The sequence below is a fragment of the Demequina phytophila genome (genome assembly GCF_000971135.1).
In the GTDB taxonomy this organism is placed as follows: domain Bacteria; phylum Actinomycetota; class Actinomycetes; order Actinomycetales; family Demequinaceae; genus Demequina; species Demequina phytophila.
Genome location: NZ_BBLW01000004.1, coordinates 224,556 through 281,719, shown reverse-complemented (window position 1 = coordinate 281,719; position 57,164 = coordinate 224,556). Strand labels below are relative to the sequence as shown.

The 57,164-nt window shown below is 73.7% G+C and carries 48 protein-coding genes and 1 tRNA gene (1 of these 49 only partly in view); 28 read left to right on the top strand and 21 right to left on the bottom strand.

Annotated elements, in window-relative coordinates; translation table 11 throughout:
- Nucleotides 1–47: 47 nt before the first annotated feature.
- Entirely contained in the window at nucleotides 48–2,030 is a 1,983-nt protein-coding gene (locus AOM01_RS08225) for an ATP-dependent helicase (protein WP_062291884.1), read from the top strand.
- 1 nt (nucleotide 2,031) lies between these two features.
- On the opposite strand, the gene AOM01_RS08220 is transcribed toward AOM01_RS08225, so the two are convergent.
- The 3 genes from AOM01_RS08220 to AOM01_RS08215 form a co-directional block, all read right to left on the bottom strand.
- On the bottom strand, nucleotides 2,032–2,694 hold the full coding sequence (locus AOM01_RS08220) for a hypothetical protein (protein WP_062291678.1): 663 nt from the start codon (nucleotides 2,692–2,694) through the stop codon (nucleotides 2,032–2,034).
- Nucleotides 2,695–2,821: 127 nt separating this feature from the next.
- Nucleotides 2,822–2,980 (bottom strand): DUF5679 domain-containing protein, encoded by a 159-nt coding sequence (locus AOM01_RS14600; protein ID WP_169746536.1) that lies wholly within the window; start codon nucleotides 2,978–2,980, stop codon nucleotides 2,822–2,824.
- 144 nt (nucleotides 2,981–3,124) lie between these two features.
- Complete coding sequence (locus AOM01_RS08215) at nucleotides 3,125–4,459, bottom strand: zinc-dependent metalloprotease (protein ID WP_228374257.1); 1,335 nt, start codon at nucleotides 4,457–4,459, stop codon at nucleotides 3,125–3,127.
- A 129-nt stretch (nucleotides 4,460–4,588) separates the two neighbouring features.
- Here AOM01_RS08215 and AOM01_RS08210 point away from each other — a divergent pair, with 129 nt between their 5' ends.
- Together AOM01_RS08210 and AOM01_RS08205 are read left to right on the top strand one after the other, a co-directional pair.
- Entirely contained in the window at nucleotides 4,589–5,677 is a 1,089-nt protein-coding gene (locus AOM01_RS08210; protein ID WP_062291877.1) for a YlbL family protein, read from the top strand.
- A gap of 41 nt (nucleotides 5,678–5,718) precedes the next feature.
- Nucleotides 5,719–8,748 carry a UPF0182 family membrane protein gene (locus AOM01_RS08205; protein ID WP_062291675.1) on the top strand — a complete coding sequence of 1,010 codons (3,030 nt, stop codon included), beginning with the start codon at nucleotides 5,719–5,721 and terminating at the stop codon, nucleotides 8,746–8,748.
- Nucleotides 8,749–8,821: 73 nt separating this feature from the next.
- Here the strand turns inward: AOM01_RS08205 and AOM01_RS08200 are convergent, their stop codons facing one another.
- Nucleotides 8,822–9,601 (bottom strand): DUF4328 domain-containing protein, encoded by a 780-nt coding sequence (locus AOM01_RS08200; protein ID WP_062291671.1) that lies wholly within the window; start codon nucleotides 9,599–9,601, stop codon nucleotides 8,822–8,824.
- A 69-nt stretch (nucleotides 9,602–9,670) separates the two neighbouring features.
- Here AOM01_RS08200 and AOM01_RS08195 point away from each other — a divergent pair.
- Nucleotides 9,671–9,744, top strand: a tRNA-Met gene (locus AOM01_RS08195).
- A gap of 138 nt (nucleotides 9,745–9,882) precedes the next feature.
- Here the strand turns inward: AOM01_RS08195 and AOM01_RS08190 are convergent.
- Nucleotides 9,883–11,487, bottom strand: coding sequence for a xylulokinase (locus tag AOM01_RS08190; RefSeq protein WP_062291668.1), 1,605 nt, complete (start codon nucleotides 11,485–11,487; stop codon nucleotides 9,883–9,885).
- A gap of 177 nt (nucleotides 11,488–11,664) precedes the next feature.
- On the opposite strand from AOM01_RS08190, the gene AOM01_RS08185 reads away from it, so the two are divergent.
- The 3 genes from AOM01_RS08185 to AOM01_RS08175 all read left to right on the top strand — a co-directional run bounded on the left by AOM01_RS08185 (nucleotide 11,665) and on the right by AOM01_RS08175 (nucleotide 15,416).
- Nucleotides 11,665–12,651 carry a patatin-like phospholipase family protein gene (locus tag AOM01_RS08185; protein ID WP_228374256.1) on the top strand — a complete coding sequence of 329 codons (987 nt, stop codon included), beginning with the start codon at nucleotides 11,665–11,667 and terminating at the stop codon, nucleotides 12,649–12,651.
- 108 nt (nucleotides 12,652–12,759) lie between these two features.
- Nucleotides 12,760–14,187 carry an amino acid permease gene (locus AOM01_RS08180; RefSeq protein ID WP_228374255.1) on the top strand — a complete coding sequence of 476 codons (1,428 nt, stop codon included), beginning with the start codon at nucleotides 12,760–12,762 and terminating at the stop codon, nucleotides 14,185–14,187.
- Nucleotides 14,188–14,189: 2 nt separating this feature from the next.
- Entirely contained in the window at nucleotides 14,190–15,416 is a 1,227-nt protein-coding gene (locus tag AOM01_RS08175; RefSeq protein WP_062291666.1) for an APC family permease, read from the top strand.
- A 7-nt stretch (nucleotides 15,417–15,423) separates the two neighbouring features.
- Here AOM01_RS08175 and AOM01_RS08170 read toward each other — a convergent pair whose 3' ends face one another.
- The 3 genes from AOM01_RS08170 to AOM01_RS08160 are packed head-to-tail and all read right to left on the bottom strand — an operon-like array spanning nucleotide 15,424 to nucleotide 16,693.
- Nucleotides 15,424–15,795 carry a fluoride efflux transporter FluC gene (locus AOM01_RS08170; RefSeq protein WP_062291664.1) on the bottom strand — a complete coding sequence of 124 codons (372 nt, stop codon included), beginning with the start codon at nucleotides 15,793–15,795 and terminating at the stop codon, nucleotides 15,424–15,426.
- Nucleotides 15,792–16,217 (bottom strand): fluoride efflux transporter FluC, encoded by a 426-nt coding sequence (locus AOM01_RS08165; protein WP_062291661.1) that lies wholly within the window; start codon nucleotides 16,215–16,217, stop codon nucleotides 15,792–15,794. The genes AOM01_RS08170 and AOM01_RS08165 overlap by 4 nt, the downstream gene beginning before the upstream one ends.
- The gene (locus AOM01_RS08160) at nucleotides 16,202–16,693 is read right to left on the bottom strand and encodes a DUF2505 domain-containing protein (RefSeq protein ID WP_062291658.1); all 492 of its coding nucleotides are present in this window, start codon (nucleotides 16,691–16,693) and stop codon (nucleotides 16,202–16,204) included. Before AOM01_RS08160 ends, AOM01_RS08165 begins: the two co-directional genes overlap by 16 nt.
- 59 nt (nucleotides 16,694–16,752) lie before the next feature.
- Here AOM01_RS08160 and AOM01_RS08155 point away from each other — a divergent pair, with 59 nt between their 5' ends.
- Nucleotides 16,753–18,216, top strand: a complete 1,464-nt coding sequence (locus AOM01_RS08155; RefSeq protein ID WP_062291655.1) for a sensor histidine kinase — start codon at nucleotides 16,753–16,755, stop codon at nucleotides 18,214–18,216.
- A 65-nt stretch (nucleotides 18,217–18,281) separates the two neighbouring features.
- Here the strand turns inward: AOM01_RS08155 and AOM01_RS08150 are convergent, their stop codons facing one another.
- Complete coding sequence (locus tag AOM01_RS08150) at nucleotides 18,282–18,536, bottom strand: WhiB family transcriptional regulator (protein WP_062291653.1); 255 nt, start codon at nucleotides 18,534–18,536, stop codon at nucleotides 18,282–18,284.
- A gap of 174 nt (nucleotides 18,537–18,710) precedes the next feature.
- On the opposite strand from AOM01_RS08150, the gene AOM01_RS08145 reads away from it, so the two are divergent.
- Entirely contained in the window at nucleotides 18,711–19,124 is a 414-nt protein-coding gene (locus AOM01_RS08145) for a hypothetical protein (protein ID WP_156155899.1), read from the top strand.
- Here AOM01_RS08145 and AOM01_RS08140 read toward each other — a convergent pair.
- On the bottom strand, nucleotides 19,110–21,989 hold the full coding sequence (locus tag AOM01_RS08140; RefSeq protein ID WP_062291648.1) for an FHA domain-containing protein: 2,880 nt from the start codon (nucleotides 21,987–21,989) through the stop codon (nucleotides 19,110–19,112). The two genes, AOM01_RS08145 and AOM01_RS08140, sit on opposite strands and share 15 nt — an antisense overlap.
- Nucleotides 21,990–22,060: 71 nt before the next feature.
- Nucleotides 22,061–24,178, bottom strand: a complete 2,118-nt coding sequence (locus AOM01_RS08135) for a hypothetical protein (protein ID WP_156155898.1) — start codon at nucleotides 24,176–24,178, stop codon at nucleotides 22,061–22,063.
- A gap of 92 nt (nucleotides 24,179–24,270) precedes the next feature.
- Here AOM01_RS08135 and AOM01_RS08130 point away from each other — a divergent pair, with 92 nt between their 5' ends.
- Together AOM01_RS08130 and AOM01_RS08125 are read left to right on the top strand one after the other, a co-directional pair.
- Nucleotides 24,271–24,948, top strand: a complete 678-nt coding sequence (locus AOM01_RS08130) for a response regulator transcription factor (RefSeq protein ID WP_062291642.1) — start codon at nucleotides 24,271–24,273, stop codon at nucleotides 24,946–24,948.
- Nucleotides 24,949–24,954: 6 nt separating this feature from the next.
- Nucleotides 24,955–26,268, top strand: a complete 1,314-nt coding sequence (locus AOM01_RS08125; protein ID WP_062291639.1) for an ATP-binding protein — start codon at nucleotides 24,955–24,957, stop codon at nucleotides 26,266–26,268.
- Here the strand turns inward: AOM01_RS08125 and AOM01_RS08120 are convergent, their stop codons facing one another.
- On the bottom strand, nucleotides 26,269–26,784 hold the full coding sequence (locus AOM01_RS08120) for a GtrA family protein (RefSeq protein WP_228374254.1): 516 nt from the start codon (nucleotides 26,782–26,784) through the stop codon (nucleotides 26,269–26,271).
- Nucleotides 26,785–26,818: 34 nt separating this feature from the next.
- Here AOM01_RS08120 and AOM01_RS08115 point away from each other — a divergent pair, with 34 nt between their 5' ends.
- A complete protein-coding gene (locus tag AOM01_RS08115; protein ID WP_062291633.1) occupies nucleotides 26,819–27,961 on the top strand; it encodes a 5-(carboxyamino)imidazole ribonucleotide synthase in 1,143 nt (380 codons plus the stop codon).
- A gap of 20 nt (nucleotides 27,962–27,981) precedes the next feature.
- A complete protein-coding gene (gene purE / locus AOM01_RS08110) occupies nucleotides 27,982–28,458 on the top strand; it encodes a 5-(carboxyamino)imidazole ribonucleotide mutase (RefSeq protein ID WP_062291867.1) in 477 nt (158 codons plus the stop codon).
- Nucleotides 28,459–28,650: 192 nt separating this feature from the next.
- Here the strand turns inward: purE and AOM01_RS08105 are convergent, their stop codons facing one another.
- Together AOM01_RS08105 and AOM01_RS08100 are read right to left on the bottom strand one after the other, a co-directional pair.
- The gene (locus tag AOM01_RS08105) at nucleotides 28,651–29,913 is read right to left on the bottom strand and encodes an LCP family protein (protein ID WP_062291631.1); all 1,263 of its coding nucleotides are present in this window, start codon (nucleotides 29,911–29,913) and stop codon (nucleotides 28,651–28,653) included.
- A gap of 90 nt (nucleotides 29,914–30,003) precedes the next feature.
- Nucleotides 30,004–31,221: an LCP family protein gene (locus AOM01_RS08100; protein ID WP_062291627.1), complete on the bottom strand. Its 1,218-nt coding sequence runs from the start codon at nucleotides 31,219–31,221 to the stop codon at nucleotides 30,004–30,006.
- Between the two features lie 269 nt (nucleotides 31,222–31,490).
- On the opposite strand from AOM01_RS08100, the gene AOM01_RS08095 reads away from it, so the two are divergent.
- Genes AOM01_RS08095 through AOM01_RS08085 form a run of 3 tightly spaced genes read left to right on the top strand, consistent with a single transcriptional unit; the run spans nucleotide 31,491 to nucleotide 36,214 of the window.
- Nucleotides 31,491–31,754: a WhiB family transcriptional regulator gene (locus tag AOM01_RS08095; protein ID WP_062291865.1), complete on the top strand. Its 264-nt coding sequence runs from the start codon at nucleotides 31,491–31,493 to the stop codon at nucleotides 31,752–31,754.
- Nucleotides 31,755–31,778: 24 nt separating this feature from the next.
- On the top strand, nucleotides 31,779–34,898 hold the full coding sequence (locus tag AOM01_RS08090; protein WP_082110095.1) for a glycosyltransferase: 3,120 nt from the start codon (nucleotides 31,779–31,781) through the stop codon (nucleotides 34,896–34,898).
- Entirely contained in the window at nucleotides 34,895–36,214 is a 1,320-nt protein-coding gene (locus AOM01_RS08085) for a DUF5719 family protein (protein ID WP_062291621.1), read from the top strand. Before AOM01_RS08090 ends, AOM01_RS08085 begins: the two co-directional genes overlap by 4 nt.
- A 53-nt stretch (nucleotides 36,215–36,267) precedes the next feature.
- Here AOM01_RS08085 and AOM01_RS08080 read toward each other — a convergent pair whose 3' ends face one another.
- On the bottom strand, nucleotides 36,268–36,669 hold the full coding sequence (locus AOM01_RS08080; protein WP_062291618.1) for a metallopeptidase family protein: 402 nt from the start codon (nucleotides 36,667–36,669) through the stop codon (nucleotides 36,268–36,270).
- Nucleotides 36,670–36,752: 83 nt separating this feature from the next.
- Between AOM01_RS08080 and AOM01_RS08075 the strand changes: the two genes are divergently transcribed.
- From AOM01_RS08075 to ahcY, 4 genes are all read left to right on the top strand, one after another.
- A complete protein-coding gene (locus AOM01_RS08075) occupies nucleotides 36,753–37,112 on the top strand; it encodes a DUF3499 domain-containing protein (protein WP_062291615.1) in 360 nt (119 codons plus the stop codon).
- A 35-nt stretch (nucleotides 37,113–37,147) separates the two neighbouring features.
- Nucleotides 37,148–38,581 (top strand): phosphomannomutase/phosphoglucomutase, encoded by a 1,434-nt coding sequence (locus tag AOM01_RS08070; protein WP_062291612.1) that lies wholly within the window; start codon nucleotides 37,148–37,150, stop codon nucleotides 38,579–38,581.
- A gap of 1 nt (nucleotide 38,582) precedes the next feature.
- Nucleotides 38,583–39,512, top strand: coding sequence for a cation diffusion facilitator family transporter (locus AOM01_RS08065; protein WP_062291609.1), 930 nt, complete (start codon nucleotides 38,583–38,585; stop codon nucleotides 39,510–39,512).
- Between the two features lie 83 nt (nucleotides 39,513–39,595).
- Nucleotides 39,596–41,035: an adenosylhomocysteinase gene (ahcY, locus tag AOM01_RS08060; protein WP_062291606.1), complete on the top strand. Its 1,440-nt coding sequence runs from the start codon at nucleotides 39,596–39,598 to the stop codon at nucleotides 41,033–41,035.
- A gap of 58 nt (nucleotides 41,036–41,093) precedes the next feature.
- On the opposite strand, the gene AOM01_RS08055 is transcribed toward ahcY, so the two are convergent.
- On the bottom strand, nucleotides 41,094–41,915 hold the full coding sequence (locus tag AOM01_RS08055) for an RDD family protein (RefSeq protein ID WP_062291603.1): 822 nt from the start codon (nucleotides 41,913–41,915) through the stop codon (nucleotides 41,094–41,096).
- Between the two features lie 41 nt (nucleotides 41,916–41,956).
- On the opposite strand from AOM01_RS08055, the gene AOM01_RS08050 reads away from it, so the two are divergent.
- Entirely contained in the window at nucleotides 41,957–42,952 is a 996-nt protein-coding gene (locus AOM01_RS08050; RefSeq protein WP_062291600.1) for a stage II sporulation protein M, read from the top strand.
- Nucleotides 42,953–43,124: 172 nt separating this feature from the next.
- Here the strand turns inward: AOM01_RS08050 and AOM01_RS08045 are convergent, their stop codons facing one another.
- From AOM01_RS08045 to AOM01_RS08025, 5 genes are read right to left on the bottom strand one after another with little or no spacing between them, the layout of a single operon-like run.
- Nucleotides 43,125–44,414, bottom strand: coding sequence for a DUF58 domain-containing protein (locus AOM01_RS08045; protein ID WP_062291598.1), 1,290 nt, complete (start codon nucleotides 44,412–44,414; stop codon nucleotides 43,125–43,127).
- A 1-nt stretch (nucleotide 44,415) separates the two neighbouring features.
- Complete coding sequence (locus AOM01_RS08040) at nucleotides 44,416–45,411, bottom strand: AAA family ATPase (RefSeq protein ID WP_062291596.1); 996 nt, start codon at nucleotides 45,409–45,411, stop codon at nucleotides 44,416–44,418.
- Nucleotides 45,408–46,604 (bottom strand): DUF4350 domain-containing protein, encoded by a 1,197-nt coding sequence (locus tag AOM01_RS08035; protein ID WP_062291593.1) that lies wholly within the window; start codon nucleotides 46,602–46,604, stop codon nucleotides 45,408–45,410. The genes AOM01_RS08040 and AOM01_RS08035 overlap by 4 nt, the downstream gene beginning before the upstream one ends.
- Complete coding sequence (locus AOM01_RS08030) at nucleotides 46,601–47,239, bottom strand: DUF4129 domain-containing protein (RefSeq protein ID WP_062291590.1); 639 nt, start codon at nucleotides 47,237–47,239, stop codon at nucleotides 46,601–46,603. Before AOM01_RS08030 ends, AOM01_RS08035 begins: the two co-directional genes overlap by 4 nt.
- On the bottom strand, nucleotides 47,236–48,357 hold the full coding sequence (locus tag AOM01_RS08025; RefSeq protein ID WP_062291589.1) for a hypothetical protein: 1,122 nt from the start codon (nucleotides 48,355–48,357) through the stop codon (nucleotides 47,236–47,238). The genes AOM01_RS08030 and AOM01_RS08025 overlap by 4 nt, the downstream gene beginning before the upstream one ends.
- Before the next feature lie 78 nt (nucleotides 48,358–48,435).
- Between AOM01_RS08025 and mtrA the strand changes: the two genes are divergently transcribed.
- The 7 genes from mtrA to secA form a co-directional block, all read left to right on the top strand.
- The gene (gene mtrA, locus AOM01_RS08020) at nucleotides 48,436–49,119 is read left to right on the top strand and encodes an MtrAB system response regulator MtrA (RefSeq protein WP_062291586.1); all 684 of its coding nucleotides are present in this window, start codon (nucleotides 48,436–48,438) and stop codon (nucleotides 49,117–49,119) included.
- Nucleotides 49,116–50,753, top strand: a complete 1,638-nt coding sequence (gene mtrB, locus AOM01_RS08015) for an MtrAB system histidine kinase MtrB (RefSeq protein WP_062291583.1) — start codon at nucleotides 49,116–49,118, stop codon at nucleotides 50,751–50,753. Before mtrA ends, mtrB begins: the two co-directional genes overlap by 4 nt.
- On the top strand, nucleotides 50,750–52,474 hold the full coding sequence (locus tag AOM01_RS08010; protein ID WP_062291581.1) for an LpqB family beta-propeller domain-containing protein: 1,725 nt from the start codon (nucleotides 50,750–50,752) through the stop codon (nucleotides 52,472–52,474). Before mtrB ends, AOM01_RS08010 begins: the two co-directional genes overlap by 4 nt.
- Nucleotides 52,475–52,562: 88 nt before the next feature.
- Nucleotides 52,563–53,303 carry a hypothetical protein gene (locus AOM01_RS08005; RefSeq protein WP_062291578.1) on the top strand — a complete coding sequence of 247 codons (741 nt, stop codon included), beginning with the start codon at nucleotides 52,563–52,565 and terminating at the stop codon, nucleotides 53,301–53,303.
- 127 nt (nucleotides 53,304–53,430) lie between these two features.
- Nucleotides 53,431–54,078, top strand: a complete 648-nt coding sequence (gene hpf / locus AOM01_RS08000; protein WP_062291574.1) for a ribosome hibernation-promoting factor, HPF/YfiA family — start codon at nucleotides 53,431–53,433, stop codon at nucleotides 54,076–54,078.
- A gap of 40 nt (nucleotides 54,079–54,118) precedes the next feature.
- On the top strand, nucleotides 54,119–55,009 hold the full coding sequence (locus AOM01_RS07995; RefSeq protein ID WP_062291571.1) for a DMT family transporter: 891 nt from the start codon (nucleotides 54,119–54,121) through the stop codon (nucleotides 55,007–55,009).
- A gap of 55 nt (nucleotides 55,010–55,064) precedes the next feature.
- Nucleotides 55,065–57,164, top strand: partial view of a preprotein translocase subunit SecA gene (gene secA, locus AOM01_RS07990; RefSeq protein ID WP_062291569.1) — the 5' portion only. The gene runs 729 nt beyond the window's last position; only the first 2,100 of its 2,829 coding nucleotides appear in the window; its start codon is at nucleotides 55,065–55,067; the stop codon falls past the right edge of the window.

The window sequence follows — 57,164 nt, the reverse complement described above, 5'->3', positions numbered from 1 at the left end:
CACAGGCCCGTGCCCGGCTGTCGGCCGTCCCTGACACAATGGCCGCGATGTCAGCAGACCAGATCCTCGACGCCCTCGACCCCGAGCAGCGGGAGGTCGCCACAGCCCTCCACGGGCCCGTCGCGGTGCTCGCCGGCGCGGGCACGGGCAAGACGCGGGCGATCACGCACCGCATCGCCTACGGGGTGCGCGTCAACGCCTACAACCCGCAGTCCGTCCTTGCCGTCACGTTCACGGCGCGCGCCGCGGGGGAGATGCGGACGCGCCTGCGCGGTCTCGGCGTCACCGGCGTGCAGGCGCGCACGTTCCACGCCGCGGCGCTGCGTCAGCTGTCGTACTTCTGGCCCGAGGTGGTGGGCGGCCAGATCCCGGGCCTCGTGGAGCAGAAGGCGCCGCTGGTGGGACGTGCGGCGCGCGAGGCGGGCTTGAGCCCCGACCGGCTGACGGTGCGTGACCTCGCCTCCGAGATCGAGTGGGCGAAGGTGTCGCTGGTCGCCGCGGACGAGTACGCCGCCAAGATCGCGCGGCTGGGACGGCCGTCGCCGGCGAACCTGCCCGCGAGCCAGGTCGCGGACGTCATGCGCGCGTACGAGGACGCGAAGACCAACGCCGTGGTGCTCGACTTCGAGGACATCCTGCTGCTGCTCGCGGACATGATCGGCCGTCACGTCGAGGTGGGCGACCAGATCCGCCGGCAGTACCGGCACTTCGTGGTCGACGAGTATCAGGACGTGTCGCCGCTGCAGCAGTTCCTGCTCGAGCAGTGGCTGGGGGGCCGGCGCGAGCTGTGCGTGGTGGGAGACCCCGCGCAGACCATCTACTCGTTCGCGGGGGCGAGCCCGCAGCACCTGCTGCAGTTCACGCGCACGTACCCGGACGCGACGCAGGTGCGCCTGGTGCGCGACTACCGCTCGACGCCCCAGGTGGTGCGGCTCGCCAACGAGCTCATGCGCAGGCGCGGCTCCGCGGGCGTGGGCGTCGAGCTCGTCGCGCAGCGTCCCTCGGGGCCCGCGCCCGACTACCGTGCGTACGACGACGACGAGTCGGAGGCGCAGGGCGTGGCCGCGCAGGTCGAACGGCTCATCGCGACGGGCGTGCCCGCCCGCGAGATCGCGGTGCTGTACCGCGTCAACAGCCAGTCGGAGGCCGTCGAGGAGGCCCTCGCCGAGCGTGGCATCGGCTACCTGGTGCGCGGCGGGCGACGGTTCTTCGACCGCGACGAGGTGCGCCGCGCGATCGTGCTCCTGCGCGGCGCCGCGGTGGCGTCCGATGAACGCCCGCTGGGCGAGCGGGTGCGCGACGCGCTCGGCGAGCTGGGCTGGGCCGAGGAGCCGCCGGCGGCGCGCGGCGCGGTGCGCGAGCGGTGGGACGCGCTGCAGGCGCTCGTCAACCTGGCGGACGACCTCGCGACCGACACGGGCGGCGCGGCGACCATGCGCGACCTCGTCGACCACCTCGCCGAGCGCGCGCAGGCGCAGCACGCGCCCGCGGTCGAGGGGGTGACCCTCACGTCCATGCACGCCGCGAAGGGTCTCGAGTGGGACGCGGTGTTCATCGTCGGCTGCTCCGAGGGTCTGCTGCCCATCACCCACGCGGAGACCGACGAGCAGCTGGAGGAGGAGCGACGCCTGCTGTACGTCTCGATCACGCGAGCACGCGAGCACCTCGCGTTGAGCTTCGCGCGGTCGCGCAAGGCGGGCGGCAAGGGCACCCGGAAGCGGACCCGCTTCCTCGAGCAGCAGTGGCCGGACGCCCGGCCCGCCCGCGTCCAGCGCCAGTCGACGTCCGCGAAGCTCGCCGATCTGGGTCCGGAGGCGCTGCGGCTGTTCGACTCGCTCAAGCGGTGGCGGCTCGCGGTCGCGCAGGAGACCTCGAAGCCGGCGTTCACCGTGCTGGTCGACGCGTCCCTGGTGGAGATCGCGCGCGACCGCCCGGGGACGCTGGGCGAGCTGGCCCGCGTGAGCGGCGTGGGCGCCTCGAAGCTCGACAAGTACGGCGTGCAGATCCTGGAGATCGTCGCCGAGCATTGAGTCACGCCGCGCCGCACCCGCAGGCGGGGTGCGGCGGGACCGCGGTGCGCCGCGGCAGCCCATGCTCGATCCGCCACGGACGTGCGGGTCGGTTCTCGAGCAGGGCGGCCAGCGACGCGACGGCCAAGCCGCCCGCGACAGTCGCCGTGAGCGGATCGGCCTGCTCGGTGAGCGCCTCGCACTGGCGCGCCAGCACGGGCCAGGCCGGATCGCGGTCCGTGCGCAGCAGGGCGTGGCAACGCAGGCATGCGCCGGCGCCGGCGCGGACCGGGAGGATGCTCACGCCGGACTCGTCCGCGAGGGCCGCGACGTGCGGCCCGTCCAGGAGCAGGCGGTGGGCGAGCGCGGGAGCCACGGAGCCGTACGCGGCGACGATCGACCCGTCGACACGTCGCGCGGTGTCGAGGTGGATGCGTGTCCCCGGCGCGATCCGGGCGAGCAGCCGCGCGACCGGTGCCGCGGGCGCCTCCCGCGACCCCGCCAGGCTCACCGCGTCCGCGCCCCCGCGCGCAGCGGCCTCAGCCGCCGCGACCCCGACCGGCCCCAGGCCGTGCACCCGCACGTGGTGACCCGCCAGCGTCCTGCGGCGCGCGCGGCGTGCGATGCCCACCTGGTCCGCGCCGTCGCCGCGCCACAGCACCGGAGGGGAGGGTGCATCGTCCATCGGTCCACGGTGCCATCCGGGCGTCGGGACGGTGCGGTTGTCCACAGGGCGGGCCCGTCACCGTCCCGGAGACGTGCGAAGGGCCGGCCCCCAGCGGGGACCGGCCCTTCGACGAGCTCTGCTGGCTTCAGGCCTTGCCGAGGATGCGGTTCAGCTTGGTGCCGCACACGGGGCAGGTGGCCTTCGCCATGCGGCGACCGTTCTCCGAGACGACGACGTCGCCCTCGGTCTCGCGCTTCTCCTTGCACTTCACGCAGTAGAACTCGCCCGAGTACTTGTCAGCCATGCGGCTCTCCTTCTTCTCTGTGGCGCGGCGGTACGCGCCGCACGTCTACGGGCCTCCACGGGCCCTTGGTCCCCCAGCGTAGACGCGCGGGCCCGATTTCCCTCCATCGGTGGAGGGGTGTCGCCCCCGCGGTCCGTCTGCACCTTACCCGTCATCGGAGCCGAGCAGGCGCTCCAGCTCGCGATCGACCTCGTCTCCCTCGCCGCGCGCGACGTAGCCGTCGACCCACGCCTGCCACTGCGCGAGCTCCCCGGAGGCCGGCAGCAGGTCCGGGTGCGACCACACGCCGTCGCGGCCCTCCGCCCCCAGGCGGGCGTGCAGCGAGGCCCACATCGCCGACGCGTCGCGCATGCGGCGCGGACGCAGCTCGAGCGACAGCAGGTTGGCGAACGTGTCCTCGGCAGGCCCGCCGGCGGCGCGGCGGCGGCGCATCATCTCGCGCAGCGCGCCCACGTCGGGCAGGTGCGCGGCCGCCGCGCGCATCGTGACGTCGTCCACCCAGCCCTCGACCAGCGCGAGGAGCGTCTCGATCGACTCGAGCGTCGCCTTCTGCTCGTCGGTGTGCTGCGACGCGAAGATTCCGCGGTTGAGCGCCTTCTGGAGACGTTCCGGGTCGCCCATGCCCGCGTCCCTCACCGCCTCCTCGAGCGCCTCGAGGTCGATGGTGATGCCCTGCGAGTAGCGCTCGATCAGGGTGTGCAGCTGGCCGGGCAGCCATGGGGCGGCGGCGAACAGCCGCACATGCGCGGCCTCGCGCAGCGCGAGGAAGGTGCGCACGGCGTCCTCGTCGACGTCGAGCCCCTCGGCGAACTCGGTGATCGCTCGGGGGACCAGCACCACGCGCGGCTCCGCGAGCAGCGGGATCCCGAGGTCCGTGGCGCCGAACGCCTCGCGCGCCATCTCGCCCGCCGCCTGGCCCATGTGCATGCCGCACACGGTCGGCGCGACGGAGCGGAGCAGCGCGGAGGGATCGAGGCCGCCCGTCTCGGGCAGGTCGTCGGCTCCCTCGAGCAGGCCGCTGAGCGCGTGCGACACGCTCACCGCGACCGGGCCGGCGAGCGTGCGCCACGTGGGCAGCGTCGCCTCGACCCATTCGGCACGGCTCCACACACGCGGCTCGAGCCGCGTCGGGTCGAAGTCGGTGACCGCGTCGAGCCACAGCTCCGCGCGCGAGATCGCCTGGCGATGCAGCGCCGCCGTCGCGCCCGAGACGGTCGGATCGCCGCCCTGCGCCGCGACACCGCGCGCGACGTCGTGCGCCAGCTTCCAGTTGACGTCCTCGCCGTCCGACTGCGACACGAGCGCACGGATCTGGCCCAGGACGTGCTCCATCATCGCCGGGTTGTCGGCGAGACCGGCCTGCGCGGCGAGCGCCTGCGGGTCCATGCCCATCCTCTGCAGCTCCTCGAGGGCGGCCTCCGCATCGTCCCCGAACAGCTCTCGCAGCAGCCGCATCCACGGCGTCGAATCGTCGCTCACGCTCACTCCGTCCGCGCACGCCTCATGCGTGCCTCCACCACGGTAACGAAGGAGGGGCCCGCGCCGCGGCGGCGTTCGCTACCAGCAATGCCGTCCTATGCCGCGCGGGGCATCGGCAAGAATGGGGGCGTGACGACCACCGAGGCCAGCACCCCCGTCCCTGCGGAGCGCACGGCGTCCACGCGACGCGCCACCGTCATGTCCGTGACGGGCCTCGCGACGAGCGCGCTCATCGCGCTGCTCACCATCGTGCCGTCGCCGTACGCGATCGGCTCGGCCGGACCGACGTTCGACACGCTCGGCGAGGTCGACGGCACGCCGCTCGTCGAGATCGAGGGCGCGCCCACCTACACCTCGTCGGGCGAGCTGCGTCTCACGACCGTCTCCGTGTCCAACGCCGGATCGCAGCCCTTCACGCTCGGGCGCGTGCTCGCCGCGTGGGCCTCCCCGCGGCAGTACGTGGTCCCCGAGGAGCAGGTGTTCGGCACCGCCGACGAGGAGGAGCAGGCGGAGCGTCAGGCGCAGAACGACTGGACCACCTCGCAGGAGCGCGCCACCGTCTCCGCGCTCGAGGCGCTCGGCCACCCGGTTCCCGCCGTGCTCGAGGTGGTCGGCACGTCCGAGGGCTCGAACGCCGAGGGGGTGCTCGAGGACGGCGACGTCATCACGGCCATCGACGGCGAGCCCGTGCCCACCTTCGCGAGCCTCGCGGACGCGATCGCCGTGCACTCGCCGGGCGACGAGGTCGCGGTGACGGTGATGCGCGACGACGCCGAGGTGACGGAGACGTTCGCGACCGTCGATGACGGTGCGGGCGACGCCGCGATCGGCGTGTGGATCGACCCGACCTTCGACCTCCCGATCGACGTCACCGTCCAGATCGACTCCGTGGGCGGTCCCTCGGCGGGGCTGATGTTCTCCCTCGGGATCATGGACCGCCTCACCGAGGCCGACGAGCTCGACGGCGCGCTCGTCGCGGGCACCGGCACCATCGACGCGACCGGCGACGTGGGCCCGATCGGCGGGATCACGATGAAGATGTACGGCGCGCAGGATGCCGGCTCGGACTGGTTCCTCGCGCCGGTCGAGAACTGCCCGGCCGTGGTCGGCAACATCCCTGATGGTCTCCGCGTTGTCGCGGTAGACACGCTCGACGATGCGTACGACGCGATCACGCGCATCGGCCAGGGGGACACGGCCGACCTCCCCACGTGCTGAGCATGGCAGGCTAGACACATCCCGACCCGAAGGACAACGACGTGACGTTCGACGACCGCCCCGCCCGCCCGGTCAGGCCCGCCCCCGTGCCGCAGCGCCGATCGCCCCTCGCGATCACCGCCGTGGTGCTCGGCGCGCTCGTCCTGGCGGCGATCGCGACCGCCAACATCTGGACCGAGGTGGTCTGGTACGACCAGCTCGGGTTCGCGGAGGTGTGGCGCACGCAGTGGCTCGCGCGCATCGTGCTGTTCGTCGCCGCGGGTGCTCTGGGCGCCTTCGTCATCTGGCTCAACCTGTGGATCGCCAAGCGCGTCCGGCCGGCCCGCACCGGCGGTCGCAGCCAGCTCGATCAGGTGCGCGAGCAGATCGAGCCGATCGAGCGGCTCGCGATGATCGTCCTGCCCGCCGTGATCGGCCTGGTGGTCGGGCTCGCGGTGTCGTCGCAGTGGGAGACCGTGCTCGCGTGGCTGAATCACGAGAAGTTCGGCACCACCGACCCGCAGTTCGGGCTCGACGCGTCCTTCTACGTGTTCTCGCTGCCGATGCTCAACCTCGTCGTCACCCTCGTGCTCGCGCTCGCGGTCCTGTCGACCCTGATCGCGGCGTTCGTGCACCTGCTGTACGGCGGCATCGCGGGCACCGGCCGGACGTTCGTGGCCTCGAAGGGCGCGCGGATCCAGCTGGCGGTCCTCGGTGCGCTCGTCATGCTCGCGATCGCCGCGAACTACTGGTTCGACCGCTACGGGCTGCTCACGAAGTCGGGGGAGAAGTTCTACGGCGCGTCCTACACGGACATCAACGCGATCCTCCCGTCGCGCTCCATCCTGGCGGGCATCGCGATCCTGGTCGCGCTCGTGTTCCTGGTGGTGATCTGGCGCGGCGACTGGCGCATCCCTGCCATGGGGATCGGCCTCATGCTGCTGTCCGCCGTGGTGATCGGCGGCATCTACCCCGCGATCGTGCAGCGCTTCCAGGTGTCGCCCAACGAGCAGGAGCTCGAGGCGCCCTTCATCCAGAACAACATCGACGCCACGCGGTACGCGTACGGCATCGACGACGTCGAGGTGACGCCGTACGACGCGACCACGGAGGCCGAGGCGAACGCGCTGCGCGCCGACGCCGAGACCACGGCGCAGATCCGCCTGCTCGACCCGAACATCGTGTCGCCGGCGTTCCAGCAGCTCCAGCAGAACAAGCAGTACTACAACTTCGCGGACCTCCTCAACGTCGACCGCTACAGCCTCGACGGCGAGCTGCAGGACACCGTCATCGCGGTGCGCGAGCTCAACCTCGACGGGCTGGGCTCGGAGAGCCGCAACTGGGTCAACGACCACACGGTCTACACCCACGGCTTCGGCGTGGTCGCGGCCTACGGCAACACCACCACGTCCGACGGGCAGCCGTCGTTCTTCGAGCGTGGGATCCCCTCGGTGGGCCTGCTGGGCGACTACGAGCCCCGCATCTACTTCGGCTCCACCGTGCCCGACTACTCGATCGTCGGCGCCCCGGAGGGCACCAACCCGTGGGAGCTCGACTACCCCGACGACAACTCGGAGACCGGTCAGGTCAACACCACCTACTCCGGTGACGGCGGACCCGCGATCGGCAACATCTTCGAGAAGCTGATGTTCGCGATCCGGATGGGCGAGGAGCAGATCCTGTTCTCCGACCGCGTGACCTCCGAGTCGCAGATCCTCTACTACCGCGACCCGCTCGACCGCGTCGCTCGCGTCGCCCCGTATCTCGAGCTCGACCAGACCGCGTACCCCGCCGTGGTGGACGAGCGCGTGGTGTGGGTGGTCGACGGCTACACCACCACCGACCAGTACCCGTACTCCGCGCCGGTCGCCTCGGACACGCTGTTCGCGCAGCAGTCCGCGGTGCCGGGCGCCAGCACGGTGCTCAACTACGTGCGCAACTCGGTCAAGGCCGTGGTCGACGCGTACGACGGCTCGGTCACGCTGTACGCGTGGGACCCCGAGGACCCGATCCTGCAGACCTGGCAGCACATCTTCCCGAGCTCGATCCACCCGATGAGCGAGATCAGCGGCGACCTGATGAGCCACCTGCGCTACCCCGAGGACCTCTTCGCGATCCAGCGCTACCAGCTCACCCAGTACCACGTCACCGACGCGGCGTCGTTCTACTCGGGCCAGGACTTCTGGCGCAACCCGGCCGACCCGACCGACGACACCCGCCTGCAGCCGCCGTACTACCTCACGCTGCAGATGCCGTCGCAGGACGACCCGACGTTCTCGCTCACCAGCAACTACATCCAGGGCGGTGACAACCCGCGCAACATCCTCACCGGCTACCTGGCCGTGAACTCGGAGACGGGCGCCACCGCGGGGGAGGTCGACGAGGACTACGGCACGCTGCGCCTGCTCGAGCTGCCGCGCGACACCACCATCCCGGGCCCGGGCCAGGTGCAGAACAACTTCAACTCCGATCCGGACGCCCAGGAGACCCTCAACCTGCTGCGTCAGGGCGAGACCGACGTCATCAACGGCAACCTGCTCACGCTGCCGCTCGCGGGCGGTCTGCTGTACGTCCAGCCCGTCTACGTGCAGTCGAGCCAGGGCACGCAGGTGCCGCTGCTGCGCAAGGTGTTCGTGGCGTTCGGCAACGAGGTCGGGTTCGCGGACACGCTGTCCGAGGCGCTCGACCAGGTGTTCGGGGAGGGTGCGGGCGACGGTGCCGCCGGGGACAACGGCACGGGCTCCACCGATGGATCCACGGACGGCTCGACCGACGGGTCCACCGATGGTTCGACCGATGGCGGGGCGGTCGACCCGACCGCCGAGGCGGCGCTCCAGGACGCGCTCGACCGCGCGAACCAGGCGCTGCAGGCCAGCCAGACGGCGCTCGCGAACGGCGACTTCACCGCGTACGGCGAGGCGCAGGACGCCCTCGCGGCGGCCATCGAGGACGCGATCCTCGCCGAGGCGGAGCTGACCGGCGCGCAGCCCGGCGACACCGCCGGGGCGGGCTCGGGTTCGAGCGCGGAGCCGTCCCCGGAGGCGACCGCGAGCTCCACGGCGGAGCCCGAGCCCGACGTCACCACCCCCTGACGCGACGGTGACACGCGGAAGCGGGCCGGTCCATGAGGACCGGCCCGCTTCGGCTTCGTCGGGAGGACGCCGGTCAGGCGTCCGCGTCCACGTGGCGGTCCGTCGCCGTGCGGATGAAGCGGAACAGGAAGCCCCACGAGATCAGCAGCACCGCGGCAGAGGCCCACGCCCAGGTCGGGTAGGAGTCGAGCATGTCCGGGTTGGTGAGCTCGCCGGTCATGAGGTCGAACGAGAAGTTCAGCGCGATCGAGCCGTACGCGCTGAGGATCTGCGCGATGGTCCACGCGATCCACCAGCCCAGCAGCAGCATCAGGGGCACGGTGCGCCCGGTCACCTTGCGCGCGCCGAGCGGGACCAGCACCACGGACGCGAGCGGCACGAACCAGCCCCACCACTCGACCGCGCCCATGCCGGGTCGAGCACCCAGGGCCTCGCGGTTGCGGCGCATGCGCGTCATCCACATGCCGTAGAGGACGTACGCGGTCACCGTGAGAGGCAGGGACAGCAGCCCGAGCGCCGACGCCGCGGTGATCGAGAACTCGCCGGTCTCGGCGGTCCGGCGGAGCGACTCCACCTCGCCCTGCGCGAACGCTGCGGTGATCACCGCCAGCACCGCGTACGCCGCGGTCACGCCGATGAGGCCCTTCGCGAGGCCCTCGGGCTTCTCGAGCGGGACGCCGGAGCGGTCGAACTGGACCTGCTGGGCCTCGCCGTAGGCAGGCACGGAGGGCGGGAGGGCTCCGGGGATGAGGCCCGGGGCGCCGCCCGCGGGCGGGGTGCCGGGGGACGATGCGGGGGGCGGCGGGGGCGTCGGATCGCCGGGCCGCGTGACGAACGGGTCGTTGTCTGTCATGCGTCCGACCCTAGCGAGACGGGCGCGATTTGGTTCTGCGACGCGCGTCCGCTAGAGTTATCAGGCCGACGCGGGGTGGAGCAGTTCGGTAGCTCGCCGGGCTCATAACCCGGAGGTCGCAGGTTCAAATCCTGTCCCCGCTACGAGAGAACGAAGGCCCGGACCAGATGGTCCGGGCCTTCGTCGTTCCTGGGCGACGCGCGTATCGTCCCGCATGCGACGGCGGCCCGATCCTCGCGTGCTGCGGAGATCGGGCCGCCGCACTGTGCGGCGCGCGGCGCCTAGTGGATCGCCTCGGTGGCGGCGCGCTCGATGGCGAGACCCGCCTCGTACTGCTCGAGCCACGCGGTGTAGCCCTCGACGTCCGCGGCGTCGGGCTGCGCGACGTCCAGCGTCGCGCCGGCGAAGACCGCGTCGTTCAGGTACGTGTCGAGGGCGGTCGTGGCGCCCGTGCGCAGGTACTCGGCGAGCACCGCGATGCCCCACGCGCCGCCCTCGGAGGCGGTGTCGCCCACGGTGACGGGCGCGTCGATCGCGGCGGCGAGCAGGCGCTGCGCGACGCCCGCGGTGCGGAACATGCCGCCGTGCGCGAACATCGAGTCGAGCCGGACGCCCTCGTCGTGGAGGACCCGCATGCCCAGGCTGAGCGTGCCGAACGCGCCGTACAGCTGGGTGCGCATGAAGTTCGCGAGCGTGAGGCGCGAACCCGGGGTGCGCACGAACAGCGGGCGGCCCTCAGCCAGGCCCGTGATGGGCTCGCCGGACAGGTAGTTGTACGCGAGCAGGCCGCCGCCATCCGCCTCGCCGTCGAGCGCGGCGGAGAACAGCGCCTCGAACACGGCGTCGGAGCCGAACTCGCTGCCGAGCGCCGCGGCGAACTCGGTGAAGACGCCGGCCCAGGCGCCCAGCTCGGAGGCGCCGTTGTTGCAGTGGACCATCGCGACCAGGTCGCCCGCGGGCGTGGTGACGATGTCGAGCTCCTCGTGGACGCTCGTGAGCGCCTTCTCCAGCACGACCATCGCGAAGATCGAGGTGCCGGCGGAGATGTTGCCGGTGCGCGGGGCGACGGCGTTGGTGGCGATCATGCCGGTGCCGGCGTCGCCCTCCGGGGGCGCGACAACGGCGCCCGGCAGGAGCCCGCCCGTCGGGTCGAGCAGCGCGGCGCCCTCGGCGGTGAGCGTGCCGGCGTCCTGACCGGCCACCAGCACCTCGGGCAGCAGCGACGCGACGTCGAGCCCGGCCTGGCGCGCGGCCACGAGCCCCTGGAAGCGTGCGAGCATCGCGGCGTCGTAGTCGCGGGTCTCGGGGTCGATGGGGAACATGCCGGAGGCGTCGCCGACGCCGAGGACCTTGCGGCCCGTGAGCCGCCAGTGGACGTAGCCGGCGAGCGTGGTGAAGAAGGCGACGTCGGGGACGTGCGCCTCCTCGTCGAGGATCGCCTGGTAGAGGTGCGAGGCGGACCAGCGCAGCGGGAAGTTGAAGCCGAGCACCTCGGTCAGCTCGGCCGCCGCGCGCTCGGTGTTGGTGTTGCGCCATGTGCGGAACGGCACCAGGAGCTCGCCCGCGGCGTCGAACGGCAGGTAGCCGTGCATCATCGCGGACACGCCGAGCGCGCCGAACCCGGTGGGGCGGACGCCGTGCACGCGCTCGACCGTGTCGAGCAGGTCGGCCACGGAGGCCTGCACGCCCTCCCAGATGGCCGCGACGGAGTAGGTCCAGAGGCGGTCGACGAACTGGTTCTCCCAGGCGTGGCTGCCGGTCGCGATCACCTGGTGGTCGGGGCCGATCAGGCACGCCTTGATGCGCGTGGACCCGAGCTCGATGCCCAGGGACGTCTCGCCGGCCGCGATCGCCGCGGCCACGCCGGTCTGCTCTTCGTGCGCCATCGGCACCCACTCCTTCGTCAAGCACCCGCGTGCGGCGGACATGCAAATGTGAACGTTCGACAAAACCCTAAGGCCTGCCCGCGCCTTCGATGGAACCATAGGTCCCGCCCCGGCGCGCGCCGGGCACCCGCGATACGCGCGTACCTGCTCGACACCAGCGGGGTTAGCCTGGCAACCGTGACCGACACGACGTCCACGCGGCCCCGGATCGCGCTCAGCCTCGGCAGTGGGGGAGCCCGCGGCTACGCCCACATCGGCGTCCTCGACGAGATCGCCGATCGCGGGTGGGACGTGGTCGGCATCTCGGGCACCTCGATGGGTGCGCTCGTGGGCGGGCTGCACGCCGCGGGCGGCCTGCCCGCCTACCGCGAGTGGGCCGAGTCGCTCACCCGGCGCGACGTGCTCCGGATGCTCGACCCGGCGTTCAAGGGGGCGGGCGCGATCCGCGCCGACCGGATCATGCGGCGCCTCGACGAGATCCTCGACGGGCGCGTCATCGAGGACCTCCCGATCCCCTTCACCGCGGTCGCGACGGACCTCATCTCGCAGTCGGAGGTGTGGTTCACCGAGGGGCCGATCGTGGACGCGATCCGCGCCTCGATCGCCATCCCCACCGTCATCACCCCCGTCCGGCACGGCGGGATGCTGCTCGCCGACGGCGGCATCCTCAACCCCGTACCGGTGATCGCGCTCACCGCGGTGCGCGCGGACGCGACCATCGCGGTCAACCTCTCGGGCACGTCGCGCGGCGGCAACCGCGCCGCGCCGCCCGTCGAGTCGGCCGGCCCGCTGGTGCGGCTGCCGCGCCTGCGGCTGCCGTCCTTCCACGTGGCCGAGCCACGCCTGGTGAGCATGATCGCCCACCGCATGCGCGCGCGGGGGGAGCAGGAGGACGATGCGGTGGACGAGGCCGTGGCGATCGAACCGGTGGAGCCGGGGGACGACCTCGACGTCAGCACCCTCGACGTGATCGACCGTTCCCTCCAGACGCTGCAGAACACCGTGCAGCGGTACCGTCTCGCGGGCTACCCGCCGGACGTGATGGTCGACGTGCCCGCGGACGCGTGCGGCGTGCTCGACTTCCACCGCGCGACGGAGATGATCGCGCTCGGCCGCGACCTCGCCCGCGCCGCCTTCGACGCCTGGGAGGACGCCCCCGCCTGACGCGCCGCCGGCGCGCGTCAGGCGACGGGACCGCGCGGCGCTACTGTGACCTGCGGTGACCGCGCCCGACCCGGGCGTGCGCATCGTTCCGAAGCATCGAGGGACATCGTGACCCAGCCCATCTCTCGCGCCGCGTGGCTCCATGGCCGCACCGCGCTCCTCATCGCCTTCGCGTTCTCCGTGATGGCGGACCCCGTCTCCTCGGTCGCGTACGCGATCGAGGCCGCCCTGCGCGCGCTGGACGGCAACCTCGCGCTGCTGTTGCCCGCGATGGCCGCCGTGGTGCTGGTTGTGGGCCTGGTGGTCGCGAGCTACCACCAGCTGGTGGCGCGGTTCCCCGAGGGCGGCGGCTCGGCCGCCGCGGCGGGCGGCGCGTTCGGCGAGGGCTTCTCGTTCATCCCGATGGGCGCGCTCGTGGTCGACTTCGTGCTCACCATCGCGATCTCGGTGTCCGCCGGGTCCTCCGCGATCATCAGCTACGTCCCGGCGCTCGCGCCGTACCGCCTCGCGCTCGCGCTCGGACTGCTGGTGCTGGTCGCGGGCCTCATGTGGTTCGGCCATCTGGGACGGGCGGTGTTCGCGCTGCTCACCATCGTCTTCATCGCCACGGCGGTCCTGGTGCTGCTCCCGGTGCCGGGGCTGCCCGCCGTGGACCCGCAGCCCGTCGAGGGCCTCACGCACGGCGCCCCGCTCGCGGTCGCGCTCGCGTTCCCCGTGGCGATGGCGCTCGCGACGGGCATCGAGGCGCCGTCGTCGGCGATCGCGCAGCTGGCCCAGCTCGACGACGCGGGCAGGCGCAGCTTCGGCCGGTGGGCGCTGTGGCTCACGCTCGGCATCGTCGGCACGCTCACGCTCGCGATCACGGCCGCGGTGGTGCGGCTCGGCATCCAGGTCCCTCACGAGGACACCACGCTGGTCGCCGAGCTCGCCCGCGCCGCGGACGGCGCGGGCCTCTTCGCCGCGTTCCAGGCGGCGACGGCGCTGCTGCTGCTGTCCGCCGCGTCCTCGTCGTTCCAGGCGGGACCAGGGCTTCTCAAGGCCCTCGCCCGGTCGGAGCACGGCGACTCGCGCCACGGCGTGCTGCCCGCGATCCTGGGACGCACCAACGCGCACCACGTGCCCATGGTCGGCGTCGGCGTGTTCCTGGTCGCGTCCGCGCTCGTGGTCGCCGCCGCCGGCGCGTACGACCAGAAGCTGGTGCTGTTCTACGCCGTCGCGGTGTTCGTGAGCTTCCTCATGGGGCTGGTCGCGATGGCGCGGTTCTCGCACCGCGAGGGCAGGAACGGCTGGGTGGCGCTCAACGTCGTCGCGGCCGTCGCCGTCGGGTTCACGCTCGTCGCGAACCTCCTCCGTCCCGCGGCGGTGGGATCGCTCGCCGCGACCGGGCTGGTCGCGGGCGGGCTCTACTGGGCATGGGTGCGGGCGGGGCGCCCGCGCGGCGCCGCCAACGCGGTCGCGGAGGCGGAGGTGGGGGACGATGCCCCGCTCGCCCCGGCGGACCCCGAGCAGCTGTCGACGGGTGGCCGGGACGCCTGACGATGGAGCGACGCGTCGGGACGGTCGGGGCCACCGCCATCGGGCTGGGCTCCATGCTGGGTGCCGGCGTGTTCGTCGTGTGGGGCCCCGCGGCGGCGTCCGCGGGCGACGCGCTCGTGTGGGCCGTCGCGATCGCGGGCGCGGTCGCCGTGCTCAACGCAGGGTCCACCGCCCAGCTCGCCGCAGTGCACCCCGTCGCCGGAGGCGCGTACGCCTACGGTCGGGCCGAGCTCGGCTCGTGGCCCGGGTTCGCGGCCGGGATCGGGTTCGTGCTGGGCAAGACGGCCTCCGTCGCCGCGATCGGCCTCGCGATCGGCGCGTACGTCTGGCCCGAGCGCCCCGCGATCGTGGCGACCGCTGCGATCGTGCTGAGCTGGGCGCTCAACTCGCGCGGCGTCACGCGCACGTCCGTCGCCTCGATCGTCATCGCGTCCGCCGTGGTCGCCGTGGTGGTGGCGGCGGTGATCGCGACCGCGGGCGGCGACGGGCCGGGCAGCGCGAGCTTCGGATGGAGCACCCCGTGGGGGACCGCCGCGGGCGTCGCACAGGCGGCCGCACTGGTCTTCTTCGCGTTCGCCGGGTACGCGCGCATCGCGACGCTCGGCGAGGAGGTCCGCGATCCCGCGCGCGTGATCCCGCGGGCGATCGCCGTCGCGCTGGGCGCCGTGGTGGTGCTGTACGTCGCGCTCGCCATCGTCCTGCCGCGAGCGCTGGGTGTCGAGGCGCTCGCGGTCTCGGCCGCCCCGGTCGCCGACGCCGTGGAGGGGACCTGGCTCCCGTCCACCGTCGTGACCGCCGCCGCGGTCGGCGGCGCGTTCGGCTCGCTCCTCGCCCTCACCGCGGGCCTGGGACGCACCGCCATGGCGATGGCCCGCGAGGCGGACCTGCCCCGCGTGCTCGCGCGCACCAACGGACGTGACGTGCCGGCGCTCGCGGAGGGCACCGCGGCGCTGGTCGCGATCGGGCTGGCCTGGGTGGGCGACCTGACCTTCGCGATCGCGATGTCGTCGTTCGCCGTGCTGCTCTACTACGCGGTGGCGGGCGCTTCGGCGTTCACGGCCGCGAGTGCCGGACGCGTCGCGGGATGGCGGATGCCACGTCCCTTGAGCGCCGCCGGGGCAGCCCTGTGCGTCGCTCTCATGGCGTCGCTGCCGCCGGTCGCGGTGGCCGGAGCGGTCGGCGTGCTCGTGCTCGCGGCCGCGGCGCGCGCATTCACCGCACGCCGGTGAGCGCCGCTCAGGCGAGAGCCGCGACGGCGGTGTACCCGGCCCAGGCGGCGCCGAGCCCGAGCGCGACCGTCGCGGCGACGTAGAGCGCGACCGCGCGCACGCGCCGGTCCTTCGCCATCACGACGATGTCGACGGCGAGCGAGGAGAACGTCGACAGGCCGCCCGCGACCCCCGTGCCCAGGGTGAACGCCCATGCGGGGGTGACCCACGCATCGTCCCCCGCCGCGACCACGGCGCCCAGGAGCGCCGAGCCGAGCACGTTGGCCGCGATGGTGGGCCACGGGAAGGTCCGACGCCGGTCCAGCCAGCCGAGCGCGAACCGCAGGCACGCGCCCAGGCCGCAGCCGAGGATCGCGGCGGCGTACGCCCAGGCGCTCACTCGTTCTCCTCCTCGAACACCGCTGCCTCATCGAGCGGCGTGGGCGGGCGGTCTCCCAGCCACCACCCGAGCAGCGCGCCCGCGACCGCGGCCGCGATGGTGCCCCCGAGCACCGTGACCGCGAGCTCGGGCGACGTGCCCGCCGACCACTCGAGCGCCGCGATCGACGAGAACGTGGTGAAGCCGCCGAAGAACCCGGGGCCCAGCATCGGGAACGCCCGCCAGGGGCCGCGGGCCTGCGTGCGCGCCACCGCCCACGCGAGGCCGAGCGAGCCGACCACGTTGATCGCGATCAGGTCCCACGGCACGGGCCCCGCGCCGTGCGGGAGGGTCTCCGTCAGGACGATGCGCAGCGCGCCGCCCAGCGCGCCGCCGGCGAGGACCAGGCCGAGGTCGCGCGCCCGGCTCACCGGGCGAGCCACGCGTCAGCGGCCTCCAGCTGCGCGGTGAGGGCGCGGACCACGGCGCCCGCGACCGCCTTCTCAATCATCGCGCCCACGAACGGGACGTTGGCGACCACGTCGCCCGTGGCGAGGAACTCGGTGGCGTCGGTGTCCGGCGTGAGCCCGATCGCCCCCGAGACGTGCCCGGGCGCGCCCGCGATCTCGACGGCGAACGTGCCGACCCTGTCCTCGGGGGTGGGCGGCTCCCAGACCTCGGTGTACGTCACGGCGAGGTCGCGCCCCAGGAACGAGCGGAACTCCGCGGGGATGGAGGAGGCGGGCACGTCCGCGCGCAGCGACACCACCCGCGAGCCGTCGTCCTTGGCGTCGACGTCGACGTCCTGCGCCTCGGTGCCCATCGCCGCGGCGCGCGCGTGGCCGAACTCCGCGTCGGTCATCATCTCCCAGACCCGCTCGAGCGGGGCATCGAAGCGATGCGCGTGCGTGATCTTCACCGGTCCACCCCCATGCGCTCAGGCTATCGCGCCGCCGGGGCGGCTCTAGGCTGGTACCCGTGGCAACTCTGCGCGACACCATCGAGGAACACGGCCCCATCACGGATGCGGAGGCCGAGTGGTTGGGCCTGCTGGTCTCCGACTGGCAGATCATCGCGGACCTGTCGTTCGCCGACCTCGTCCTGTGGCGCCAGGACGAGGACGGGTTCGTGGCGGTCGCGCAGTGCCGTCCCTCGACGGGTCCGACCGTCCATCTCGACGACGTCGTCGGCAGCAAGGCCGCGGAGGGTCGTGTCGCCCATCTGCGTCGCGCTCTCGAGGAGCGCGCGATCGTCGGCTCGCGCGAGCCGCGCTGGGACGAGACCTACGCGGTGCGCGAGGACGCGCTGCCGGTCGTGTTGAACGGCCGCGTCATCGCGGTGATGACGCGCGAGGTGTCGCAGGCGGTGTCGCGGTCCTCCAGCCGGCTCGAGCTCAACTACAAGGGTGCGGCGGACGACCTGCTCCGCATGGTGACGCGCGGCGAGTTCCCCGTCCGCACCTCGATCACGGGGCCGCGACGCGGCGCCCCGCGCGTGGGCGACGGGGTGCTCCGCCTCGACGCGGTGGGCCACGTCACCTACGCGTCTCCCAACGCGCTGTCCTGCTTCCACCGCCTGGGCGTGCACGGCTCGCTCATGAACAAGTCGCTGCCGCGGGTGACGAGCGAGCTGCTCGAGGACCAGGGCCTCGTCGACGAGACCCTGGCGATGGTGGTGGCCGGCCGCGCCGCATGGCGCACGGACCTCGAGGCCAACGGCGCCGCGCTGTCGCTTCGCGCGATCCCCGTGTCCGAGCACGGAGCACGGGTGGGCGCGGTGCTGCTGTGCCGCGACGTGTCGGACCTGCGCCGCCGCGAGCGCGAGCTCGTGACCAAGGACGCCACCATCCGCGAGATCCACCACCGCGTGAAGAACAACCTCCAGACGGTGGCGGCGCTGCTGCGGCTGCAGTCGCGTCGCGTGCAGGCGCCGGAGGCCAAGGAGGCGCTCGCGGAGGCGATGCGACGGGTGGCGACCATCGCGCTGGTGCACGAGACGCTCTCGGGCACGCTCGACGAGCTGGTCAACTTCGACGAGCTGGTGTCGCGGTCCATCCGGATGGCGGCCGAGGTGGCGTCGCCCGACACGCAGGTCCGCATCATCAACACCGGCGAGTTCGGGCTCATCCCGGCCCAGTACGCGTCCTCGCTGGCGCTGGTCATCACCGAGCTCATCACCAACGCGGTCGAGCACGGCTTCGCGGGCAGGGCGCAGGGCACCATCACGGTGCACGCGGACCGCGACGACCGTCGCCTGCATGTCCGCATCTCCGACGACGGCGTGGGCATCGCCGTCGAGCCGTCGGGTCTCGGATCGCAGATCGTCCGCACGCTCGTGCAGAACGAGCTGTCCGGCTCGATCGAGTGGACCAAGGTCGAGCACGGGTCCGTGGTGGACCTGCGCGTGAGCGTGGAGGAGCGCGTCTCCGACCCGCGCCTGTAGCGGTGGTGCGCTCCCCGGACAGCACGAGGCCCCGTCCATCCGGACGGGGCCTCGACGCGGGGGTGCTACTTGGCGGCGCGGCGCGCGCGGGCAGCGCGGCGCTTCAGCGAGCGGCGCTCGTCCTCGGACAGCCCGCCCCAGACACCGGAGTCCTGGTTGTGCTCCATCGCCCACTGCAGGCACGTGTCACGCACGGTGCAGCGCTGGCACACCGTCTTGGCCTTCTCGATCTGCAGGAGGGCCGGGCCGGTGTTGCCGACGGGGAAGAAGAGCTCCGGGTCATCGACTTCGAGGCATGCTGCGCTGGTGCGCCAATCCATGGGGTCTCCTTGGGGGGGGATAGCGGGGGGGGTGTGACGACGCGACGGAGCCCATGGATCACAGGGGGTTCGTCGCTCCGTCGCGTTCAGACTTCCTTAAGATTCGCACAAGTAACGAACATGTTTCAAGAGGTGTTTCCTGTGGGTTCGCTCACAAGGCGGAAAGGGGGCGTCGTGACGGACGCTGACAAGGGGCCGAGGTCCCGGCGCGACGGCGATCCGGAACGGGTCCGCGCGAGGGTGGCGGCCGCGGGCGTGGCGCTCGAGGCGGTCGCGTTGGCCGTCGCCGCGACAGCCTACGGCATCCACGCGTTCTCCCTGCCTGAGCCCGCATTCGCGGCCGGTCTGGCCGCCTTCTGCGGGCTGACCGCGGTGGGCCTGTTCCTGGTGGCTCGGGCGCTCGACCGGGGCGCGCGCTGGGCCGTGAGCGCCGCGCTGACCTGGCAGGCGCTGCAGACCCTTGCAGGCATCAACCTCATGGGGGTGAGCCCGGCGCTCGGGGTGCCTCTCGCGGTCCTGGGGATCGCGGCGGGCATCGCGGTGCTGGTGGCGGGCAGGCCGGCCATGCGGGCGTCACGCGACGGCTGACGTCGCCCGCGCGTCCGGGGGCGGACGCCTCAGCTGCGCGGCCTCGATCCGGTCTCCTCGTCTCACGAGCACCCGGCCGGGTGGCGGCGACGCGTCCGTGAGGCCCGGCGGTGCGAGGATGCCGAGCTCCCGCAGCCGCGCCGGGGCGGGCTCCACGATGATCTCGACCGCTGCTCCCGTAGGGGCCGTCGCGACCGCGGCGCGGATCCCCCACGCCGCGAGCTCCGCGCGCAGGGTATCGCGCGCCGGGCCGGGCGGGCCGACCACGGTGACGCCGTCGCGGGGCAGGCGCAGCGGGCGGGCATCGTCGCCCACCACGCCGACCGCGTCGGCGGGAAGGTCGGGGCCGCACGTCAGCGGTCGTACGAGCTCACGCGTCGGGGGCCGCGGCAGCGGCACGATGCGGCACTCGCCGCTTGCACGGGGCGTCACCGCGACGCCGCGACCGGGAGCCGGTTCGAGGCCCACGAGCGGGAGGGGCACGCCCCACAGCTGCTGCTCGATGCGGTCCAGCCCGGCCAGCACCACGCGGGCGCCGGCCCGAGCCGCCCACCGGGCGCCCCAGCCGGGCCCGCAGGAGAGCGCCACCGGCACCACCCGCGCGACGTCCTCGAGCACCTGCGATGCGCCGCGCAGCAGCGGCTCGAGGCGGCCCGTCACGATGTCGGCGTCGTCGATGAGCAGGGCGGCGGGCCGCTCCGCGGTGGCGGCGAGCGTGAGCGTGCGGACCGCCTCGCGCGGGTCGTCGGGGAGTCGCACCGCGCCGGCGACGGCGGCCGCGACGGCGTCGAGCGCGGTGGACCGGCCCGAGCCGCGCGGTCCCACCACCAGCAGCGGCCCGGCGTCCGGATCCCAGGCGAGCGGCGTCCTGGTGCGTGTCTCCGGCAGGTCGATCCACCCGAAGCCGCCCGCGGGCGCCTCCGTCTCGGGGCCGAGAGCGGGCCACCACAGCGGGTCGGGACGCCCGTGGTCGCGCCACCGTGCCGCCGCCAGGTCCGCCACCGTCCGCCCCGCGGGGAGGACGTGACCCACGCGCCGCACCGGTGGCAGCGGATCCGCGAGCGCCAGCGCCGTCTGCAGCGTGGTGCGTCCGCGTGGCGAGTCGAGGATCGCCCGGCCGGGCACGGCGCCGGGAAGCGCGGCCGCCGCGCCGTCGCCGAGCAGGTCGTGCGACTCCGCGACCGTCGCGGTGCGCAGCGCGAGCACGGCGCCCACGTTGGCGCGGATCTGGGGCGACACCGCCCCCGCAGGTCGCTGCGTCGCCAGCACGAGGTGCACGCCGAGCGACCTGCCCTGCGCGGCGAGGCGTGCGAGCTCCGGCAGCAGGCCGGGATCGAGGGCGCCGAGCTCCTGGAACTCGTCCACCACGACGAGCAGCCGTGCGGGCGCCCCGCCGCCGGCCTCCCATGCCGCCCACGACGGTAGCCGGGCGTCCGCGAGCGCGCTCTTGCGCTCGCGCAGCTCGTGCGCGAGCCCGAGGAGCATGCGCCGCGCGGAGCCGGGTTCGAGGTCGGTGAGGATCCCGCGGACGTGAGGCAGCGACGCGCAGGACGCGAGGCCGGCGCCGCCCTTGAGATCGACCAGCGCCAGACCCAGCGACTCCGGCGGGTGCGCGTGCGCGAGCGCCGCGACGAGCGTCTCGAGCAATGCCGACTTCCCCGCGCCGGTGGTGCCGGCGACCAGCAGATGCGGGCCATCCGCGTCGAGGTCGAGCGTGACGGGGCCGCGCCGGTCGACGCCGAGGCTCACCGCCATCCTGCCCGTCGGAGGGGGCAGGTCGCCCCAGCGGAGCAGCGTCGGCAGGCCCGGCTCGCGCCGTGCCGCCGCGGCGCGGGCGCACGCGTCCGCTGTCGCGCCGGACACCGCCGCGACGTGCCACGCGCGCGAGCGCCCGTCGACCGCGATGGTGGCGCGGTCCGCGTCGATCACGGTGCGGGCCTCCGACGGTGGGGGAAGCCCCTGCGCGAGGATCCGCACCGACCCCGCGGGGAGCCGTTCCTCGCTCCAGCGCGTCCACGGCTCCCCGGGCGCGCCGTCGAGGCCGACGCCCCGCACGAGGGCGAGGGCCCTGGCGACGCCGCGGGAGGCGAGGGCATCACCGACGACGGCGACGGGCAGCGGCACCGTCGCGAGCTCCTCGAGGCCCACAGGGGGCGTGCGGGCATCGCGACGCCCCCGGGCGATCGTCACCGCCGCGATCGCCGCCGGTGCGGCGAGCATCGCCGCGGCGATCGCCCAGCGCCCGGTGGCGGCGCCGATCGCGGCCGCCCCCGCCGCCGCGCCGCCGATCCCCGCGATCGCCGGGGCGAGGCGCGTGTGGGAGGAGCCTCCCCGCGCGGTGGCGGGGGACGGGCGGTCGCCCCCGGCGGCATCGTCCGGCACCCACCGCAGCGCGCTCCCGCCCGCCAGCAGGATGTCGCCGTCGCGCAGGCGCCGGGGCAGCCGCCCGAGGCGCCTGCGGCGGCCCGCGCGCACCAGCACCGTGCCGTTGCGCGAGCCCAGGTCGCGCACGCGGCCGCGGGGGTCGAGCGCGACGTGGCGGCGGCTCAGCGCGGGGTCGTCGAGCGCGGGTGAGCCGTCGCGGCCCACCACCGCGTCCCCGTCGCCCGCCGTGACGGCGGCTCCCGCGTCAGGACCCGCCACCACGCGCAGGTGCGGGCGGCCGTGCGGTGGGGCGTCCCGCCCGGGTGCACCCGTGAGCCGCGCGGCGTCGAGCAGCGGGGCGACGCCCGCCCGGTGATCCGCGTCGAGGCGCGCGGTCCCGCACCACACGGCCGCGCGCGCGTCCACGGCCGCCAGCAGCGCTCCCAGCGGCGTGCCGCGGGTCACCTCGACGTCGCCGACGCCCTCGATGGTGAGGATCATCCGCCCAGGTCATCGCCTCGCGTGCGACCAGTCCAGCGGCCCGGGACGCCCCGGGGATGACGGCGCGCCGGCTAGGGGCTGGTGACCACGGCCCGGCCGTCGGCCTCGACGGGCTCGAGCACGCCGTCCTCCCCGACGATGCCGGCGTACCAGGAGTACGACCGGTCGAAGTAGGTGCGGGGGATGCCCTGGAGCTCGTAGCTCGCCTGCCTCACGGTGGACTGGACCACGGGAGCCGGCTCCGTGGTCCACTCGAACCACTCGGGATTGCGGGTGAGGACCACCGGCGCGGTCTCCCACGCCTCCGCCAGCCGCGCCACCTGGTCGGGCTCGAGCGCCGCGAGAGCGAGGACGGTCGGCTCGTCGCACATCACGCGCAGCGATCCGAAGTGCGAGGACGTGCCCGCGAGGACGATCGGCCGGTCGGGCGCGACCGCGCACAGGTCCTCGAGCTGGGAGTACGCGCCTCCCATCTCGCGCACGAACACGGGCGTCGCGGCGGACACGGGCAGGTCCGAGCCGGGAGCGATCGAGACCCACGTGGTGAGGGGCAGCAGCGCGAAGGCGCCCGCGGCGATGCGCCGCGAGCGGGCCCGCCACGCGGGTCTCACCCGGTCGGAGATCCACCACGCGGCCACGGCCGCCGCGATCGCGAACCCCGGCAGCGTGGCGGGCTCGAAGCGACGGAACGCCCAGAGCTGGTCGGGCACCACCTCGGGGTTCCAGAAGTAGAGGAGAGAGGTGGGAAGCACCGCGCCGAGCAGCAGCGCCCAGCCGGGGCGGCGGCTGATCGCACAGGTGGTCGCGAGCCCGAAGCCGAGGATGCCGAGCAGCACGAGCGGCCACGTGAGGTAGTAGCTGACCCACGCGACGGTGTGCTCGGCGTACGTCCGCGTCGGGTCGATCGGGAGCCCCTGCGCGGACTGGAAGGACTCCACCACCGAGTTGGTGAACTGGTCGACGCTGTTGTCGGTGCCGCGGTGCGCCGTCATCCACAGCGGGCGGGACGCGAGCACCAGCAGCAGCCCCGCCACCGCGGCGCCCGCGCCGATCGCGCCGCGGCGGCCCAGCAGGTCGCGGGCACCGGTGGCGACGCGGTCGCCGCCGCCGATCCACGTGAGCGCCCACAGGCCGAGCGCGACGGCGAGGAGCCCGTAGCCGATCATCAGGGTGACCGCCTGGTCCGCCAGCCGGTCGGCATAACCCTCGCTCCACCGCCACAGCGCCGCGTAGCCGGCGAACAGGAGCGCCGCCTGCACCGCGATCGTGGCGAGGGCGGCGCCGGCGCGGCGAGCGCGCGACCCCGGCACGAGCGCGAGCGCCAGCACCGTCGCCGCGAGCAGGCCGGCCGCGTACGCGGCGCCATCGATGCGGACGAACGACAGCGCCCCGGAGGCGGCCGCGCCGAGAGCGAGGGCACCGCCGTGACGGTCCTCGACGCCGCGCCACAGCCACAGCGCCGCGGCGATCACGAGCACGAGCGTGAGCGGCTCGGTGTAGGCCGCGCGGGAGAGCCCGATGTGCGACACCGAGACCGCGACCGCGGCCGCGGGAGCGAGCGAGGCCAGCGGGCCCAGCATGCGGCGCGCCAGCACGTACACCGCGAGGATCCCGACCGCGCCCACCAGGACGTTGAACATCAGCACGCCCGCGTCGCCCGCGACCCACCCGCCGGTCGCGATGAGCGCCGAGAGCATGCGTGCCCCCTGCGGCTGCACCGCGTCACCCCGCAGGTTCCATGCCTGCGACGCGTCCGCGAGCACGCTGCCGTCGACGCTCGCCGCGTCGATCGCGCCGAGCGACGGGATGTCGGAGTCGGGGTGGTCCACCAGCCACAGCCCCGCGAGCGTGAGGAAGCCCGGGTCTCTGACCACGATGAGGTACTCGGCGTACATGATCGCGTTGACCACCGCCCACGCGCCCGCGCCCACGAGGGCGATGAGCGCGCCCCGGCGGTCCGAGGCGGTCACGCGTGCGGGCGCGGGGACCACGCGCCATGCCAGGGCGATCCCCACGGCGGCGGTCGGGAGCACCGTCCACGGCGTGTGCAGGCCCACGGCCGCCCACAGACCCGCCGCGAGAGCCAGGACGGCGAGCCCGAGGACGATGCGCTCGGGAGCGGTCACGAGCGTCGCCCGAGGGCGGGGAAGGGCCTGGCCGTCGGCCTGGCGGAGGGCGGGTCGCGTCACGGCCACCCAGCGTATCCGCGAGCGTGCCGCGGACCCGCGGGCGCGGCCGGAGGGTTCATTGCAAAGTGCGTGGTCCCGGGTACTGTGTCTGCATGACGCGAATTGTTTTGGTCGAAGATGACCCGACCATTTCAGAACCCTTGACCCGTGCTTTGGGTAGGGAAGGGTACGACGTCGAGTGGCATGGCACCGGCGCGGGCGGGGTCGGGGCTTCCGATGACGCGGACCTGGTGATCCTTGACCTGGGGCTGCCCGACATCGACGGCGTCGACGTCGCCCGCCGCATCCGCGACAAGGGTCTGCAGGTGCCCATCCTCATGCTGACCGCTCGCGCGGACGAGGTCGACCTCGTGGTGGGGCTCGACGCCGGCGCGGACGACTACGTGACCAAGCCGTTCCGTCTCGCGGAGCTGCTCGCCCGCGTGCGCGCCCTGCTGCGCCGCCGGACGGGCAGCGACAGCGGCGCGGACATCGAGGCGGGTGCCGTGCGCATCGACGTCGCGGGCCACCGCGCCTACCTCGACGGCACCGAGCTGCAGCTGAGCGGCAAGGAGTTCGACCTGCTCCAGGTGCTCGTCACCAACGCGGGCTCGGTGGTGTCGCGCGACACGCTCATGCGTGAGGTGTGGGCCGCCGATCCGGGCGCCCCGTCGAAGACCCTGGACATGCACGTGTCGTGGCTGCGCCGCAAGCTCGGCGACGACGCGTCGCAGCCGCACTTCATCACGACGGTGCGGGGCATGGGCTTCCGCTTCGAGAACGGCGACTAGGGAGCCGTGCGCCGTCGCGTCCTCACCGCGACCTTCTCCGCCCTCGCGGTCGCGGTGGTCATGCTCGGCATCCCGCTGGCGGTGGCGGCCGCGCAGATCATGCGCGACGACGCCCTGCAGAACCTCGACACCCGCGCCGCGGTGGCCGCGCGCTCGCTGGACGTGCGCTATCAGAACGGCGAGGCGATCACCGAGCAGAACGTCGCATCGTTCGCCTCCGCCACCCCGGGCGCCCCGGAGTACATCACCGTCGCGCTGCCCGACGGCACCATCCTGACCGCGGGCGAGCAGCCCTCGTCCGCGTACGTGGGCACCGCCCAGACGGACTCCGGGCTGCGCGTGTACGCGTACATCTCCAAGTGGGACGTGTTCTGGCAGGCGGCGCGGATCGTGGGGCTCGTCCTCGCGAGCGGCACCGTCGCGATCGTCGCGGGCGCCGCGATGGCGATCTGGCAGGCCAACCGCCTGTCCGCCCCGCTGGTCTACCTCGCGGCATCCGCCGAGCAGCTGGGCTCCGGCCAGGTGCGACCCCGCCTCGAGAAGACCGGGATCGAGGAGATCGACCTGGTCGCCGACGAGCTCGCACGGTCGGCCGACCGCATGGCCGCGCGCCTCGCGACGGAGCGGCAGTTCGCCGCGGACGCCTCGCATCAGCTCCGGACGCCCCTCACCGCGCTGTCGATGCGTCTCGAGGAGATCTCCGTGCTCACCGACCAGGACGAGGTGCGCGAGGAGGCCGAGCGTTCGCTCGAGCAGGTCGAGCGGCTCGTGGGCGTGGTCGACGAGCTGCTGGGTCGCTCGCGGCGCGCGCTGGGATCGGGGACCGAGCTGGTGATGCTCGACGAGGTGTTCGACCAGCAGCGCGAGGAGTGGGTGGCAGCGTTCGAGCAGGCGGGGCGGCGCATCGCGATCGCTCCCACGGACGCGACCGTGTTCGCCACTCCGGGAGGCCTCGCGCAGGTGCTCGCGACGCTCATCGAGAACTCCCTCAAGCACGGCGGCGGCACCACGCGCGTGTCTGCCCGCGACTCGGGCCAGAACCATGCCGTGGTCATCGAGGTCACCGACGAGGGCGCCGGCGTCCCCGACGATCTCGCCCCCCGCATCTTCGAGCGCGAGGTGACGTCGGGCCGAGGCACGGGGCTGGGCCTCGCGCTCGCCCGCGACCTGGTGACCGCCGACGGCGGCCGTCTCGAGCTCGCGCAGCGCGTGCCTGCCACCTTCGCCGTGTTCCTTCAGGGTGTGCCGCGCATGGTCGGGATCGACGAGATCGTGCCGCACGCCCGCCAGACCGACCGCCGACGGCGGCGCCGGGGCTGACTACCGGCCGTCCCGAGCCTCGCCCGTCGGGCCGTCGTCCGCCCGGGCGACCGCGGCATCGTCCCCCGGCGCCTCGAACACGAGGAGCGAGTACCCGACGTAGCGCGTCACGGTGCCCAGGCCGATGCCGACCAGGGAGAACACGTTGTCCGCGAGCACGCTGGTGAGCCCCCACCAGTGGTGCGACACGTACAGTGTGCCCGCCTCCACCACCAGCGCGGCGCCGTTCACCAGGCCGAACATCACGAGCTCGCGCGCGGGGCGGTGACGGCGGCGCCCGCGGTACGTCCACTCGCGGTGGGCGACCCACGCGAACAGGATCGACACGAGCGTCGCGATGATCTTGGCGGTCACCACGCGGTCGTCGTCGCCCGCGACCTGGGCGTCGGGAGCGAGCGGACCGAGGCGCAGCAGGTTGAAGACGCCGAGGTTCACCACCACGCCCGCGAGGCCCACGATCCCGAAGCGGGTGAGCTCGCCGGCACGCTCGCGCACCCAGCGCAGGAGGACGGTCACGAGGGACGAGCCTAGCCCCCGGTAGTTTGGTGCCATGACCCCGATCGTCGCCGTCATCGGCGGTGGCCAGCTCGCGCGCATGATGGCCGGGCCCGCCACCGCCCTGGGCATCACCCTGCGCGTCCTCGTCGAATCCCACGAGGCCGCGGCCGCCCTGCCCGCCCACCAGACCGTGGTGGGCCTGCCCACCGATCCCGACGCGATCGCGAGCCTGCTCGCGCACCCGCGTCCCGACGCCCTCACCTGGGAGCACGAGCACATCCCCGCGGACGTGTTCGACGCCGCGGCCGCAGCCGGGGTGCCCGCGCGACCGGGTCTCCACGCGCTGCTGTTCGCGCAGGACAAGATCGAGATGCGCACCCGCATGGACGCGCTCGGGCTGCCCAACCCGGCGTGGCGCCACGTCGAGACCGAGGCGGACGTCGAGGACTTCCTCGCCGTCCACGGAGGCGCCGGCGTGCTCAAGACCGCGCGCGGGGGCTACGACGGCAAGGGCGTGCGCGTCATCACGTCGCCCGCGGAGGCCACGGACTGGCTGCGCGCCGCCGCCGACGGCGGCCCGCGCGTGCTGCTCGAGGAGAAGGTGCCCTTCGACCGCGAGCTCGCGGTGCTCGTCGCGCGCCGACCGTCCGGCGAGATGCGCGCCTGGCCCACCGTGGAGTCGATCCAGCGCGCGGGCGTGTGCTCCGAGGTGATCGCGCCCGCACCCGGTCTGCCCGAGGCGCTCGCGGAGGAGGCGTCCCGCATCGCGGAGACCGTCGCCTCGGGGCTCGACGTCACCGGCGTCCTCGCGGTCGAGCTGTTCCTCGCGGGCGACCGCATCCTGGTCAACGAGCTCGCGATGCGTCCGCACAACTCCGGCCACTGGACCATCGACGGCGCGGTCACGAGCCAGTTCGAGCAGCACCTCAGGGCGGTGCTCGACGTGCCGCTGGGCGCGACCGACGCCACCGCCCCGTGGACCGTGATGGCGAACGTGCTCGGCGGGGCGCGCGGCACCCTCACCGATGCGCTCGCCGAGGTGGACGATGCGGGGGCCAAGATCCAGCTGTACGGCAAGGGCGTGCGCGCCGGCCGGAAGGTGGGTCACGTGAACGTGTCCGCGGCCACGCGGGACGAGGCGTACAACCGGGCCGTGACCGCCGCGGCCATCGTGCGAGACGGAGGTGCCGCGTGAGCGTGCCGGTGGGGATCGTGATGGGGTCGGACTCCGACTGGCCGACCATGAAGGCCGCGGGGGAGGCGCTGGACGAGTTCGGCGTCTCCTACGAGAAGGACGTGGTGTCCGCGCACCGCATGCCGGAGCAGATGATCGCGTACGGCCGCGAGGCCGAGTCGCGCGGGCTGTCGGTGATCATCGCCGGCGCGGGTGGTGCCGCGCACCTGCCCGGCATGCTGGCGTCCGTGACGACGCTGCCCGTGATCGGCGTGCCCGTGCCCCTCAAGCACCTCGACGGCATGGACTCGCTGCTGTCGATCGTGCAGATGCCGGCGGGCGTGCCCGTCGCCACCGTGTCGATCGGCGGGGCGCGCAACGCCGGCCTCCTGGCGGCCCGGATCCTGGGTGCCGGCGCGGGCGACGAGGCCGCCGCGCTGCGCGAGCGGATGCGGGCCTTCCAGGAGGAGCTGCGCGACCTGGCCTACGCCAAGGGAGAGGCGCTGCGCCGGGCGTAGCCAGCCAGGGCATCGTCCGCCGCGGGCCCGCGGCCCGGTGGGGCTCAGCGGGGCTCGACGCCGTCCGCTGCAGGACCCCGGATCCGGCGATCCTGCATACGGGTCGCCGCGACCCGTATGCAGGATTGTTGAACGGCCGGTCCCGCATGCAGGACCAGCCACCGTCAGGCGGCGCGACGCCGCGGGCCCGCGTCAGCCGATGACGCAGTCCGCGAGGATCTCGTCCTGCGTCTCGCGGTCGGGCGTGGCGGACACGCTCGGCGACGGGCTCGCGGAGGAGTTCTTCTTCTTGTTCTTCTTGGTCCCGGTGCCCTCGTCCGTCGAGGTGACGGTCTCGGGCTCGAGGAGCGCCTGGAGCGACTCGTCGTTCTCGAGCGCGTCGAAGGCCGCGGTCGCGTCGGGTTCCGTCCACAGCACGTCGCCGCTCGAGTCGCCCGCGTACTGCCACGGCACGGTCGCCATGTACAGGTTGTCGGTGTCGAAGTTGCGCAGGCTCCACGCGAGGCCGAGCAGGTAGCGCGAGTCGGCGAGGTCGGGGTCCATCGTCATCGACTTCGCGAGCGCGTTGATGAACGCGGTGCCCTTCTTGGCGTCCGTCAGGAGGTTGAGGCCGAGCGCCTTGCGCGCCATGTTGGTGAGCAGCTCCTGCTGGCGCTCGATGCGCATGAGGTCGGTGCCGTCGCCCAGGCCGTAGCCGGTGCGCGCGCGGGCCCACGCGAGCGCCGTGGTGCCGTCGAGCACCTGCGCACCCGCCTCGAGGTCGAGGTGCGCCTTGGGGGAGTACACGTCCTGGGTGATGCACATGGGCACGCCGTCGAGGGCGTCGACCATGTCGACGAAGCCGGAGAAGTCGATCACGGCGTAGTGGTCGATCATGAGCCCGGTGAGGTCGTAGAGGGTGGTCGCGACGCACGCGGCGGCCTCGGCGACGTTGCCGTTCTGGCCGCCGTTCGAGAACGCGATGTTGAACTTGCCGGTCCAGCCGTAGACCGTGGAGCCGTCGAGCATCTTGCAGTCGGAGATCGCGACGCGCGAGTCGCGGGGGACGGACAGCGTCTCGATGCGCTGCCGATCCGCGGAGATGTGCAGGATCATCGTGGTGTCGTTGCGCATGCCGCCCACGTCGCCCTTGCCGAGCTCCTGGTTGTCCTCGCCGGTGCGTGTGTCCGAGCCCAGCAGCAGGATGTTGAGCGCCTTGCCCGCGGACAGGTCCTCCGGGTCCGTCGACGTCGGCGACGGCTCGGCGGACGGGGTGACGGACGGCAGCAGCGCGGAGATGTCCTGCTTGTCGAACTGGTCGTCGGCCAGGTTGAGGCTGGTCTCGACGAACACGAGACCGAAGCCGGCGATGGCCGCGATGACGCCGAGCACGGCGGCGAGCAGGCGGTGCGTGGGGACGCGGGTCGCGTGGCGGATGCGTCCGCGGCGGCGGTGGTCCGAGACCTCGACGGTCATTCATGCTCCTGGGCTCGGCGTGCGCGCACGCGTGGGAGGGATGGCTGGCGACTCAACGTGCACCCCTGCCCGAGAGTTCCGGCACGCGGGTCACCGACATTCCTGCAGGAGGTCCTCGGTGGTGGTGTCGGCGGACTCGCTGGACGTCGCCGAGGATGACGGCTTGGCGGAGGAGGTGTCCTTCTTGCCGTCGTCCCAGGCGGAGCTCGCGTCGTCCGATTCGGTCACGGAGATCGGTTGGTCGTCGCGGATATCGTCCCACATGTCCTCGGCGGCGGGCAGGAGCTCCACGTTGAGGAAGTCCTCGGTGTACTCCCACGGCACCGTCGCGAACGTGATGTCGTCCGTGCCCAGTCCGCGCAGGCTGTACGCCAGCCCGAGCAGGTACGACGTGTCCGCGAGCTCCTTGTCCATGGTGAGCGACTCGGCCATCGCGCGGAGGAACCGTGTGAGTTCGCCCACGTCGGTCAGGATGTTCTTGGACAGCACCGTCTCCGCGACCTGCTCGAGCAGCTGCTGCTGGCGCGTGATGCGCTGCAGGTCGGAGCCCGAGACGTCCCCCTCCTCGGCGGTGCGTAGCCGTGCGTACGCGAGCGCGGTCTCGCCGTCGAGGACCTGGGGGCCCGCCTCGAGCTCGAGGTGGGCCTTGTCGGACACGATCCGCTCGGTGATGCACATGGGCACCCCGCCGAGCGCGTCCACCATGTCGATGAAGCCGGTGAAGTCCACCACGGCGTAGTGGTCGATCCTCACCCCCGACATCAGCTCGACCGTCTTGATGGTGCAGGCCGCGGCCTCCGCGGCGTTGCCGTTGAGCCCGCCGTTGGAGAAGGCGGTGTTGAAGTCGCCGTAGCCGCCCGCGATGGTGCTGCCGTCCCGGTACGTGCATTCGGGGATCTCGACCTGCGCGTCGCGCGGGATCGACACCACCTCGATGCGCGTCCGGTCGCCCGAGACGTGCGCGAGCATCGTGGTGTCGTTGCGCATGCCGCCGATGTCCGCGCCGCCGCCCACGGTGCCGTTGTCGCCGTCGCGCACGTCCGAGCCCATGAGCAGGATGTTGAGCGGCTCGCCGGCGTCCGGGTCCGCGGGGGTGGGCTTCTCGGGGCGCGCGGTCTCCTCGCCCACGAGGTCGTCCACGTCCTGCGCGTTCGCACGGAGCGTGCCGGTGACCTGGTCGGCGACGGTGGCGGAGAAGACCAGAGCGAACCCGGCGACGGCTGCGGCGGCGCTCGCGGCGATCATGCCGATCCGGCGCGCGAGCGCGGGCCGGGAGTGGCGCGGCACCACCGCGGCGGTCTCGGCCATCCTGCCCCCTCCCGTTGCCTCGCAGTGTAGGGGCGGGCACGGGGGGACGATGCGCGGCGCACCCGCCGCGACGCGTCGCCGGGCGTGTCGCGGGGGTGAGGAATTGCATACGCCGAATATCACGATTCGACTTGACTCGGACGGATTACACGACTGTAATTCCATGTGACGGGGGGCGCGAAGACCCCTCATCGCGATCGGAGGAGGGGCCCGTGTGGAATATCTACGACGGCACAGTGCCTTCTGACGCAGGTAAGCCCGCCTCGACGCTGGCGTCGGTGGTGGACATCTTCAGCGAGGTCGAGGACGACGGCCCGCTGGCATGGCAGGAGCGAGCGCTCTGTGCCCAGACCGACCCCGAGGCGTTCTTCCCTGAGAAGGGTGGTTCGACGCGCGAGGCCAAGAAGGTGTGCGCGTCGTGCGACGTGCGCTCCGAGTGCCTCGACTACGCGTTGGCCAACGACGAGCGTTTCGGGATCTGGGGTGGGTTGTCGGAGCGCGAGCGCCGCAAGCTCAAGCGGCGAGCGGTCTAGCCGGATCACCTGCGTGGGAGCCCGATGAGTCCTGCGCGCCCGCGGGTGCGCGCGATCGTGGTCTCGGACGGTCGCTCGGAGCGCCTGCCCGAGGTGCTCGGCGCGGTCGCCGAGCAGACCGTGGCGCCCGACTCGCTTCACGTGGTGCTCCCGGCAGGCGCGGGGAGGCCCGACGTGCCGGACGGGCTCGCGGTCGAGTGGCACGAGGGCTCCCGCACGTACTCCCAGGGCGTGGACGAGGTGCTCGCCGCGCACCCGGCCGAGGACGCCGAGCTGCTGTGGCTGCTCCACGATGACACCGCCCCGCTGCCGCCGGTCCTCGCGCAGCTGGTGGCGACAGCGAAGAAGCGCACCGCCGCCGGGGTGGTGGCGCCCGCGCACGTCCGCTGGGACGACGTCAGCCGCCTGGTGAGCCTGGGCGTCACCACGACGCGGGTCGGCGCGCGCCGCATCGACCTGGTCGACGAGGACGACATCAACCAGGGCCAGTACGACGAGCGCGAGGACGTGCTCGCCGCCTCGCTCGCGGGCGCGCTGGTGCGGCGCGACGTCTGGGAGCAGGTCGGGGGCCTCGAGCCCGCCTACCGCGGCTTCGGCGACAGCCTGCACTTCTGCCGTCGCGCGTGGCGTGCGGGACACGACGTGGTGATCGTGCCTGTCGCGCGGGTGCGGCATGCGCAGGACGGCCTGCGCGGCGTGCGGACGGGCTCCGCGCGCGGTGCGGACTCGACCTATGGCGCGCGCCGCACGGGCGAATGGGTCCACGCGGTCGCGTGGGCGCCCGCGCTCGCGATCCCGCTGCTGGTGGTCTGGTCCTTCCTCTCCGCCGCCACGCGCGCGGTGCTGCGCATCGCGCAGAACGAGTCGCGCATGGTCGGTGCCGATCTCGCGGTGCCGTGGCGCCTGCTCGGGCGCCTGCCGCGGGTCCCGGCCGTGCGGGCGCGCATCCGGCGAGGCTCGACGCGCCCGCGCGCGGCCGTCGCGCCGTTCCTCGTGGGCACCCGGACGGTGCTGTCGACCATCCGCTCGCGGGAGCTGCGGGCCTACGACCGCTGGCGCGCGCAGTCCGCTCCCTCCGACGTGGTGCGCGCCGAGCTCGCGGACGCGGCCGCGCGGCGCCGCGCGGGCGCCGCGGTCGTGACCGTGCTCGCGGTCGCGGCCTCGATCGCGCTCCATGGGACGTGGCTCACCGCCCTCACGTCGGGGCGCATGCTCGCCGGCGAGGCGCTCGGCGTCACGGACACGCCGCTGTCCGAGCTGTGGGAGCGGACGTGGTCCGGGTGGAGCGCCACCGGATTCGGGTCCGCGGCCCTCGACGGCGCCTTCGGCGCGCTGCTGCTCCCGGCCGCCGTGCTGCCGGGCGGCGCCCGCGTCTGGATCGGATTGCTGCTCGCGCTCGGCGTCGCGCTCGCCGCGGTGTCGGCCTGGTTCGCCCTGGGCGCCGCCACGCGCTCCGTGTGGGCGCGCGGCCTCGGGGCGCTCGCGTACGGGCTGTGGCCGCTGCACCTCCAGGCGATCTCCGACGGACGGGTCGGACCCGTGATCGCGCACGTCATGCTGCCGTGGTTCGCGATGGGGCTCGCGCGCGCCGCGGGATGGCACCGCGGCGAGGCGGTCGGCGGCGGCGAGGAGTTCCCCGCCCGCCGGCTCCCGTCCCCGAGCGCCGCCATGGGCGCGGCCTTCTCCCTCGCGATCATCGCCGCGGCGACGCCCGTGCTCCTGCCGCCCCTCGTGGTCGTCGTGGCCGTCGCCGGCGCCTTCGCCGGCCGCGCGCGCTGGCGCGTGTGGACCGCCGCGCTGCCCGCGCTGGTGGTGTCGGGTCCCGGCCTGGTGGCGGCCTGGCAGGCGGGGTTCACGCGGGACGCGTGGGCGATCCTCGCGCGCGAGAACGGTCCCGCGCTCGCCTCCGGTGCCGTCGAGCCCTGGCGACTCGTGCTCGGCCTCACCGATCACTCGCGCGGTGCTCCCGGGCTGCCCGGCGTGCCCGGCACGGTCGTGGTGGGTGCGATCGGCCTCGGCCTCGTCCTGGCGGTGGTGGTCGCGGTGGCCTCCGGACGCACGCCGCGCGCCGTGGCCGCCGGCCTGCTCGTCGCGGCCCTCGGGGTCGGCACCGCGGCCGCAGCCCAGGCCACCGTGGTGGTCCCGGCGGCCGGATACGGCGAGGCGGCTGCGAACGGTTTCGCCGGACCCGGCACGTCCCTCGTCGCCGCCGGCCTCATCGGCGCCGCCGCCGCGGCATCGTCCGGCCTCTGGCTCGCCGGCGAGGGCCGCACCCGCTCCGCCATCCGCCTGGTCGCCCCCATCGCCGTCACCCTCATGGCGGGCGTGATCGTCGCGACCGTCGTGGTCGAGGCCTGGCCCGGCCGCGCCGAGCGCGGCGACGTGCACCCGGCCTCGACCGAGGCGCTGCCGCTGGTGGCGAACCTCGAGCAGAGGCTCGAGACGCGCCAACGCGTGCTGGTGCTCACGGACACGGAGGACGGCGTGGACTACACGGTGCTCGAGGGCGACGGCACCACGGTGGTCACGGGGCGCGCGCAGACGGACGCGGACGGCGTCCCGCTCGTGCGCTCCGGCACGTCGCCCGTCACCACGGACGCGCTCGCGGAGACGGTCGCGACCCTCGCGGGCGCCGGAGCCGGCGCCGACCGGCAGCTGGCCGACTGGGGCATCGGCGTCGTCGTCGCGGCGCCCGGCTCCGACATGATCGCGAGCTCCCTGTCCCAGCTGCCCGTGCTCCGGCTCATCGGCGCGAGCGACGTGGGCACCAGCTATCGCGTCTCGCGCCCCGACTCCGACGTGCCCGTGTCGCGCGCCTGGGTCGAGGGCGACGGCGGCGTCACCGCGCTCGACTCCGACTCCTGGTCCGGCGCCGGGTCCGTCGCGGGCGGCGGCACCCTGGTCATCGCGGCGGACGCGGACCCGTCCTGGACCGCGACGGCCGACGGCGTCGCGCTCGCACCGGTGGACGATGCCGCGGGCCGGGCCGCGTTCGAGGTCCCGGAGGGCGCGGAGCGGGTGGCGTACCGCTACGACGACTTCTCCTACCGTGCATGGTGGTGGGCGTCCGCGGTGCTCGTCGCCTGGGCGATGGTCGGGATGGTGCCCCTCCATGACCGGCGCTACCTGGCGGTGCGCGGATGATCCGGCGGCTGGTGGTGCTCGGCGCGGCGACGGTCGCGGTGCTCGCGGTGGTCGCGTCCGCGCGGATCCCGGTCGAGGAGACCGCGGTCGCGCCGGCCTTCGACGGCGAGGTGACCCCGGCCGTCCAGCCCCTCGCGTGCCCCGGGCCGGTCGACATCCCGGTGGGGGACATCGACTCGGGGGATCCGGACCTCGGGTCCGGCTCGGAGGATCAGACGTATCAGGCGCTCGGCGACGGCAGCGAGCCCGCGGGAGCGGGCTTCCTCGCGACCGGTGAGGCGGCCGCCTCGGTCGAGCGCGTCGGCTCGGGAGATGTCGCCGGGCTGTCCGCCGCGACGTGCCTGGATCCCGCGCGTGACCAGTGGCTCGTGGGCGGATCCACCGCCCTGGGCGCGAGCGCCCGCCTGGTGCTCACCAACCCCTCGGACGCCTCGACCGAGGCGACCGTCACGCTGTACGGCGGCGTCGGGGAGCTCGACGAGCATGCCGTGGTCTCCATCGCGCCGGGCGGACAGCAGGACCTGCTGCTCGAGGCCGTGGCCGCGGAGGTGCCCGCCCTCGCGGTCCGCGTGGTCGCCACCGGCGCCGGCGTGGTCGCGCACCTGCAGGACTCGCGGCTCGACGGCTTCCAACCGGCCGGGACCGACTGGGTCGGGCGCGGCGCGCTGCCGTCGACACGCCTGGTGGTGCCCGGGATCGGCGCGCCGGAGGGCGCCACCACCACGCTGCGCCTGCTGGCGCCCGACGGCGCGACGGTCGACCTCGCGCTCGCGGGCGACGAGGGCCTGGTGACATGGGGCGGCGTCTCCGGCCTCACCCTCGACCCCGGCGTGGTGACCGAGGTCGAGGTGCCCGCGATCGCGTCCGGCGCGATCGAGGTGCGGGCCGACGCCCCCGTGGTCGCGGGGGCCATGCGGAGCGTGCCGCGCGAGGTGGTCGACGGGCCCGCCGATGCGGTCGCCAGCGACCTGGTGTGGCTGCCCGCGCAGGACGTCACCGACGGCATGCCTCGCAGCGTCATGGTGGCGGACCACGTCGTCGCGGCCACCGTCCACGCGGAGTCCGCCGGCGAGTTCGTGCTGACGGACCAGACCGGGGGCGTCGTCGCCTCGGCGACGCTCGCGGCACGGTCCACCACCACCCTCGACGTGACCGTCCCCGCGGGCACGGTCCTCACCGGCAGCGCCGGCTTCACGTGGAGCCTCGCGCTCGCGGACGATCCCGGCTTCGTCGCCGCGCTCTCGCCCCGGCGCACGGACATCGTGTCGACCCCGGTGACGGTGGGCCAGCGGCCCTACGCGGGGCCCGTGTCGTGACGGACTGACGCCCGCGCGCGTGCGCGTGGCGCCGCGTGCGCGCACCTCGCCGGTCAGCCGCTCCCGTACTCCGGATCCACCTCGTCCGGGGAGCGCCCCACCACGTGCGCGACGTGCTCCGCGACCACGTCGCGGACCAGACCCGGCAGATCGGCGGGATCCGCGCGCTGCTCGAGCGTGCGCCGGTACAGCACCACCCGGGTGGGCTGACCGAGGTCCGCGGGGAACAGGCGGCCGAGCGGCACGCCCTCCTCCCACGGCGTCGGATCCGACGGCGGCACGTCCTCCGTGCCGAACTCGATACGCCCCCACTCGCCGCCCCAGCGGGGCTCGAGACGGTCGACCGCGTCCGCGACCAGGTCGTCGAACCGCTCGGCGCGCGTGCGGTGACCGGGTGCGCCGAAGGGAAGGAGTGGCCTGCGGAGGCCGCGGCCATGACGATCGCGCCGGGACATACCGCGAGGCTACCGCGCGAGCCGTCGACGGAGGACGGCGTGGCAGCGCTCCGCTCCGCGTCGCCGGGGGTACCGTCGCTGACGTGATCTCCACCCGCCAGTGCTCGCGATCGTCGTGCGCGCGCCCCGCCGCCGCGACGCTGACCTACGTGTACGCGGACTCGACGGTCGTGGTGGGCACCCTCTCCGCGGCCGCCGAGCCGCACAGCTACGACCTGTGCGCGCACCACGCGGACAGGTTCACGGCGCCCCGCGGCTGGGACGTGGTCCACATCCAGACGGAGTTCGCCGAGCCGGAGCCGTCGACCGACGACCTCGAGGCGCTCGCGCGCGCGGTCCGCGAGGCCGGCCGCCCGCGCCAGGCGCAGGCCTTCGTGGCGCCCGCGCCCGTCGCGTCCGAGCCGCGCCGGGGCCACCTGCGCGTGATCTCCAACGACGCCTAAAGACACTCCCAACGCCGGGCCGCTAGTCTGTCGGCGTGACTGACGCACCCGACCTGTCCCAGCTCATCAAGTCGTACGACGTTCGCGGGATCGTGGGCGAGACGCTGACCGCGGAGGTCGCCACCGCGATCGGCGCGGCTTTCGCGGACGCGATCGTGCTCCCGGAGGGCGGGTCCACCGTCGCGATCGGCCACGACATGCGTGACTCCGGTCCGTGGCTCGCCGATGCGGTCGCCGAGGGGCTGACCGCGCGCGGCGTCGACGTGGTGCGCATCGGGCTGTGCTCGACCGACGGGCTCTACCACGCGTCCGGCGCGCTCGACATCCCGGGCGTCATGATCACCGCGAGCCACAACCCCGCCGCCTACAACGGCATGAAGCTGTGCCGCAGCCGTGCGCGAGCGGTGGGTGACAACTCGGGCCTCGCCGACGTGCGCGCGCTCGCGTCGCGTTACCTGGTCGAGCCGTATGCGGTCGCCGAGACCCGCGGCACGGAGTCGACGCGCGACATGGTGGGCGAGTACGGCGCGTTCCTGCGCTCGCTGGTCCCGCTGGACGGCGTCCGGCCGCTCAAGGTCGTGGTCGACGCGGCGAACGCCATGGGCGGCTACACCGTGCCGGCGGTGCTCGGCACGGCCGCGGGGCTGACGGAGCTGCCGCTCGAGATCGTCCCGCTGTACTTCGAGCTCGACGGCACGTTCCCGAACCACGAGGCGAACCCCCTCGAGACCGAGAACCTGCGCGACCTGCAGGCCGCGGTCAAGGAGCACGGCGCGGACATCGGCCTCGCCTTCGACGGCGACGCCGACCGCTGCTTCGTGATCGACGAGCGCGGTGAGGTGGTGACGCCCTCGGCCATCACGTGCCTGGTGGGCCTGCGCGAGACCGCGCGCGAGCGCGCGGCCGACCCGACGGCGGCGCCCACGGTCATCCACAACCTCATCTCCTCGCGCGCCGTGCGCGAGCAGCTCGCGACCGCCGGCGCCACGCCCGTACGCTCGCGCGTGGGCCACAGCTTCATCAAGGCGGAGATGGCGCGCCTGAACGCCGTGTTCGGCGGCGAGCACAGCGCGCACTTCTACTTCCGCGACTTCTTCTACGCGGACTCGGGCATGCTCGCCGCCATGCACGTGCTCGCGGCTCTCGGCTCGCAGGACGGCCCCCTGTCCTCGCTCATCGAGGCGCACGAGCCCTACGTCGCCTCGGGTGAGATCAACTCCCGCGTCGACTCCGTGCCGGACGCGCTGGCGCGCGTCAAGGCCGCGTTCGTGACCGACGAGGTCTACTCCGACGAGTTCGACGGCCTCACCGTCGAGCACTGGCCCGCGCCCGGCGAGGGCGAGCGCTGGTGGTTCAACGTGCGCCCGTCCAACACCGAGCCGCTGCTGCGCCTCAACTCCGAGGCGGACGGCCGGGAGCTCATGGAGCGCGTGCGCGACCAGGTGCTCGCGGTCATCAGGGAGGGCTGACATGTCGACCGAGGGCGGCACCAAGGCGGTCATCGCGGCGTTGTCCGCGAACCTCGGCATCGGCGTCACCAAGTTCGGGGCCTACGCGCTCACGGGCGCGTCGTCGATGCTGGCGGAGGCCATCCACTCGGTCGCCGACTCCGGCAACCAGGTGCTGCTGCTCGTGGGCGGCAAGGCGGCGAAGCGCGAGGCTACCGAGGAGCACCCGTTCGGGTACTCCCGCTACCGCTACTACTACGCGTTCCTGGTCGCCGTGGTGCTCTTCACCGTCGGTGGCCTGTTCGCGCTGTACGAGGGCTGGCACAAGTGGCACGAGCCCGAGCCCATCGAGTCGTGGCAGTGGGTGCCCATCGCGGTGCTCCTCATCGCGATCGTCCTCGAGGGGCTGTCCTTCCGCACCGCGATCCGCGAGTCGAACAAGATCCGCGGCAACGTGGGCTGGGGAAGGTTCATCCGCCGCTCGCGCTCACCCGAGCTGCCCGTCATCCTCCTCGAGGACTTCGGCGCGCTGATCGGCCTCGTCTTCGCGCTGTTCGGCGTGTCCATGACCCTCATCACGCACGACGGACGCTGGGACGCCCTCGGCTCCGCGGCGATCGGCCTGCTGCTCGTCACCATCGCGATCGTGCTCGGCTCCGAGACCCGCGAGATGCTGCTCGGCGAGTCGGCGACCCCCGAGGACCTCGCGAAGATCCGTGCCGCGCTCGCCGAGGGCGGCTACCCCGACGTCATCCACCTGCGCACCTCCCACCTGGGTCCCGAGGACATCCTGGTCGCGGTCAAGGTCGCCGCGGGTGCCGACGAGAGCCTCGAGACCGTCGCCGCGCGCACCGACCGCGCCGAGGAGCTCATCCGTGAGGCCGTGCCGGCCGTGCGGCTCATCTTCATCGAGCCCGATGTCCGCCACGCGGAGCCGGCACCCGAGGCCTGACCCGGGCGGCGCATCGTCCCGCCGTCGGCGACGATGGTAGAAATGACGACCGTGCCCCGTGCGGGGCGAACCTTGGAGGACCCATGATCGAGCACGTCGTCGCGGACCTGGCGCTGGCGGAGGCCGGGCGCAACCAGATCCGGCTCGCGGAGCAGGAGATGCCGGGCCTCATGGCCCTGCGCGAGGAGTTCGGCGCCGCGCAGCCGCTGCAGGGGGCGCGCATCGCGGGCTCGCTCCACATGACCGTGCAGACCGCGGTCCTCATCGAGACCCTCACCGCGCTCGGCGCGGACGTCCGCTGGGCCTCGTGCAACATCTTCTCCACGCAGGACGAGGCTGCCGCGGCGATCGTGATCGGCGCCGGCACCTACTCCGCGCCCGCGGGCGTGCCGGTGTTCGCGATCAAGGGCGAGACCATCCCCGAGTACTGGGAGTACACGGACCGCATCCTCACGTGGGACGGCCACGACGGCCCGACGATCATCCTCGACGACGGCGGCGACGCGACCCTCCTGGTCCACGAGGGCGCCCGGTTCGAGAAGCTGGGCGCCGTGCCCGCCCCGCTCGAGGAGGAGGACCCCGAGTACAACGCCGAGGTCGAGGGCATGCGCGCCGTGATCCGCCGCTCGATCGCGACGGACCCCACGCGCTTCACGCGCATGGCCGCCGGGATCGTCGGTGTGTCCGAGGAGACCACCACCGGCGTGCACCGCCTCGAGCTCATGCACCGCCGCGGCGAGCTGCTGTTCCCCGCGATCAACGTCAACGACTCCGTCACCAAGTCGAAGTTCGACAACAAGTACGGCATCCGCCACTCGCTGCCCGACGGCATCAACCGCGCCACCGACGTCCTCATGGGCGGCAAGGTCGCGTTCATCGCCGGCTACGGCGACGTCGGCAAGGGCGCCGCCGAGGCGCTGCGCGGCCAGGGCTCCCGCGTGGTCGTGTCCGAGGTGGACCCGATCTGCGCGCTGCAGGCCGCGATGGACGGCTACGAGGTCGCGCGCGTCGAGGACTACGTGGACCGCGCCGACTTCTTCATCACCACGACGGGCAACAAGGACATCATCCGCGTCGAGCACATGGCCGCGATGAAGGACAAGGCCATCGTGGGAAACGTGGGCCACTTCGACAACGAGATCGACATGGCCGGCCTCTCGCGCTCGGGCGCGAAGCTCACGCCCATCAAGCCGCAGGTCGACGAGTGGGTGTTCCCCGACGGCCACAGCATCATCGTGCTGAGCGAGGGCCGCCTGCTCAACCTGGGCAACGCCACGGGCCACCCCAGCTTCGTCATGAGCGCCTCGTTCACCAACCAGGTGATCGCGCAGATCGAGCTGTGGGTCAACCTCGCCGCGTACCCGCTGGGCGTGCACCGCCTGCCCAAGGAGCTCGACGAGAAGGTCGCGCGGCTCCACCTCGACGCGCTCGGCGTGCGCCTCACGGAGCTGTCGACGTCGCAGGCGGACTACATCGGCGTGTCCGTCGAGGGCCCCTTCAAGCCGGAGCACTACCGCTACTGACGCGCGTCCCAAGGACGGTGCGCGCGGCCCCCGGCCCGCGCATCGTCCCGCGGCCCCGTCAGTCCGCGTCGGGGATGCCGAACGGCAGCCGGCGCAGCGCGTCCCCGTCGCGCACGGCGCGCGCCATGCGCGCCTCCTCGACCGCCTGCTCGCGGTCGCGGCGCTCCACCAGCACGGCCGCGACGAACGCCTCGGGGTGGGTGCCCGCGGGCGGCAGCGGCGCCACATGGGCGGCGAACTGCTCGGACAGGCGCGTGCCCACGCGGACGCGCGACGGCGCGTGCATGCCCGGCGCGCGCGCGAGGAACATCCGCGCGGTGAGCGCGAGCCCGTCGGGCAGGCGTGTGATGTCGGCCGTGCGCGCCCAGCCGGCCAGCCCGATCGGCATCGCGAGGCGCGGGAGCGCCCGCTTGGCGCCCCGCGTGCGCATCGCGTACGTCCCCGCGACGTAGTCGCCGATGCGCTTGCCGCGCGCCCCGAACGCCGACACGGTCATGGCGAGCATCCCCGCGGTCGCGTAGATCTCGAGCACGCCGAGCAGCGCGCGCGCCGCGGCATGGCGGACGCTCACCGGCCCCCCGTCGTCGCGGACGATGCGCAGGCCGGCGGCCCAGCGTCCCAGGGACCGGCCGCGGGTGAGGGTCTCCACGGTCATGGGGACCAGCACCAGGCAGGTGACCGTCCACACGATGAGGACGGAGCGGATCCACGCGTCGTTGAGGCCCCCGGTGACGCGCTCGAGCGCGGACATGCCCACGAGGAGCAGCGCGTACACGGACACCAGGTCGATCACGCCCGACAGGATGCGCAGCGGCAGCGGGGCGGCGCCGGAGTCGAGCACCACGCCCTCGCCGATGAGGATCGCGTCCTCGTCCGTCATGCGTCCTCCCTGGCTGCGGCCTCCTGTGGCATCGTAGCGGCGTGGACATCGACTCCTTCGGCGCCGTGCGCGAGGCACGCTGGACGCGGCTCAAGGAGCTGTCGCGCTCGCGGCGCCTCACCGGCGCCGAGGCCGACGAGCTGACCCGCCTCTACCAGGCGACCGCGGGCGACCTGGCGGCCGTGAGGTCCGCGGCGCCCGAGCCGTCGGTGGTGTCGCGGCTGTCGGTGCTGCTCGCGTCCGCACGGGTGTGGCTCACGGGCGCGCACACCGTGTCGACCCGGGATGCGCGCCGCTACCTCACGGTGACGCTGCCCGCGGCGCTCTACCGGGTGCGCTGGTGGGCGGTGGGCATGACCGCCGCCGTGGTGGGTCTCGCGGTCCTGGTGGGCTGGTGGACGCTCACGCATCCCGAGGCGCTCGACCTGGTCGGGCCGCCCGAGGCGCGGGCCGCGATCGCGGAGGAGCAGTTCGCGAGCTACTACACGGAGTACGACTCGACGTCCTTCGGGGCGATGGTGTGGACCAACAACGCATGGCTCGCGGCGCAGTGCATCGCGCTGGGGATCACCGGCGTGTTCCCGCTCTACCTCATGTACAACACGGTCATCCAGCTCGGGGTCTCGGGCGCGGTGATGGCCGAGGCGGGCGCGCTCGACGTGTTCTTCCAGCTCATCTCGCCGCACGGGCTGCTCGAGCTGTCGGCGGTGTTCGTGGCGGCAGGCACGGGGTTGCGGCTGTTCTGGACGATGCTGGTGCCGGGTCCCCGCCCGCGCGGACGCGCGCTCGCCGAGGAGGGGCGCGGGGCCATCGCGGTCGCGCTCGGGCTGGTGATCGCGCTGTTCGTGTCCGGTCTCATCGAGGGCTACATCACCGGCTCGGGGATGCCCTGGTGGCTCAAGGTGGGCATCGGTGTGGTCGCGGTCGCGGCGTTCTGGGCGTACATCTTCGTCGCCGGGCGGGCCGCCGTGCGGGCGGGCGCCAGCGGGGATGCCGCGGGCGACTTCGCGACGGACCAGGTCGCGCTCGCGGGGTAGCGGTCGCTCCGAAGGTCCACCCGGGATCGGTCTCCACACGCATTCTGCAACTCCACCCGCTTTGGTCGGGCTTCGCACCGCGAGTTGCAGCGGGATACGCGCGGATGCGGGTCCGGCGTGTGGAGGCCGGTCGCGAGCCGGCGCAGTGAGGGGCGCGCCGCGCCGCGCGCCCCTACAGCCGCCCCGCCGCCTTGAGCGCGAGGTAGCGGTCGCACACCGCGGGGGCGAGGTCGTCCGGCAGCGCCGTCACGACCTCGGCGCCCAGCTGCCGCAGGCGTGTCGCGACCGCCTCGCGCTCGAGCATCGCGCGCGACGCGGCGCCCGCGTCGTACAGCGCGTCCGCGTCGGCCCGGCCCGTCACCATGAGCCCCAGCTCGGGATCCTCCACCGACCCGACCAGCACCTGATGCTTGCGCTGCAGCGCCGCGACGGCCTCGATCAGGCCCGAGTCCATCGCGGACGTGTCGACGGTGGTGAGCAGCACCACCAGCGAGCGCTGCGACACGCGCGACTCGACCAGACGCACCAGCGCGGGCCAGTCCGGCTCGAGCAGCGAGGGCTCGACGGTCGCGAGGGCCTCCGCGAGGGGTGCGACGATCCGCGATCCCGTGGAGGCCGCGCGCGCCTGCTCCGCGCGGTCGAACGCCGTGGCCTGGACCCGGTCGCCCGCGTGCGCCGCGAGGGCCGCGAGCAGGAGCGCGGCCTCGATCGAGGCATCGAGGCGGGGGGCGTCGCCCACGCGCGCCGCGGACAGCCGGGCGCTGTCGAGCGCGATCACCACGCGCCTGTCGCGCTCGGGCCGGTACGTGCGCACCACCACCTCGCCGCGGCGCGCGGTGCCACGCCAGTCGATCGCGCGCACGTCGTCGCCCACCACGTACTCGCGCAGCGAGTCGAACTCCGAGCCCGCTCCCTTGAGGCGCACGGCGGTGCGGCCGTCGATCTCCCGCAGGCGCACCAGGCGGGACGGGAGGTGGCGGCGCGAGGCGAACTCGGGCAGGACGCGCAGCCGCGCGGGCACGTCGAAGGAGCGCTGGCGTCCCGCGAGGCGGAGGGGTCCCACCGTGCGGACGGTCACGGGCCCCGCGTGCCGGTCGCCGCGGCGGGTGGGGTGCAGCGCGGTGCGGAACGTCTCCGACTCGCCGGGGCGCAGCGCGAACGCGTGCCGCTCGCCGGAGGCGCCGGCGGACGGCTGCCACGCGTCGCGCACGGCGCCCCGCACGCGCCGGCGTCCCACGTTCGCGACCAGCAGGGTCGCGTGGGTCGACTGCGTGAGCCGCACCGAGCCCGGGGCGTCGCGCCTCACCCCGACCCATGACGGCGGCGCCGCGAGCCACGCGTCGATCAGCGCGAGCGCCACCACCCCGAGGATCCATGCCCACGCCACGGCGCGCGACTGCGTCAGCGCCGCCGGGATCACCCCGAGCGCCGCGAGCGCGACCGTCCAGCCGGTGATGTGCATGTCAGCGGGGGACGGGCACCGTCGCGAGCACGGACGTGAGCACCGAGGCGGCGGTCACGCCCTCGAGCTCGGCCTCCGCGCGGACGCGCATCCGGTGGGCGAGCGTCCACCCGGCGAGCGCCTTGACGTCGTCGGGGGACACGTAGGTGCGGCCGCGCATCCACGCCCACGCCCGGGCGGTCTGCATGAGCGCGGTCGCGCCGCGCGGCGACACTCCCAGCGACACCGACGGCGCCTCACGCGTCGCGCGGCACAGATCCACGATGTAGGCGACGACGTCGTCCGCGATCTCGACCGCGGCGACCTCCTCGCGGGCCCGCTCGAGGTCGGCGATGGTGGCGACGGGGCCCACCCCCGCGGCGGCGAGGTCGCGCGGGTCGAAGCCGGACGCGTGGCGACGCACCACGTCCGCCTCGGCGTCGCGCGACGGCATCGGCACGGTGAGCTTGACCATGAAGCGGTCGAGCTGCGCCTCGGGCAGCGGATAGGTGCCCTCGTACTCGACGGGGTTCTGAGTCGCGATGACCAGGAACGGGTCGGGCAGGCGACGTGCCTCGCCGTCCACCGTCACCTGACGCTCCTCCATGGCCTCGAGCAGCGCGGACTGGGTCTTGGGGGGAGTGCGGTTGATCTCGTCCGCGAGCATGAGGTGGGTGAACAGCGGGCCCTCGCGGAACGAGAACGCCGCCGTGCGCCCGTCGTAGACCAGCGAGCCGGTGACGTCGCCGGGCATCAGGTCCGGCGTGAACTGGACGCGCTTGGTGCCCACGTCGAGCGAGGCGGCCAGGGCGCGGACCAGGAGCGTCTTCGCGACGCCCGGCGCGCCCTCGAGCAGCACGTGCCCGCGGCACAGCAGCGCGATCACCAGCCCGGTGACGATCTGGTCCTGGCCCACCACGGCCTTGCCCACCTCGGTGCGCAGGCGCCCCAGGGCGTCGCGGGCGGTGGACGATGCGGCGGTCGCCTCGGCGGGGGCGGTCGGGGTGGTCTCGGTCACGGTCGGTGAACCTCGCTTTCCAGTGCGTCGAGCTCGGAGATCAGGGTGAGAAGAGCGGCATCGTGCGGCGGCGCGTCCCCGTAAAGCAGGCGGTCGACGTCGGCCTCGCTGCGTCCCGCGGCGCGTGCGACCGCGCGGACCAGCGCGTCCCGGCCGTCCGTGCGGCTCACGCCGAGCCGGCGCCCCATGCGCAGGGCCGCGGCGGCGCGCAGCGACGCGGCCGCGCGGCCCGTGGCGCGCGCGCGGCGGTACAGGCGGGCGCGACCCCTCGTGGCCTCGGAGGCGCGGACCACCACGGGCAGCGGTTCGCTCACGAGCGCGCCGAACCGGCGCGCACGCCACACCGCGGCGATCAGCGCGGTGAGCGCGAGCGCGTAGAAGGCGGAGCCCGTGCCGGGCGGGAAGAAGTCGGGCGTCGCGTCGATCTCGCCGGGCACCTCGCCGGAGCCCGATCCGGCCCACGTGAGCAGGCTGGGATCGAAGCCGTCGGCCACGTACCAGACCAGCTCCGGGTGCCGGCCGAGGCTGCGCGCCGCGAGGGCCGCGTGGCCCGCGGCGTCGAGCTGGGCGTTGGTGAGCAGCGACGCGGACGCGATCGCGGTCACGGTGCGGCCATCCCGCTCGGCGCGGCCGAATGCGGCCGTGCCGCCGCGCTGCGGGAAGCACAGCGTCGCGCCCGGGCCGTCCGCCGCGAGGCCCAGCACGTCGACGCGTGCCGTGCCCGCCGCCACGGCGTCGGGGTCGTCGCACGCCGCCGCGACGGTGCGGGGGACCACCACGGCCTCCTCGGTCGCGTCGATGCCGAGCGGCGCGAGCGCCGCACCCGACTCGCCGAGCAGGACCAGGTCGCCCGGGTAGTCCACGAGCGAGCGCACCTGGCCGCCGGTGAGGAGGGCGGCATTCGCGATCACCACGGTCGTGGATGCCGGCTCGCGGACCGCGGCGCGCGCGAGCGTGTCCACCTGCCGCACGTCCACGCCGTGGCCGCGCAGGATCTGCGCGATCGCGCGGGTGCCCGACGGCGTCGAGTTCTCCGTCGACAGCGGCACGTAGTCGCCGGGCCGGGAGCCGAGCACCAGCATCGCCACCAGGCCGAGCAGCAGCACCAGCGCGACGATCCCGAGCCGCCCGCCGCGCGCGCGGGCGCGCAGGCCGGGCCCGGACGGGGCGGTGCGGAGCGCCGTCGCCGTCATGGCGTCTCCGCCGGGACCAGGCGCGGGCGCGCGGCGTCGCAGGCACGCATGGTCTCGAGGACGTGGGCGTAGGTCGCCTCGGTCGCGGGCACGTGCCCGTACCTGATGCCGTCGAACGCGTCGGCGTCCGCGCGCAGCCGCGCCGCGAAGGACGGCAGCGCCACGGCCGCCTGGTCCGCCGCCTCCGCGGCGGTGAGCCCCGGCCCGAGCGCGATCACGTCGCGCTCGGAGAGGCGCCTCACCATCGCGCGGTAGAGGTCGAGCGTCGCGGCCGCCCAGTCGCCGGCCCGGGCGGCGGTCCGGGCCGCCTCTGCCAGCGCATCGGCGCCACGGTCGTCGTCGAACAGCGTGGGCTCCGTGGAGGCGCGGCGGCTGCGCCGCATCGGCCCCACCACCAGCCACAGCACGAGCGCCACCAGCGCGGCCCCGACGAGCACCGTGATCAGGATGCCGACCGGTCCCGCCGCGCCGCCGATCCCGCCGCCGATCCCGTCGAGCAGGTTCTGGAACCACGTGGTGACGCGCTCGAGCCACGAGGTGCCGCCCTCGCGGTACTCGTCCTTCGCGAGCTCCTCGACGGCCCAGCGACGCGCGGTGTCCGCGTCGGGCGTGAGCGGCGATGACGTCAGGCTCACCGGCGGCGCGCCTCGGCGGCCTCGGCGAGCGTGAGGTCGAAGCCCTCGTGGCGGATCCGCAGGTCGATCATCAGCAGCGAGAACAGCGATCCGAGGTAGGAGTACGTGAGGACGTACGAGATCACGAGCGACAGCGCGGTCACGAGCGCGAACGCGATGCCGAGCACCACGAGGTTGTCGGGCGCGACGACTGTCACGATGAGAGCGGCGTAGCCGCCCACCTGGCTGATGACGCTCGACACGATCCCGATGAGCGTGCTCGCGACGAACACCACGAGCACCGACCACCAGAACCGGCCCCTGAGGAGGCGGGCCGCGCGTCCGATCGCGGCGATCGCCCCGCGGCGTTCGAGGACGATGATGGGCCGCGCGAGGCCGCCGATCAGCGTGAACATGAAGCCGGCGGGCACGGCGATGACCACCGCCACGAGCGCCCCGGCGACCATCCCGCCCACGCTCTCGTTGGCGACGGCGATGACGAGCGGCACCAGGCCGATGGCGATCGCGAGGAGCAGCGCGACGGTGGCGAGCAGGTACAGCAGCAGGAGCGAGCCGATCCGCGGGCGCACCGCGCGCCACGCCTCCGCCAGCCGGATCCGCTCCCCGAGAGCGCCGCGCGCCACGCCGGGGGCGACCACGGCGCTCGAGAACACGTCCGCGAGCAGCGCGGCCACGACCGCGACCACGATCACGGCGATCGTGGTGCCGCTGATCGAGCCGCCCTGCGACAACGGGTCCATGAGCGCGAGCGACGGGTCCGTGAACAGCAGCCACAGCGCGGCCGTCATCAGCACGGTCGCGCCGAGCGTGAGCAGCAGCGGGCCGCCGACGATCACGCCGCGGTTGTAGCGCATGGCGCGGAACGGCAGGCCGAGCAGGTCGCCGAACCCGAGGGGTCGCAGCGGCATGAAGCCGGGCTGCCAGGACGCCGCGGTGGGTGCGGCGGCGCGGGCGGTGGGCGCCGGCTGCCAGGCGGGCGCGGAGCCGGGCGGCACCGGCGGGGCGGGCCACGCCGCGACGGGCGGAGCGGGTGCGGGGGACGATGCGGGGGCCGGGCCGGTATCAGGGGTGACGGGCGCGGGAGCGGCCCAGTCGTCGGCCGATCGACGGTCCTCCATGGTGTCCTCTCCGTACGGTCTCGCCCATCCTGCCACGCGCTGCGAGGGCTCCGGCGAACCCCTCGGCATAATGGGGGCATGACGGCGAAGATCCTGGTGGTCGACGATGACCCTGCCGTGGCCGAGATGCTGGGCATCGTGCTGCGCGGCGACGGCTTCGAGACGGTGTTCTGCGACCACGGCGACGAGGCGGTGGCGGCGTTCCGCGCCACCAACCCCGATGTGATCCTGCTCGACCTGATGCTGCCCGGCCGGTCCGGCATCGACATCTGTCGCGACATCCGCGCGGAGTCGGGCGTGCCGATCATCATGCTCACCGCGAAGTCGGAGACGGTCGACGTGGTGCTGGGTCTCGAGTCGGGCGCCGACGACTACGTCCCCAAGCCGTTCAAGCCGCGCGAGCTGATCGCGCGGGTGCGCGCCCGCCTGCGTCGCAACGACAACGCCACCCCCGCGGTGGTGCGGGTCGCGGACCTCGAGATCGACGTGACCGGACACCGCGTCACGCGCGACGGCGAGATGATCCCGCTGACGCCCCTCGAGTTCGATGTGCTGGTCACCCTCGCCCGCAGCCCCGGCCAGGTGTTCACGCGCGAGGTGCTGCTCGAGGACGTGTGGGGCTACCGTCATGCGGCGGACACGCGCCTGGTCAACGTCCACATCCAGCGGCTGCGCGCCAAGGTGGAGCGCGACCCGGAGAACCCCGAGATCATCCTCACGGTGCGTGGCGTCGGCTACAAGGCGGGTGGCGTCTTGCCGTGAGGCTCACCCCCCGCTCCCTGTGGGCGAACCTGGCGAGGGGCCCGCGACGGGTCTGGCGCCGCTTCCGAGGGTCGCTCCTGCTGCGGGTGGTCGCGACCACCACCATCCTGGGCCTCGGTGCCGTCATCGTGATCGGCGCGCTCATCAGCACGCAGATCCGTGACGGGCTGGTGCAGACGCGCGTGGACCGGATCCTCGCGGAGTCCGCGCGCGACGCCGCGAGCGCGCAGGAGAACGTCGATGCGTCGACCGCGGAGAGCTCGGGCGACCTCCAGCAGCTCGCGTACGACCTCTTCGACACGCTCGGCACCATCGGCGGCAACTCGCGCGGCCTGGTGCTGCTGCGCGACCCCGCCAACACGTCCGGCGTGATCCTCTCGACCCCCGTGACCGACACGGGCCTCGTCGAGGTCATCACCCCGGAGATGCGTGCCGCGGTGCAGGCGGGCGACCCCCAGTCCTGGCAGTTCGTCGCGCTGCCCGACACCGGCGATCCGGGCGTGGTGGTGGGCGTGCCGTTCACCATCCGCGTCGCGGGGGAGTACGAGCTGTACTTCGTGTACTCGCTCGCCGACGAGCAGGCGACGCTGCTGCTCATCCAGCGCGTCCTCATCGTGGGCGCGATCGCCCTCATGGCGCTGCTCGGCGTGCTGACCTTCCAGGTGACCCGTCAGACGGTGAGGCCGGTGCGCCACGCCGCCCGCGTCGCGTCGCGCCTCGCCGAGGGCATCCTGTCCGAGCGCATGACGGTGCGCGGTCAGGACGAGATGGCCACGCTCGCGCGCACGTTCAACGAGATGGCCGAGTCGTTGCAGCGCCAGATCACCCGCATGGAGGAGCTGTCGCGCCTGCAGCGGCGGTTCGTCTCCGACGTGTCGCACGAGCTGCGCACCCCCCTCACCACCATCCGCATGGCCTCCGACGTGCTCCACGACTCGCGCGACGGGTTCGCGCCCGAGGTGGCGCGGTCCGCGGAGCTGCTCAACACCCAGATCGACCGCTTCGAGTCGCTCCTGTCGGACCTCCTCGAGATCTCGCGCATCGACGCGGGCGCGGCGCAGCTCGAGTTCGACGACATGTCGCTCGCGGACGTCGTGCGCGACCAGGTGGAGGCGATGGTGCCGCCCGCCCGCAGCCAGGGCGTCGAGCTCCGCCTCTGGGTCGCGAAGGGCGACCACGTCGCGTCGATGGACAGGCCGCGCGTCGCGCGCATCGTCCGCAACCTGCTGTCCAACGCGATCGAGCACGCGCAGCGTCACCCCGTCGACGTGGTCGTGTCCTCGAGCAAGCGGGCCGTGGCGGTGGTGGTCCGCGACTACGGGATCGGCCTCACGCCGCAGCAGGCGCAGCGCGTGTTCGACCGCTTCTGGCGCGCCGATGCCGCCCGTGCGCGGACCATGGGCGGCACCGGGCTGGGCCTCTCGATCGCCCGCGAGGACGCGCAGCTGCACGGCGGCAAGCTCGAGGCGTGGGGCCTGCCGGGCAAGGGTGCGAGCTTCCGGCTGCAGCTGCCGCGCACGTCGCGCGGGCTGGGCCAGCACCCGCCCCTCCCGCTCGTGATCGCCGAGCTCGACTACGGCACCATCGCGCAGCGCGTCCCGCTCGACTCCGACCGCAGGGAGGTGGCGCCGTGAGGACCAGGATCGCCGCGCTCGCCGCCGCGTGCGCGCTCGCGCTCGCGGCGTGCACATCCATCCCGACCTCGGGGCCCGTGTCCGAGGGCACCGGCGAGGTCGAGGGAGCCGAGCCCATCGTGCCGTTCGCCGAGGGCCCGCAGATCGGCGACTCCGTCAACGCCACGGTGTCGGGCTTCATCCAGGCCACCGCGGCGGGATTCGCGTCCGACTTCTCGGTGGCGCGCGAGTACCTCACCGTGCCCGCGCGCAACCAGTGGGATCCGCTCGCCCAGGTCACCGTGTACGACTCGGGCGCGCTGACGCCGGACTACGACGAGGGCGCGGGCAAGGTGGTCTACTCCGTGCCGGTGGCGGCGTGGCTGGACGATGCGGGGCGCATGGTCGAGGCCGAGGCGGGCACCCAGTCGCAGCTCCAGTTCGAGGTGGCGCAGGACGTGGGCGCGCAGTGGCGCATCTCCGGCCTCGACGACGGCTCGCTGCTCGCGGAGGCGACGTTCAACCGCGTGTTCCTGCCCGTGTCGCTCGTGTTCGCGTCCGCCGACGGCACCACCGTGGTGCCCGAGCTGCGGTGGCTGCCGCAGACCAACGTCGCGACGTGGGCGGCGCGCGAGCTGGTCGCGGGCCCGTCGCCGTGGCTGGCGAACGCGGTGACCACAGGGTTCCCCGCCGGCTCCGCGCTGGCGGTCGACTCGGTGGTGGTGACCGACGGCGTCGCGGCGGTGCAGCTCGCGTCGCAGTCCGCGGGCACGCCGGAGCAGCGGGCCCTCGCGGAGCAGCAGCTGCGGCTCACGCTCACCGCGCTTCCCGGGATCCGCGACGTGGACGTCACCGTGGCGGGCGTCCCGCTGGTCGCCGAGGAGGCGGACACGCTCACCAGGGAGCCCGTCCCGGAGAGCGTCGCCGCGGTGTTCATCGACGGCCGCCTGGGCCTCTGGGACGGCGACGAGCTGCTCGTGGTGCCCGACGCCGTGGGGGCGCTCCCTGCCGGTTCCGACGAGCTCGCGACCTCGTACGACGGCACCCGGGTGGCGTTCCGCGTGGACCGCGACCGGATCGTGGTCTCGGACGCGCTCGCGGGCGGCGCCCCGGACCTGATCCCCGCCGAGGACGCCGGACGCGCGCAGGGCACCATGGAGGTGACCACCATGGTCGAGGGTGCGGACCTGGTCGCCCCGAGCTTCGACCGCTACGGCTGGGTGTGGACCGCCCCCGCGGTCGACCCCGACGGCGTCACCGCGGTCGCGGAGGACGGCACCGTGATGGAGCTCGACGCGCGCTGGCTCGCGGGCCGCGTCATCGAGGAGGTGGTCCCGTCCCGCGACGGCGCGAGGGTCCTCGTGGTGTCGCGCGCGGGCAACCAGACCGTCGCCGAGGTGGTCGAGGTGGTGCGCTCCGAGGCCGGCGAGCCGCTCAGCATCGGCGAGCCGCTGCAGGTCGGCGCCAACCTGGGACGCGCGATCGACGCGATCTGGGTCGACGATCTCACCGTCGCGCTCCTGGGCACCTCCTCGGGCGACGAGAGCGCGCCCCTGTGGCTGGTGTCCGTCGGAGGCCGCACCACGGAGGACGCCGCCGTGCCCGACGCGGTGTCGATCTCGGCGCGTCACGGCGACCGGTCCATCACCCTGGTGTCGAGGGACGGCACCGTGCGTGAGCGGGCGGGCACGGGATGGTCGCAGATCGCCACGGGCGTCGACGAGCTCGCCTACGCAGGCTGATGTCCATGGTCCCCGCCAACGGGGCCGCCCGTCCACCGCGGTGGGACGATGCACCCCCGGGGTGCGCCGCCCGTGTCACCGTGGGCGGATGGCCGGGCCCGTCGCGCGACTCGCGCGCCTCGTGGTGCCGGTCGCATGCCCGGGGTGCGGGCTGACGGATGTGCGCTGGTGCGACGCGTGCGAGGCGGCGTGGTGGGAGCCGCCGCTCCGGTGCGAGAGCGGCGCGCCCCGACTGGACGCCCTCGCGCCGGTGCTGCCGGTGTGGTCCATCACCGAGCTCGACGGCCCCGCGCACGGCATCGTCGCCGCGTGGAAGGACGAGGGCAGGCGCGATCTGGGGCGGCTGCTGCGTCCCGCGATGAGGCGAGGCGCGCGGGAGGTCGCGGCGGCGCTCGGCCCGGCCGGCGCATCGTCCCGCGTCGCGGTGGCGCCCTGTCCCGCCCGGGCCGCCCACACGCGCAGGCGCGGCGAGGACCTGCCGCTGATGCTGGCGGGCGCGGCGGCGGCGGGGCTCGTCGACGCGGGCGTCCCCGCCGCGCCCGTGACGGCGCTGGCGCCCGCGACGGGCGCGTCGCGCGGCTCCGGCGACAGGGGACGGTGGCGCGCGGGCCCGTCGCTGGCGAGGCCCGTCGCGTGGCGGGAGCCCGCGCCCCGCCCGGTGCTGCTGGTCGACGACGTGCTCACCACCGGCGCCACCCTCGCGCGTGCCGCGGCGGCGCTCGCGGGGTCGCGGCTGGTGCCGATCGGGGCGCTCGTCCTGGCATCCGCGCCGGGCCCTGGGAAAGTGCTGAGAGTCCGGGACGGGCGCTCGGAACCCGCGCTAGGGTAGGAGGTCCAGGACGACGACGAACGTCGGACACCTTCCCGGCAAGGAGGTGATGCAGCAGGCGTGACAAGCGCCGCCACCTTGCCCCTGGCCCCTGCGGGGCCTCAGCGACAGTGAAGGAGTTTTCGTCATGGACATCGCCATCGTGGGACGTCACACCAAGGTCTCCGAGGACATGCGGCAGAAGATCTTCGAGAAGATGGAGAAGGTCGAGGCCCTCGCCCCTCGGGCGACCCGAGCGGACGTTCATGTGGTCCATGAGAGGAATCCCAAGCACGCCAACGACCGCGAGCGCGTCGAGATCACGGTGCGCGGACGCGGAGTGGTGCGTGCGGAGGCCGCGGCGGAGGATCGCTTCGTCGCCCTCGACGGGGCCATGCAGAAGCTGGTCGAGCAGCTGCGCAAGCTTCACGAGCGCAAGGCGCACCGCCACCAGGGCAAGGCGGGGCTGCACACGGTGCCCGCGCCGGCCGGTGACGCCGCCGACTCGGACGAGCGCGCGAGCAGCGTCGAGGCATGGGAGGGCGCGCCCGAGGGCTCGCACCGCGAGATCCCGATCGACGGCACCCCCATCGTCATCCGTTCCAAGACCCACGCGGCCGCGCCCATGAGCGTCGCCGACGCCCTCGACCAGATGGAGCTCGTGGGGCACGACTTCTTCCTCTTCCATGACGCCGACACCGGCCTCGCGTCCGCGGTGTACCGCCGACGCGGCTGGACCTACGGCGTGATCCACCTCGAGCAGGGCGCGTCCGAGGAGTCGCGCGAGACCGCCTGATCGCCGTCACGGCGGGGCTGCCACCGGCTAGATTCGCCGGGTGCAGCCCCGCCACTTCCTTTCCGTCGTCCTCGCCGCGACCCTGTGGGGCAGCGGCGGCCTGCTGGGCACCCTGCTCGCCCGGGAGAGCGACGTCCCGCCCGCGTCCGTCGCGATGTGGCGCATGCTCATCGCCGGTGTGGCGCTCACGCTGTGGCTGCTGGTGCGCCGCGCGCTCGCGCCGGGGTCGCTCGACCGCCCGATGCTGGTGCGGATCCTGGCGACGGGCTCCCTCACCGCGGTGTTCGAGGTCCTCTACTTCACGGGGATCACGCTCGCGGGCGTCGGGCTGGCGACGCTCGTCGCGATCGGCTCCGCGCCCGTGTGGGTCGCGCTGTGGGACTGGGCGCGGCGCGGCGACCGACCCGAGGGGCGGCGGGTGCTGGCGCTCGCCCTCGCGGTCGCGGGCCTGGCGGCGCTGCTGGGCTCGTCCCTCACGGTCGGCGACCGCGCGCTGCTGGGCGTGGTGGTCGCCGTCGTCACGGGCGCCGCGTTCGCGGGCGTCACGGTGGTCAACCGCGAGCCGGTGCCCGGGCTCGGCGCGGCGCGGCTCACCGCGCTGTCCTTCGCCGCCGGCGGGATGCTGCTGATCCCGGTGGCGATGGTGCTCGGCTGGGGCGCCCCCACGGGCGGCGCGGCGTGGGGGTACGCGCTCGCGCTCGGGATCGTCTCCACCGCGCTCGCGTACGTCGCCTACCTGGGGGGCCTCGCCACCGTGCCGCCGTTCGTCGCGACCATCGTGTCGCTGCTCGAACCGCTGGTGGCGGCCGTGCTCGGAGCGATCGTGCTGCACGAGAGCCTCGGGTGGGGTGGGATCGCAGGCGGGGTGCTCCTGGCGGTTGCGGTGGTCCTGTTGCGCCCACAGCGAGACGAGCCGGAGAGCATCCACTGACCGCCTACGATGGTCGGGGACTGTACAGGCTTGCGAGGAGCGCGACGTGGCATTGATGGACCGCATCATCCGTATGGGCGAGGGGCGCGAGCTCCGCCGGCTCGAGAAGGTGGTGACCCTCACCAACGCCCTCGAGGAGGCGTACGAGGCGATGTCGGACGACGAGCTGCGTGGGCTCACCGACGAGTTCAAGGAGCGCGTCGCCGGCGGCGAGTCGCTCGACGCGCTCATGCCCGAGGCGTTCGCCGCGGTCCGCGAGGCGTCCCGCCGCACGCTCGGCATGCGCCACTTCGACGTCCAGATCATGGGCGGCGGTGCGCTGCACCACGGCAACATCGCGGAGATGAAGACCGGCGAGGGCAAGACCCTCGTCGCCACGCTGCCCGCGTACCTCAACGCCCTCGCAGGCAAGGGCGTCCACGTGGTCACCGTGAACGACTACCTCGCGACCTACCAGTCCGACCTCATGGGCCGCGTGTTCCGCTTCCTCGGGATGACCACCGGGTGCATCGTCGCCAACCAGTCGCCCGACGTGCGCCGCGCGCAGTACGAGGCCGACATCACCTACGGCACCAACAACGAGTTCGGCTTCGACCACCTGCGCGACAACATGGCGCTCCAGCCGTCGCAGCTGGTGCAGCGCGGCTACCACTACGCGATCATCGACGAGGTCGACTCGATCCTCATCGACGAGGCGCGCACCCCGCTGATCGTGTCCGGCCCCGCGTCGGGCGACAACAACCGCTGGTACGTCGAGTTCGCCCGCCTGGTCAAGGACATGGAGGTCGACGTCGACTACGAGGTCGAGGAGAAGAAGCGCGCGGTCGGCATCCTCGAGCCGGGCATCGACAAGGTCGAGCAGGCGCTCGGCGTCGAGAACCTCTACGACCCCGCGAACACGCCGCTGATCGGCTTCCTCAACAACGCCATCAAGGCCAAGGAGCTGTTCCGCAAGGACCGCGACTACGTGGTCCAGGGCGGCGAGGTCGACATCGTCGACGAGCACACGGGCCGCCTGCTCAAGGGGCGCCGCTACTCGGAGGGCCTGCACCAGGCGATCGAGGCCAAGGAGCGCGTCCCGATCAAGGCGGAGAACCAGACCTACGCGTCGATCACGCTGCAGAACTACTTCCGTCAGTACGAGAAGATCGGCGGCATGACGGGCACCGCCCAGACCGAGGCGGCCGAGCTCCACTCCACGTACGGCATGGGCGTCATCCCCATCCCGACCAACCGCCCGATGGTCCGTCAGGACCAGTCGGACCTCCTGTACAAGTCGGAGCAGGCGAAGTTCGACGCCGTCATCGACGACATCCTCGAGCGCAACGCGAAGGGCCAGCCGGTGCTCGTGGGCACCGTGTCCGTCGAGAAGTCGGAGAAGCTGTCGCAGGAGCTGCGCAAGCGCGGCATCGTGCACACGGTCCTCAACGCCAAGCAGCACGAGCGCGAGGCCGCGATCGTCGCGGAGGCGGGCCGCAAGGGCGCCGTGACCGTCGCCACCAACATGGCGGGCCGCGGTACGGACATCATGCTCGGCGGCAACCCCGAGTTCCGCGCGGTGGCCGAGATGCAGGAGCGCGGCCTCGACCCGAACGAGAATCCCGAGGCGTACGAGGAGGCGTGGAAGGACGTCTTCGCGAAGGCCAAGGAGGACGTCGAGTCCGAGCGCCTCGAGGTGCTGGAGGCGGGCGGCCTGTACGTGCTCGGCACCGAGCGTCACGAGTCCCGCCGCATCGACAACCAGCTGCGAGGCCGCTCCGGCCGTCAGGGCGACCCCGGCGAGAGCCGGTTCTACCTCTCCCTCGAGGACGACCTCATGCGCATGTTCCAGTCGGGGCTCGCCGCCTCGGTGATGAACTCCGCGGCGCTCCCGGACGACATGCCGATCGAGTCGAAGGTCCTGTCCCGCGGCGTGCAGAGCGCGCAGGCGCAGATCGAGGGACGCAACCACGAGATCCGCAAGAACATCCTCAAGTACGACGACGTCCTCAACTCGCAGCGCAAGATCATCTTCACGGAGCGCCGCCGCGTGCTCGACGGCGAGGACATGCACGAGCAGATCCAGGGCTTCATCGGCGACGTGGTCAAGGCCTACGTGCGCTCCTCGACCCTGGTGGGCTCGCCGGACGACTGGGACCTCGAGGCGCTGTGGAAG

What these genes read in the sequence shown, in the direction of transcription:
- AOM01_RS08225 (WP_062291884.1), top strand. Translation starts at nt 48, where the DNA reads ATGTCAGCAGACCAGATCCTCGACGCCCTCGACCCCGAGCAGCGGGAG.
- AOM01_RS08220 (WP_062291678.1), bottom strand. Translation starts at nt 2,694, where the DNA reads ATGGACGATGCACCCTCCCCTCCGGTGCTGTGGCGCGGCGACGGCGCG.
- AOM01_RS14600 (WP_169746536.1), bottom strand. Translation starts at nt 2,980, where the DNA reads ATGGCTGACAAGTACTCGGGCGAGTTCTACTGCGTGAAGTGCAAGGAG.
- AOM01_RS08200 (WP_062291671.1), bottom strand. Translation starts at nt 9,601, where the DNA reads ATGACAGACAACGACCCGTTCGTCACGCGGCCCGGCGATCCGACGCCC.
- AOM01_RS08190 (WP_062291668.1), bottom strand. Translation starts at nt 11,487, where the DNA reads ATGGCGCACGAAGAGCAGACCGGCGTGGCCGCGGCGATCGCGGCCGGC.
- AOM01_RS08175 (WP_062291666.1), top strand. Translation starts at nt 14,190, where the DNA reads ATGGAGCGACGCGTCGGGACGGTCGGGGCCACCGCCATCGGGCTGGGC.
- AOM01_RS08150 (WP_062291653.1), bottom strand. Translation starts at nt 18,536, where the DNA reads ATGGATTGGCGCACCAGCGCAGCATGCCTCGAAGTCGATGACCCGGAG.
- AOM01_RS08140 (WP_062291648.1), bottom strand. Translation starts at nt 21,989, where the DNA reads ATGATCCTCACCATCGAGGGCGTCGGCGACGTCGAGGTGACCCGCGGC.
- AOM01_RS08130 (WP_062291642.1), top strand. Translation starts at nt 24,271, where the DNA reads ATGACGCGAATTGTTTTGGTCGAAGATGACCCGACCATTTCAGAACCC.
- AOM01_RS08115 (WP_062291633.1), top strand. Translation starts at nt 26,819, where the DNA reads ATGACCCCGATCGTCGCCGTCATCGGCGGTGGCCAGCTCGCGCGCATG.
- purE (WP_062291867.1), top strand. Translation starts at nt 27,982, where the DNA reads ATGGGGTCGGACTCCGACTGGCCGACCATGAAGGCCGCGGGGGAGGCG.
- AOM01_RS08105 (WP_062291631.1), bottom strand. Translation starts at nt 29,913, where the DNA reads ATGACCGTCGAGGTCTCGGACCACCGCCGCCGCGGACGCATCCGCCAC.
- AOM01_RS08100 (WP_062291627.1), bottom strand. Translation starts at nt 31,221, where the DNA reads ATGGCCGAGACCGCCGCGGTGGTGCCGCGCCACTCCCGGCCCGCGCTC.
- AOM01_RS08090 (WP_082110095.1), top strand. Translation starts at nt 31,779, where the DNA reads ATGAGTCCTGCGCGCCCGCGGGTGCGCGCGATCGTGGTCTCGGACGGT.
- AOM01_RS08085 (WP_062291621.1), top strand. Translation starts at nt 34,895, where the DNA reads ATGATCCGGCGGCTGGTGGTGCTCGGCGCGGCGACGGTCGCGGTGCTC.
- AOM01_RS08080 (WP_062291618.1), bottom strand. Translation starts at nt 36,669, where the DNA reads ATGTCCCGGCGCGATCGTCATGGCCGCGGCCTCCGCAGGCCACTCCTT.
- AOM01_RS08065 (WP_062291609.1), top strand. Translation starts at nt 38,583, where the DNA reads ATGTCGACCGAGGGCGGCACCAAGGCGGTCATCGCGGCGTTGTCCGCG.
- ahcY (WP_062291606.1), top strand. Translation starts at nt 39,596, where the DNA reads ATGATCGAGCACGTCGTCGCGGACCTGGCGCTGGCGGAGGCCGGGCGC.
- AOM01_RS08055 (WP_062291603.1), bottom strand. Translation starts at nt 41,915, where the DNA reads ATGACGGACGAGGACGCGATCCTCATCGGCGAGGGCGTGGTGCTCGAC.
- AOM01_RS08045 (WP_062291598.1), bottom strand. Translation starts at nt 44,414, where the DNA reads ATGCACATCACCGGCTGGACGGTCGCGCTCGCGGCGCTCGGGGTGATC.
- AOM01_RS08035 (WP_062291593.1), bottom strand. Translation starts at nt 46,604, where the DNA reads ATGACGGCGACGGCGCTCCGCACCGCCCCGTCCGGGCCCGGCCTGCGC.
- AOM01_RS08025 (WP_062291589.1), bottom strand. Translation starts at nt 48,357, where the DNA reads ATGGAGGACCGTCGATCGGCCGACGACTGGGCCGCTCCCGCGCCCGTC.
- mtrA (WP_062291586.1), top strand. Translation starts at nt 48,436, where the DNA reads ATGACGGCGAAGATCCTGGTGGTCGACGATGACCCTGCCGTGGCCGAG.
- AOM01_RS08005 (WP_062291578.1), top strand. Translation starts at nt 52,563, where the DNA reads ATGGCCGGGCCCGTCGCGCGACTCGCGCGCCTCGTGGTGCCGGTCGCA.
- hpf (WP_062291574.1), top strand. Translation starts at nt 53,431, where the DNA reads ATGGACATCGCCATCGTGGGACGTCACACCAAGGTCTCCGAGGACATG.